Annotated in this window: 41 protein-coding genes and 1 CRISPR repeat array (2 of these 42 only partly in view); of the genes, 19 read left to right on the top strand and 22 right to left on the bottom strand. The window is 40.6% G+C overall.

The genetic code is table 11. The annotated features are described in order from the left end of the window. Positions 1-1,282, bottom strand: the 5' portion of a protein-coding gene (locus H6G76_RS03540; RefSeq protein ID WP_190695416.1) for a GMC family oxidoreductase. 266 nt of this gene lie to the left of the window's left edge; only the first 1,282 of its 1,548 coding nucleotides appear in the window; it begins with the start codon at positions 1,280-1,282; its stop codon lies off the left edge, out of view. Positions 1,283-1,470: 188 nt separating this feature from the next. Between H6G76_RS03540 and H6G76_RS03535 the strand changes: the two genes are divergently transcribed. Continuing rightward, positions 1,471-2,031 carry a GAF domain-containing protein gene (locus H6G76_RS03535; protein WP_190695413.1) on the top strand — a complete coding sequence of 187 codons (561 nt, stop codon included), beginning with the start codon at positions 1,471-1,473 and terminating at the stop codon, positions 2,029-2,031. 82 nt (positions 2,032-2,113) lie between these two features. On the opposite strand, the gene H6G76_RS03530 is transcribed toward H6G76_RS03535, so the two are convergent. Both H6G76_RS03530 and H6G76_RS03525 read right to left on the bottom strand, forming a co-directional pair. Then, on the bottom strand, positions 2,114-2,482 hold the full coding sequence (locus H6G76_RS03530; RefSeq protein ID WP_190695411.1) for a hypothetical protein: 369 nt from the start codon (positions 2,480-2,482) through the stop codon (positions 2,114-2,116). 86 nt (positions 2,483-2,568) lie between these two features. After that, positions 2,569-4,842, bottom strand: a complete 2,274-nt coding sequence (locus H6G76_RS03525) for a lipopolysaccharide assembly protein LapB (RefSeq protein WP_190695408.1) — start codon at positions 4,840-4,842, stop codon at positions 2,569-2,571. A gap of 307 nt (positions 4,843-5,149) precedes the next feature. Between H6G76_RS03525 and H6G76_RS03520 the strand changes: the two genes are divergently transcribed. The 4 genes from H6G76_RS03520 to H6G76_RS03505 all read left to right on the top strand — a co-directional run bounded on the left by H6G76_RS03520 (position 5,150) and on the right by H6G76_RS03505 (position 13,430). After that, positions 5,150-6,538 (top strand): 1-acyl-sn-glycerol-3-phosphate acyltransferase, encoded by a 1,389-nt coding sequence (locus H6G76_RS03520; RefSeq protein WP_190695405.1) that lies wholly within the window; start codon positions 5,150-5,152, stop codon positions 6,536-6,538. 248 nt (positions 6,539-6,786) lie between these two features. Next, a CRISPR array of direct repeats spans positions 6,787-7,762; the repeat unit is 37 nt; unit sequence GTTGCAACATTAACTAATCCCTATTAGGGATTGAAAC. Between the two features lie 253 nt (positions 7,763-8,015). Continuing rightward, the gene (locus tag H6G76_RS03515) at positions 8,016-10,448 is read left to right on the top strand and encodes an MASE1 domain-containing protein (RefSeq protein ID WP_190695402.1); all 2,433 of its coding nucleotides are present in this window, start codon (positions 8,016-8,018) and stop codon (positions 10,446-10,448) included. Between the two features lie 72 nt (positions 10,449-10,520). Further along, positions 10,521-11,774, top strand: coding sequence for a sensor histidine kinase (locus H6G76_RS03510; protein WP_190695398.1), 1,254 nt, complete (start codon positions 10,521-10,523; stop codon positions 11,772-11,774). A 651-nt stretch (positions 11,775-12,425) separates the two neighbouring features. After that, positions 12,426-13,430 carry a PleD family two-component system response regulator gene (locus H6G76_RS03505; RefSeq protein WP_190695395.1) on the top strand — a complete coding sequence of 335 codons (1,005 nt, stop codon included), beginning with the start codon at positions 12,426-12,428 and terminating at the stop codon, positions 13,428-13,430. Positions 13,431-13,634: 204 nt separating this feature from the next. On the opposite strand, the gene H6G76_RS03500 is transcribed toward H6G76_RS03505, so the two are convergent. From H6G76_RS03500 to H6G76_RS03490, 3 genes are all read right to left on the bottom strand, one after another. After that, positions 13,635-14,174 carry a L,D-transpeptidase gene (locus tag H6G76_RS03500; RefSeq protein WP_190695392.1) on the bottom strand — a complete coding sequence of 180 codons (540 nt, stop codon included), beginning with the start codon at positions 14,172-14,174 and terminating at the stop codon, positions 13,635-13,637. A 594-nt stretch (positions 14,175-14,768) separates the two neighbouring features. Then, on the bottom strand, positions 14,769-15,278 hold the full coding sequence (locus tag H6G76_RS03495) for a L,D-transpeptidase (RefSeq protein ID WP_190695388.1): 510 nt from the start codon (positions 15,276-15,278) through the stop codon (positions 14,769-14,771). Between the two features lie 80 nt (positions 15,279-15,358). Continuing rightward, the gene (locus tag H6G76_RS03490) at positions 15,359-15,991 is read right to left on the bottom strand and encodes a bifunctional 4-hydroxy-2-oxoglutarate aldolase/2-dehydro-3-deoxy-phosphogluconate aldolase (protein WP_190695385.1); all 633 of its coding nucleotides are present in this window, start codon (positions 15,989-15,991) and stop codon (positions 15,359-15,361) included. Positions 15,992-16,558: 567 nt separating this feature from the next. Between H6G76_RS03490 and H6G76_RS03485 the strand changes: the two genes are divergently transcribed. Both H6G76_RS03485 and H6G76_RS03480 read left to right on the top strand, forming a co-directional pair. Then, the gene (locus H6G76_RS03485) at positions 16,559-16,825 is read left to right on the top strand and encodes a hypothetical protein (protein WP_190695382.1); all 267 of its coding nucleotides are present in this window, start codon (positions 16,559-16,561) and stop codon (positions 16,823-16,825) included. Further along, positions 16,822-17,628, top strand: a complete 807-nt coding sequence (locus H6G76_RS03480; protein WP_190695379.1) for a PhnD/SsuA/transferrin family substrate-binding protein — start codon at positions 16,822-16,824, stop codon at positions 17,626-17,628. The genes H6G76_RS03485 and H6G76_RS03480 overlap by 4 nt, the downstream gene beginning before the upstream one ends. Positions 17,629-17,655: 27 nt before the next feature. Here the strand turns inward: H6G76_RS03480 and H6G76_RS03475 are convergent, their stop codons facing one another. Then, complete coding sequence (locus H6G76_RS03475; RefSeq protein WP_190695376.1) at positions 17,656-18,918, bottom strand: tetratricopeptide repeat protein; 1,263 nt, start codon at positions 18,916-18,918, stop codon at positions 17,656-17,658. A gap of 460 nt (positions 18,919-19,378) precedes the next feature. On the opposite strand from H6G76_RS03475, the gene H6G76_RS03470 reads away from it, so the two are divergent. The 4 genes from H6G76_RS03470 (at position 19,379) to H6G76_RS03455 (ending at position 23,131) form a co-directional block, all read left to right on the top strand. Continuing rightward, positions 19,379-19,858 carry a hypothetical protein gene (locus H6G76_RS03470; RefSeq protein ID WP_199337233.1) on the top strand — a complete coding sequence of 160 codons (480 nt, stop codon included), beginning with the start codon at positions 19,379-19,381 and terminating at the stop codon, positions 19,856-19,858. Positions 19,859-20,094: 236 nt separating this feature from the next. After that, complete coding sequence (locus H6G76_RS03465) at positions 20,095-20,682, top strand: RICIN domain-containing protein (protein ID WP_190695373.1); 588 nt, start codon at positions 20,095-20,097, stop codon at positions 20,680-20,682. A 458-nt stretch (positions 20,683-21,140) separates the two neighbouring features. Continuing rightward, positions 21,141-22,487 carry an erythromycin esterase family protein gene (locus H6G76_RS03460; protein WP_190695370.1) on the top strand — a complete coding sequence of 449 codons (1,347 nt, stop codon included), beginning with the start codon at positions 21,141-21,143 and terminating at the stop codon, positions 22,485-22,487. 68 nt (positions 22,488-22,555) lie between these two features. Then, positions 22,556-23,131 carry an HdeD family acid-resistance protein gene (locus H6G76_RS03455; protein WP_190695366.1) on the top strand — a complete coding sequence of 192 codons (576 nt, stop codon included), beginning with the start codon at positions 22,556-22,558 and terminating at the stop codon, positions 23,129-23,131. 443 nt (positions 23,132-23,574) lie between these two features. On the opposite strand, the gene H6G76_RS03450 is transcribed toward H6G76_RS03455, so the two are convergent. The 3 genes from H6G76_RS03450 to H6G76_RS03440 all read right to left on the bottom strand — a co-directional run bounded on the left by H6G76_RS03450 (position 23,575) and on the right by H6G76_RS03440 (position 30,017). After that, positions 23,575-27,459: a DUF2157 domain-containing protein gene (locus H6G76_RS03450; protein ID WP_190695363.1), complete on the bottom strand. Its 3,885-nt coding sequence runs from the start codon at positions 27,457-27,459 to the stop codon at positions 23,575-23,577. A 484-nt stretch (positions 27,460-27,943) separates the two neighbouring features. Continuing rightward, positions 27,944-29,380: a deoxyribodipyrimidine photo-lyase, 8-HDF type gene (locus tag H6G76_RS03445; RefSeq protein WP_190695358.1), complete on the bottom strand. Its 1,437-nt coding sequence runs from the start codon at positions 29,378-29,380 to the stop codon at positions 27,944-27,946. Between the two features lie 292 nt (positions 29,381-29,672). Then, positions 29,673-30,017 (bottom strand): antibiotic biosynthesis monooxygenase, encoded by a 345-nt coding sequence (locus tag H6G76_RS03440; RefSeq protein WP_190695355.1) that lies wholly within the window; start codon positions 30,015-30,017, stop codon positions 29,673-29,675. A gap of 233 nt (positions 30,018-30,250) precedes the next feature. On the opposite strand from H6G76_RS03440, the gene H6G76_RS03435 reads away from it, so the two are divergent. Next, positions 30,251-30,715 carry a CYTH domain-containing protein gene (locus tag H6G76_RS03435; protein ID WP_190695352.1) on the top strand — a complete coding sequence of 155 codons (465 nt, stop codon included), beginning with the start codon at positions 30,251-30,253 and terminating at the stop codon, positions 30,713-30,715. Positions 30,716-31,049: 334 nt separating this feature from the next. Here H6G76_RS03435 and H6G76_RS03430 read toward each other — a convergent pair whose 3' ends face one another. Continuing rightward, the gene (locus H6G76_RS03430; RefSeq protein WP_190695348.1) at positions 31,050-32,174 is read right to left on the bottom strand and encodes a hypothetical protein; all 1,125 of its coding nucleotides are present in this window, start codon (positions 32,172-32,174) and stop codon (positions 31,050-31,052) included. 689 nt (positions 32,175-32,863) lie between these two features. Continuing rightward, entirely contained in the window at positions 32,864-33,076 is a 213-nt protein-coding gene (locus H6G76_RS03425) for a hypothetical protein (protein WP_190695345.1), read from the bottom strand. Between the two features lie 205 nt (positions 33,077-33,281). Here H6G76_RS03425 and H6G76_RS03420 point away from each other — a divergent pair, with 205 nt between their 5' ends. After that, on the top strand, positions 33,282-34,073 hold the full coding sequence (locus tag H6G76_RS03420) for an SDR family oxidoreductase (protein ID WP_190695342.1): 792 nt from the start codon (positions 33,282-33,284) through the stop codon (positions 34,071-34,073). A 209-nt stretch (positions 34,074-34,282) separates the two neighbouring features. Next, positions 34,283-34,708 (top strand): hypothetical protein, encoded by a 426-nt coding sequence (locus H6G76_RS03415; RefSeq protein ID WP_190695340.1) that lies wholly within the window; start codon positions 34,283-34,285, stop codon positions 34,706-34,708. Between the two features lie 224 nt (positions 34,709-34,932). Here the strand turns inward: H6G76_RS03415 and H6G76_RS03410 are convergent, their stop codons facing one another. Both H6G76_RS03410 and H6G76_RS03405 read right to left on the bottom strand, forming a co-directional pair. Continuing rightward, a complete protein-coding gene (locus H6G76_RS03410) occupies positions 34,933-36,387 on the bottom strand; it encodes an adenylate/guanylate cyclase domain-containing protein (RefSeq protein ID WP_190695337.1) in 1,455 nt (484 codons plus the stop codon). Then, positions 36,384-37,391, bottom strand: coding sequence for a molybdopterin-dependent oxidoreductase (locus tag H6G76_RS03405; protein WP_190695334.1), 1,008 nt, complete (start codon positions 37,389-37,391; stop codon positions 36,384-36,386). Before H6G76_RS03405 ends, H6G76_RS03410 begins: the two co-directional genes overlap by 4 nt. Positions 37,392-37,819: 428 nt before the next feature. On the opposite strand from H6G76_RS03405, the gene pruA reads away from it, so the two are divergent. Continuing rightward, the gene (gene pruA, locus H6G76_RS03400; RefSeq protein WP_190695331.1) at positions 37,820-40,801 is read left to right on the top strand and encodes an L-glutamate gamma-semialdehyde dehydrogenase; all 2,982 of its coding nucleotides are present in this window, start codon (positions 37,820-37,822) and stop codon (positions 40,799-40,801) included. A 450-nt stretch (positions 40,802-41,251) separates the two neighbouring features. Here pruA and H6G76_RS03395 read toward each other — a convergent pair whose 3' ends face one another. Both H6G76_RS03395 and H6G76_RS03390 read right to left on the bottom strand, forming a co-directional pair. Then, entirely contained in the window at positions 41,252-42,049 is a 798-nt protein-coding gene (locus H6G76_RS03395; protein WP_190695328.1) for a hypothetical protein, read from the bottom strand. 557 nt (positions 42,050-42,606) lie between these two features. After that, positions 42,607-42,969 carry a four-helix bundle copper-binding protein gene (locus H6G76_RS03390; RefSeq protein WP_190695325.1) on the bottom strand — a complete coding sequence of 121 codons (363 nt, stop codon included), beginning with the start codon at positions 42,967-42,969 and terminating at the stop codon, positions 42,607-42,609. A 595-nt stretch (positions 42,970-43,564) separates the two neighbouring features. On the opposite strand from H6G76_RS03390, the gene H6G76_RS03385 reads away from it, so the two are divergent. Further along, positions 43,565-44,164 carry an MBL fold metallo-hydrolase gene (locus tag H6G76_RS03385; RefSeq protein ID WP_190695321.1) on the top strand — a complete coding sequence of 200 codons (600 nt, stop codon included), beginning with the start codon at positions 43,565-43,567 and terminating at the stop codon, positions 44,162-44,164. Between the two features lie 54 nt (positions 44,165-44,218). Here the strand turns inward: H6G76_RS03385 and msrB are convergent, their stop codons facing one another. Then, entirely contained in the window at positions 44,219-44,713 is a 495-nt protein-coding gene (gene msrB / locus H6G76_RS03380) for a peptide-methionine (R)-S-oxide reductase MsrB (protein ID WP_190695318.1), read from the bottom strand. A gap of 364 nt (positions 44,714-45,077) precedes the next feature. Here msrB and H6G76_RS03375 point away from each other — a divergent pair, with 364 nt between their 5' ends. Next, positions 45,078-45,299 carry a hypothetical protein gene (locus H6G76_RS03375; protein WP_190695614.1) on the top strand — a complete coding sequence of 74 codons (222 nt, stop codon included), beginning with the start codon at positions 45,078-45,080 and terminating at the stop codon, positions 45,297-45,299. Positions 45,300-45,511: 212 nt separating this feature from the next. Here H6G76_RS03375 and H6G76_RS03370 read toward each other — a convergent pair whose 3' ends face one another. Together H6G76_RS03370 and H6G76_RS03365 are read right to left on the bottom strand one after the other, a co-directional pair. Continuing rightward, entirely contained in the window at positions 45,512-45,718 is a 207-nt protein-coding gene (locus tag H6G76_RS03370) for a ChaB family protein (protein WP_190695315.1), read from the bottom strand. Between the two features lie 75 nt (positions 45,719-45,793). Then, entirely contained in the window at positions 45,794-46,240 is a 447-nt protein-coding gene (locus tag H6G76_RS03365) for a pyridoxamine 5'-phosphate oxidase family protein (RefSeq protein ID WP_190695312.1), read from the bottom strand. A 592-nt stretch (positions 46,241-46,832) separates the two neighbouring features. Here H6G76_RS03365 and H6G76_RS03360 point away from each other — a divergent pair. Then, positions 46,833-49,853 (top strand): cation-translocating P-type ATPase, encoded by a 3,021-nt coding sequence (locus H6G76_RS03360; RefSeq protein WP_190695309.1) that lies wholly within the window; start codon positions 46,833-46,835, stop codon positions 49,851-49,853. A gap of 36 nt (positions 49,854-49,889) precedes the next feature. Further along, positions 49,890-51,074: a methionine adenosyltransferase gene (gene metK / locus H6G76_RS03355; RefSeq protein WP_190695305.1), complete on the top strand. Its 1,185-nt coding sequence runs from the start codon at positions 49,890-49,892 to the stop codon at positions 51,072-51,074. A 75-nt stretch (positions 51,075-51,149) separates the two neighbouring features. On the opposite strand, the gene H6G76_RS03350 is transcribed toward metK, so the two are convergent. From H6G76_RS03350 to H6G76_RS03340, 3 genes are all read right to left on the bottom strand, one after another. Then, positions 51,150-51,464 (bottom strand): hypothetical protein, encoded by a 315-nt coding sequence (locus H6G76_RS03350; RefSeq protein ID WP_190695302.1) that lies wholly within the window; start codon positions 51,462-51,464, stop codon positions 51,150-51,152. 754 nt (positions 51,465-52,218) lie between these two features. Further along, positions 52,219-52,629, bottom strand: coding sequence for a hypothetical protein (locus H6G76_RS03345; RefSeq protein WP_190695299.1), 411 nt, complete (start codon positions 52,627-52,629; stop codon positions 52,219-52,221). Positions 52,630-53,038: 409 nt separating this feature from the next. Next, positions 53,039-57,671: the 3' portion of an AAA family ATPase gene (locus H6G76_RS03340; protein ID WP_190695297.1), read on the bottom strand. 1,238 nt of this gene lie beyond the right edge of the window; the window shows 4,633 of its 5,871 coding nt (coding positions 1,239-5,871); its start codon lies off the right edge, out of view — the gene reads right to left on this strand; its stop codon occupies positions 53,039-53,041.

The raw sequence follows: 57,671 nt of genomic DNA, 5'->3' as shown, positions 1-57,671 counted from the left end.
CACTTTGATTATCAATGCCAGGGGCAACTTCTTCGCCTCGGAACTCATCAAAGGCACTTGATTGCAATATTTGCCGAATGATTTTAATCCCCGCCAGCAACTTTTGTGAATCAGATTCACTCTGGAGATAATTCATCCGAATTATTGGGATGTCTTGGGGAGAAGCAGAACGCAAAGTCAGACTACCACGGCTTTGGGGATTAGTTATACAAGCTGTAGCACCGAATCCTGGCCCCTCACGAGCATAGGCAGGATGCGCCCACAAAACAGGGCCAGAGAAAAACTGCAAATCTGGGGCAACATCTAAACGACCTTCAGTATGCAGAAATAATCCTGCTTCGGCGATATTGCTGGTTATGTCAGGTTGTAAATCAACAGTTGCTTGGTATGCCACGGCAACGTGAAGATGATCTTGGAGGTTTTGACCAACACCAGGCAAATCAACAACCACAGGAATATTTAAAGCCTTGAGATGTTCTGCATTGCCGATGCCAGAGAGCATTAGCAGTTTAGGCGAATCAATTGCACCCGCACTCAGAATTACTTCCTGTCCCACAAAAGATTGGTGTATCGTTCCTTGGTGTATGTATTCCACCCCTATTGTGTGCGTTCCTGCAAATAATAATCGAGTCACTAACGCACCAGTAGTAACTGTTAAATTAGGACGCTCCAAAATGGGTAGTAGAAAAGCCGAAGCTGTACTGTGACGCTGACCATCTTTAACAGTCAACTGATAAAGTCCGGCTCCGTGCTGTTGTGCGCCATTAAAATCAGGATTTTTCCCATAACCTAATGCAACTGCTGCGTCTACAAATCGATGTGATGTTACAGCAGGTGCTAAGGGATCTGTCACACTCAATAATCCATCAGCCCCATGAAATTGAGATGCGCCATGCTGCTGGTTTTCAGATTTCTGGAAGTAAGGCAACACATCTTGGTAACTCCAATCAGAATTGCCTAATTCTTGCCAGTGGTCATAATCATACCGACTACCACGAATATAAATCATGGCGTTAATCGCACTAGTACCACCAAGAACTTTGCCGCGCGGACAATAGATTTTACGGTTATTTAAGTACGGTTCTTCTTCCGTAAAATATGCCCAGTCTGCTTCAGTACCCCAAAGTTTTACCCAGGCTAAAGGTACTTGATGTTCTGGTAAGCTAGGCGGATTACCAGCTTCTAGTAATAACACAGTTGTTTTACCGTCTTCTGTGAGGCGGTTGGCCAGAACACAGCCTGCCGAGCCTGCACCTATCACAATGTAATCGTATTCAGTCATTGTGAAATTTGTTGAATTCGCTGTGGATAAGTGTAAAGTACAACTTTTTATCCTCTACTTCTACCCAGTCATCAATTTGTTACATTAATACATTGATTTAATCAATATAAGTGCGGTTTGTATCGTTGGGTTGATGTATTTATTTGCCCGTGATTGAGAAGATATGCAAAAAGATAACCTGCCTTCTCATGACTGACTTAGCTTTACCAGTAGCCATTCAAAGTGTTTTCGACCAACACAGCGAGCCGGATGCGATATTATCTAACTTAATGCCAGCACTTGGAGAAGTTTTACAGTGCGATCGCTGTTTCCTCTACTCCCGAAATCCTGAAACTAAGTTTGGCAGAGTGTCTCACTGTTGGCGGCGAAATCAAGATATTCCCGAAATTGGCGACCCAGACTGGAAATTAGAGCCAGCCGGACTTCCAGACGAAGACCCAATGTTTGCTGCTGCACTGCGAACTGCGCCATCTATTTATGTTGAAGATGTCGAAACCGCAGACCCAAAAGTGTTGAATAAAGAGTTTGAACGCCAAAACTTTGGTCATCGGGCGTTAATTCATGCTCACTTATCTCAAGATGGTCAACTGTGGGGAATTTTGCAGCCTTGTGTATTTAGTGAACAGCGAACTTGGTCAGAACGCGATCGCGCTATTATTACTCAATTAGAAAGCAAATTAGTACCTGTCCTCATAGACTACGTTAAAAAAGCTCCTATTCCCACAATTTCCGATGTAGCAGCTTTTTAAGCCTCTCCCCGCTTCGGCTACGGTGTACACGCAAGTATGACCAGCATAGGTTTCAACTCTTCCAGTAGTCTCGTAGGGTGCGTTATGAACACATCAAAACAGCTTTTGAGTTCGCAAAAGTAGCTTTTGAGTTCGCAAAAATAGCTTTTGAATTCGCAAAAATAGCTTTTGAGTTCGCAAAAACAGCTTTTGAATTCGCAAAAACAGCTTTTGAGTTCGCAAAAACAGCTTTTGAATTCGCAAAAACAGCTTTTGAATTCGCAAAAACAGCTTTTGAGTTCGCAAAAATAGCTTTTGAGTTCGCAAAAATAGCTTTTGAGTTCGCAAAAATAGCTTTTGAGTTCGCAAATACTACTTTTGCGATCACATGATTGCAACAATTTAGCTTGGTCACGCCAGCGTAATGCACTGCAAATCTTTGGTAGATGAAGTTTTCCGCTTGTGTGTACACCGTAGCCCCGCTTCGGGGAGAGGAATGGAAGTGGGTGATGATCTGTCGAACTCACGTTAATTCAGCAACACCACAAAATCTATTGCTTATTGCCTCCCCGAATTCCTATAACAAAGAAGTTGCTGCATGAGTTTCTCCCGAAGCTTTTTATCTTGAATAGCTTGAGCCACAATCAAAGCTTGATTATAGTCACCAGATTTCGCCTTTAATAAAGCAATTCTTTCTAAAGAACTAGCTCGATCACCATCGTCATCGACAACTGTAATATCTGGCGGATTACCAAAAGTTAGAACTCGTGATTCTGGGTTAGGAATTGTTTTAGCTGCGGCAAAAGCTAAATCTGAAACTTGTTTAGCAGACTGGATTTTTTGAGCGCGTAAATATATATCAGTTATACTGATTAACCCTCTGGTTTTACTCTCTGGTTCTTTGGTCTTCTTATAAAGAATATTAACTATATCACTGGCATCACCACCATTTTCAATAACTAATTTAGCCACCTCTGGAAGTCTATAATCTCTTGCTGTTGTAGGTATAGCCTGAATAATTTGCACAGCAGCATTATATTGTTTAGCTGCGATAAAAGGCTCTGATATTCTTTGTAAGTTACTCTCCCGCAATGAAAAGTCTTTTTCTATTTGAACTGCTTTTATTGCTTCGTCTATCAATTTCTGGGCTTGCGGTTGGTTGCCAATTTTCAGAAATGCCTGTGCAATACTAGCCAAAGCAAAAGCACGCTGTTGTGGTTGTAACTTTCTCGCTTCAGCAGTTGCTTGGGTTAACAGTTTATCTGTTTGTGCAGTTTTACCAGTTGCAGTCGCAACTAAAGCTAGGGTTTGCACCTTATAAGGTGAATTCCCAGAATTATCAATCTGCCCAATAATAGATAAAGCGCGGTCTAGTTGTTTGTTTTGAGCATAACCATTAGCTACTTGTTGTAATAATTTATTGCGCTGGTCAATATCAGCTTTATCCAAACTTTGAGCAATTTGTAAAGGTAATTCAATATTTCCGGCTTTAATTGCTGCATCTGCAATTCGTGATATCCAATCTTCCCTACCCATAAAATCATTACGTTTTGTCTTACTTACTAAGTCAAAAGCAAGTTTATATTGTTTTTCAGCCAGAGAATTTGCCAAAATATTTTGCAAATAGCCAACATTATCTATAGCCCCTGGCGTTTGAATTAAAGGAGTCAATTCAGTAATAATTTGCTCAACTTTTTGTACCTGTCCCGCTTTACCGTATTCGTTGGCAATGATACCTAAAGTTAATGCTTTTTGTTCGGGATTTTGTAGTTGTTGTGCTGCTGTATAGGCTGCATCTCGCTGTCCACCTTTAGCATATATTTGAATTAGTAATGCTTGAGTGTAAACTGCATTACTATCAGTGCCAGCTGCTTGCAGTGCTGCGGCAAAATTATCGGCTGCTAACTTATTTTGACCTTGATTAGCAGCAGCAAGAGCAATTTCTACTAAGCTTTTGCCTTTAAACTCTGGTGTTTCTATATTTTGTATTAATTTTTGGGCTGCATCTAATTGGTTAGTTTTAATTAACTGCTTAACAACTTCAAATCTAATCTTAGAACGATAGTAAGGATCAGATATTGCAGGAACTATTTGTAAAGCAGCTTCAGTTTTAGCTAATTGAGCGTAAGTTACAGCAATAGGTTCTAATATTAAAACTCTGCGAATTGGCTCTTTCGGTTGACTTTGTTGGGCAAACTCAAGCGACTGTGCCAAAATTTTTTCGGCTTGTGCTGTTTGCTTGAGTGCTAAATATTCTTGAGCGATAGGAGTTAACGCTTTAGTTTGAAATTCTGCACCTTTAATAAACTGGCTGGCTGTCAATGCTTGGGTTAGCAAAGATAAGGCTTGCTGTTGTTCGCCAATTGTCCGAAAATAATTAGCGAGTCTGGTGAAACTCTTTGTTTTGGCAACGCTGTAACCACTATTCAAACTCTGCGTTAAGGCTGTAACCGATGTTAACAATTGGCTTACTTGTGGTTTGTGACTGGGTTCTACTTGTTGCGCTAATCTTCCTAAAAGTGACTCTTGGGGTAAATAACTATCGACAAGCTGAGTGAGTAAATTGGTTGTTATTGTGGAATTTCTGGCTTTCAGAGCGATTTGTAGAGCTTGGTTAATTCGCAAAATAGCAGGTTCAATTCTACCAGCAGGGATATCTTGTTCCAAATCGGACACGAGTATATTAATTTGAATTTGTGTATCTTGCTGCTGCTGTTGTTGACAAGTAGTTGTTTGGGCTAATGTTGGCGATAAAAAAGCAACACTAAAAGTATCTAAGAAAGTTAAAAGTGATAGCGTTAAAATAAAAACCTGGGAATAAGATTTTCGCATACTGAAGATAGTGCAGTTTTAATTAAGACTTATTATTGTTATACACACTCTTCTGCGGTTATTACTTAAAAATTTAAATTATTCTTGGGGTAGGGAATAAACAAAAAATAGAGCGCCCCGCCTAGAAATAATGACCAAGCCCCGTTGGGGCGGGTGTAGGGGGAATAGATTAATCGTGAGTAGCAGATCTAGTTTGTTCATAAACAGTCTTCTTCACTACACCCTACACCCTGTTCAAATCAGGCGATCGCAGTCCAACATAAAATCGATATTGTACAATCGCAAGAAACACCATCTGGAGAACCGCTTGCCTAAAACGATACATTCCACTCAACCACCATTAAAATTTATTCCCCAAAGGTTTAACCCGCTAGCACTCCAGATGATGCGATGGTTACTGCCAATTGTGCTACGCTTTCGGACTCGTCCTTGGTTAACTGCGGGTATTGTCAAAATTGAAGCCGAAAACACAGAGATATTAGCCGAGCTTTATCAACAATTCCAAGCAGGGAAAATTCGGTTTTTGTTGGCATTTCGCCACCCAGAAGTAGAAGACCCCCTTTGTATGCTTTACCTACTGTCGCGCATTCTCCCCAAAGTAGCGCGTCAGCATGGAATCAAGTTAAAACAACCACTCCATAGTTACTTTCTTTATGAACGGGGTATGACCTTATGGGCTGGAAATTGGTTAGGTTGGTTATTTTCTCGTGTGGGTGGAGTTGCAATTCGGCGTGGTAGACGAGTTGATAGGCTAGCTATTCAAACAGCGCGAGATTTATTTGCTAATGGCAAAATCCCGATCGCCGTTGCACCTGAAGGTGGTACTAATGGTCATAGTGGCGTTGTCAGCCCTCTAGAACCAGGCGTTGCTCAATTGGGTTTTTGGTGTGTAGAAGACTTACAAAAAGCCAACCGTACTGAAACTGTATTGATTTTGCCAATTGCTATTAAATATAGTTACGTTCAGCCACCTTGGGCAAAACTAGATTGGTTATTACGTAAATTAGAAGCTGATAGCGGTTTATCAGTAAAATCAATTGCAGACTCAGCAATTAACAACCCCACAGAATATCATCAACGCATTTGTCGGTTAGGCGAACATCTCATCACCGAGATGGAAGAATTTTATCGCCGCTTTTATCATCAAGACTTACCAGAAATAGCTAATCAAGCACTCATTCCTCGACTGCACCGCTTACTAGATACAGGCTTAAAAGTTGCCGAACAATATTTTGACATTCCAGCACAGGGAAACTTTATCGACCGTTGTCGCCGTTTAGAAGAAGCCGGCTGGAATTACATTTACCGCGAAGACATTCCAGACATCAACGCCCTACCACCATTAAAACGCGGATTGGCCGATTGGATTGCTGAAGAAGCCGACTTGCGAATGCAGCATATGCGAATAGTAGAAAGTTTTGTCGCCGTTACCGAAACTTATCTCAAAGAACAACCCACCAGCGAAAGGTTTGCCGAGACAGCATTACTGATGTATGATATGCTCTCACGTATTAAAGAATCAACATTACCCGGAAGACCTCGTTTAGGTTTGCGACAGGTAAAAGTCACCGTAGGCGAGCCAATTTCTGTAACCGAACGCTGGGAAAAATCGCAAAATAACCGTCATGCAGCCAGACAAGCAGCCAGTACATTAACCAAAGATTTGCAGGTAGCGTTGGAGAATTTAATTCATTAGTTGGCTGTCTATCTTAACCAAATGCGCGGATGGGTAGGTGTAGAAAATTAGCTTTCAGAACAAATCGCTGTATGGCTTGCAATACAGGCTTTTGCAGAAAAATTTAATTATGATTACCCGCGCACCATGCTGTGTAGGGATTTCAGGTATTTTATGAAAATCGATTTACATTTACTTGTGTTATGATTAGCCCATCCGCGAAATTGAACCTTGAAAACCTCATACTAACGAACTTTCAGTCTCCCGCAGTTGCAACATTAACTAATCCCTATTAGGGATTGAAACTTCACCCCAAAAATTGATAGTTGGACAAGCCGAAGAAGGCTTGTTGCAACATTAACTAATCCCTATTAGGGATTGAAACGTAACTGGTATTGACCCCTTGACCGGAGAGAATACAGCGTTGCAACATTAACTAATCCCTATTAGGGATTGAAACATCCTCATCATCTAGTACCGGGATATCATCATCGTTGCAACATTAACTAATCCCTATTAGGGATTGAAACATTGCAGGGAGAAAGATGGTGATGGCTGTAGATTGTTGCAACATTAACTAATCCCTATTAGGGATTGAAACTTACAGTGATTGACAAAAATCGCCAAGACTCGTTGCAACATTAACTAATCCCTATTAGGGATTGAAACAATTCGTGTAGCTGCTTACCAGAATAATCTTCACTCGTTGCAACATTAACTAATCCCTATTAGGGATTGAAACGATTCTCTCTGAAACTATAGAAAAATCAAGCATTCGTTGCAACATTAACTAATCCCTATTAGGGATTGAAACTCTTCCTCTAACACTGGTAGTTCACCGACTGGGCAGGTTGCAACATTAACTAATCCCTATTAGGGATTGAAACGTGAGCAACTTAAATCTACATCGCTCACAATTGAGTTGCAACATTAACTAATCCCTATTAGGGATTGAAACTGAAGATGACGAAACTAAAGAAGAAGGGCAAAGTTGCAACATTAACTAATCCCTATTAGGGATTGAAACGCTGTGCCTATTCTTCCTTTCTTAGGATTACTGGCAGTTGCAACATTAACTAATCCCTATTAGGGATTGAAACGTAGGATAACTCAGACATTTAAGATACCTCCAAGGTGTTGCAACATTAACTAATCCCTATTAGGGATTGAAACATCTAATCAAAGATGCTAGGGAAGGATTACGCCGAGTTGCAACATTAACTAATCCCTATTAGGGATTGAAACTATTTACCTTGGTGCGTTACGCTGGCGCGATAACACACCCTACAAAACTACAAAACTGTAACTCTTTGCGCGAGTTTTAAAATTCTGGTTTTCCAATATTCGTGTCAGAAGTTATTTTGCACTTAGCCTAGTGGTTGACAGCTATACCATATCTCTTCTTGATGATGAAAGTCACAACCGCTTTTGGGAATCATAAGCTAGACAACCTTTGTTGAGGGTTACTGTCATTCGGCTATCTGCAAGGAGACCACAGATGCAGCTAAATTCGCTAAAGCGGCAATTTCTAGCCAAGCTCGATCGCCCATTTATCATAGCAGCGTTAATTATTCCTATTGTCCATCTCGGACTGGGATACATGGGTTTATCTATGACATTTGTTAATGGTGCATCAGCATTTTGGCCTTCGTTTGGTGTATTTTTAGCGGGAATGTTATTGGTAGGCTATCGTATCTGGCCTATCATATTTTTGAGTGATTTTACTGTAAGTTATATTCTTTTTTTTAAAAACAATCTTTTAATTAGTAGTATAATTCCTGCTGTCAATCTAATTACTCCTTTTATAGCAACATTTTTAATTCAAAAGTTTATTAAGCGTCGCCATTTTTTAGAGCGATCGCAAGATATTTTTAAATTTATCGTCCTGACTCTACCCAGCCCTCTCATCAGTTCTATATTGGCTGCGCTGACACTTTGTATTAGTGGTATTGCACCTTGGGAAGCATTTGGCAACATTTGTCGAACTTGGCTGACATCAGACAGTACAGGTATTTTGATTGTTACGCCTTTAGTGCTGGTATGGTTGCAAAAATCCCCATCACCCAGAAGCTTTCATCGGCAGCAAATTCTCGAACTTGCATTTGTTTTATTATCAATTATGGCAATTGTGCGGGTTGCCTTTTCTGGGGGATACCCAATTGAATACATGGTCATTCCGCCGTTGATTTGGATGGCATTTCGATTTGAAGCGCGGATCTCGACTCTAGCTGTATTGATTGTGTCAGCGATCGCAGTTTTTGGCACTGTTAAAGGCTTCGGTTCTTTTGCCAAACAACTATCACCGAATGAATCGCTCATTTTGTTGCAATCATTTATTTGTGTTATCGCTATCACTACCTTTGTGATTTTTGCCGTAACTAGCGAAAACCAAAGATCAGCGATGAGATTGCGGCAAACGAATGATGAACTAGAACGACGAGTTGAAGAAAGAACAGCCCAACTCAATGAAGCCAAAAATATTGCCGAAGTTGCCAATCAAGCCAAAAGTGAATTTCTCGCCAGTATGAGCCATGAATTACGAACACCGTTGAATGGCATCCTCGGCTATACTCAAATCCTACAACGAACTGAAACCTTAACAGAAAAAGGATACAAAGGAATCGAAATCATCCATCAATGCGGCTTTCATCTATTAACTTTAATTAACGACGTGCTGGATTTGTCTAAAATTGAAGCTCGCAAAATGGAGTTACATCCCATAGATTTCCATTTTCCCTCATTTATAGAAGGAGTTGTCGAAATCTGCCGCATTAAAGCCGATCAAAAAGTGATTACCTTCAACTATCAGCCCGATGCTCAAATCCCGGTTGGTATTCATGCTGATGAGAAAAGACTGCGGCAAGTTCTAATTAATCTTTTAGGCAATGCAATCAAATTTACAGATAAAGGGGGAGTAACTTTAAAAGTCAATGTCATTAGTCAAGAAACACAACAACTCACAAATGATCAAGAACAAATCACTAATTATAAAATCCGTTTTCAAGTAGAAGATACAGGCGTGGGAATGACATCAGCCCAATTGCAGAAAATTTTCCTTCCTTTTGAGCAAGTCGGAGAAATTAAAAAACAGTCTGAAGGAACCGGATTAGGATTAGCTATTAGTCAAAAAATTGTTAACCTCATGGGTAGCAGTTTGCAAGTTGAAAGTCAACTTGGTCAAGGTAGCCTTTTCTGGTTTGAAGTGGAATTAAGAGAAGCAAAACAATGGGCTGCAAGTTCTAGGGTGATGCAACAAGGTGCTATCACAGGTTATCAAGGTGAAAAACGCACTATTTTAGTGGTAGACGACAAGTGGGAAAACCGTTCGGTAATCTTAAATTTGTTAGAACCAATTGGATTTGAGTTATTAGAAGCTAGTAATGGCAAAGAGGGAATTGATCAGGCTGTTGCATCTCAACCTGACTTAATCATTACTGATATAGTCATGCCTGTAATGGATGGTTTTGAACTGATTCAACACATCAAGCAATCTGTTCAGTTAAAAAATATCGCCATCATTGCTTCCTCTGCCAGTGTGTTTGACAGTGATCAAAATCAGAGTTTAGATGTCGGTGCAGATGCCTTTTTATCTAAACCTGTTGTAGCTGAAACTTTGCTGGAATTACTGCGAGTCAAACTGAATTTGGTCTGGATTTATGCACCAAAATCGGAAGTTGTTTTAAAGCGTAACCAAAATACTATTCAGTCAGATTCTCAGGATATATTTTTACCTGCGATTGAGATATTGAGTTGCTTGTATGAGTTGGCAAAACATGGCGATGTTGATGGCATATTGCAGGAAGCCAATAACTTGAAAACTCATCACCCTGTTTATGTTGATTTTAGTCAACAAGTAATCCAACTTGCTGAAAATTTCCAAATCAAAAAACTGCGAGAGATTTTAGAGCAGTGGATAAACCAGGTCAAATAAATTGTAAATAATTCCTATTAGATAGTAATTATTTGTTTTTCAATTTCCTCTATAAAAATAATTTTTTAACTAATGAAAAACTCTGATTTTGTATTAATTGTTGATGATAATCCCACTAATTTGTCGATACTATCACAAGCACTCAAAAGTGCAGGTTTTGCGGTTCGAGTTGCCGAAGATGGAGAAAGCGCAATTGAACTTGTACGGCATAAACTACCTGCTCTGATTTTGTTAGATGTGCAAATGCCTGGAATCGATGGGTTTGAAACTTGTCAGAGACTCAAAGCTGATCCATTAACGCAAAGTATTCCAATTATTTTTATGACAGCGTTGGCGGATACTGAAAATAAGTTGAAAGGACTCTCTTTAGGAGCCGTTGATTATATTCCCAAACCTTTTGAACAAGCAGAAGTAATTGCCAGAGTGCGAATGCATTTACAACTGAAGCAATTGACCGATAACCTTGAACAAAAAGTTATAGAACGCACCACAGAATTACAAAAGGCACAAGTGCAACTGGTGCAACAAGAAAAGCTCTCAATGCTTGGTCAATTGGTAGCAGGTGTAGCACATGAAATGAATAATCCTATTAGCTGCATTATTAGCAATATTCATCCGGCTCAAGATTATATTGCCGATCTCACTCATGTCCTGCAATTATGTCAGCAAAATTATTCCCAACTACCACTTGTCCTTCAAAATGCGATCGCCGAAACAGATTTAGAGTTTATCTTAGAAGATTTACCAAAGCTCCTCAATTCCATGCAGGTCAGCACAGACCGAATCAAAGATATATCCATATCGCTGCGAAATTTTGCCCGCACTGACACATTCACAAAGGTGATGTTTGATGTCCATGAGGGGCTGGACGATACATTATTAATTTTGCGGCATCGTCTCAAAGGGTTGGGGCAACGACCCGAAATCAAAATTATCAAACAATATGCTTCTTTACCAAAGATTGAGTGTTATCCGGGACAACTCAATCAAGTGTTCATGAATATCTTGGCTAATGCCGTTGATGCTTTAGAAGATGTTTGGCAGCAGGGAAAACGAGTAGATGGTTCCTTGACAATTAACATCTGCACTCAGAAGTTAAGCCCTGAATATGTAACGATTCGCATTTCAGATAATGGTATGGGCATGACAGACGACGTAAAGCAACGGATTTTTGATAGTCTATTCACCACAAAAGCACTAGGTAAAGGTACTGGACTGGGATTAGCGATCGCTCATCAAATTGTAGTAGAAAAGCATGGTGGCACGATTCAGGTAAATTCTACTCTCAATCAAGGCACTGAATTTGCGATCGTGTTGCCTTTGTAGCAATACGGTTTAGTTAAGGTTATCTGCTGATACCAAGTTGCTCTCAAAGAGAGTACTTTGGGCTGGGAGTGCGAGAAGTGAGGGTGCTGGGGTAAAACTTGAACCTCTGATGGTGAAACTTGAGCTTCTAAGGCTGAACTTTGAACCTTTGAAGGCTTAAGGGGATCAAAATGCTATTAGTCAATTTTATCAGACTTGTGTGTACACGGTAGCCGCGTCGGGCAGAGGTAGGGAGAGGGATTTTTTAGTGTAATCGAATTCACGTTAAAACTAGCTCGAAGTCAAAAAAACTATTACTTAGCTTCAGTGTGCTATGTGTAGGGTGCTGCTGAAGTCTACTCTTCGCTGCTCCTTGCTTTGACAGAGCTAGTCTCAGTATATAGCCTGATACTTGCTGGCTACATAATTAACTGAAAATCCTTCTTTTGGTATTGGCGTAATTTGAGTTACATCATTATTATCGTGTTAGTATTTACATCTAGAATCAAGACTACTTGCGTTTCAATAAATATTATGCTCAAAAATACTTATGAGGCGCTAAATTCTGAAGACGATAAAATAAGTCAATAATTTATTTATCAAGGAGCGAGAGTTTTTGCATCATACAAAGTAACACGCTGAGATAGGAAAAATTTAGCCATTCCCCTCATAATGAGAGCCACTATTCAAGAAAATCAGTGTTTAATTCTCATTGTTGACGATGAACCATCCATGCGAACGTTACTACGACTTTATTTGGAGGAAGTAGGGTATCAAGTAGCAGAAGCCAACAATGGTACAGAGGCTTTAAGTATTTTTCAGCAAGTGCGCCCCGATCTTATACTTCTTGATGCCCTCATGCCAGATATGGATGGGTTCGAGTTCTGCGATAAGTTGCGGTCTTTTGATTTTAGCAACCACACTCCAGTTTTAATGATTACAGGTCTTGAAGATCAAGAATCAGTTGACCGTGCATTTCAATTAGGTGTCGTAGATTATTTGATTAAACCTATTCAATGGACAACCTTGCGACAACGGGTAAAAATGTTGATTCAGCAATCGCAGCTACAGCAAAAACTTGTTATTGCTAATCAACAATTGCAACAATTAGCTAATGTTGATAGTTTAACTCAAGTAGCTAACCGCAGACACTTTGAAGAGTATCTCTCTGTTGAATGGCAGCGCATGATCCGAGAGCAACAGCCTATTTCTATTATTCTTTGCGACATTGATTTTTTCAAATTTTACAATGATACTTATGGTCATCTTTTAGGGGATAGCTGCCTTTTTCAGATTGCCCAAGCTATTAAAAATGTTGTTCAGCGTCCTACCGATTTAGTAGCTCGTTATGGTGGGGAAGAATTTGTAGTAATTTTGCCTAATACAAACAAGCAGGGAGCAACTCAAATTGCTCAGAAAATTTGTTTTGCTGTGCGCTCGCTTGCTATTCCCCATAAGAGTTCATCAGTGAGTTCTTGTGTCACCATAAGTTCTGGTTTGTCTACAGTCATTCCTCAAATTGATTCTAGTTTTGAAGCAATAATTATGGCAGCAGATCAAGCATTGTATGGAGCAAAGGCAAAAGGACGAGATTGTGTTCAATGGACTGCGCCAGGAAATTGGGTTTTTACCCAAAAAAAAACCAGAATTCTGAATTGTAAACAGTTCAATAACTAAAGTGATTTTCAATGCTCTAATCATCCAGGCGATCGCACTCAAGATATAGCAGGCAATAGGGAATAGGCAATAGGCAATAGATTTGTTTGGCTCTCCTACACGGGTTGCTATATTGAGTTACGTTGAGTATGAAATTCACAAATTCCAATACAGAAAAACATCAAGGACAGGCAAAAGCCCATCCTTAAGTTATCAAAATTAACCTTAACGTTGAACTAATACTAAAGTCCCTGGCGTTGTCCAACTGTATAGCTTACGCGCCTGCTTAACTGGCAAATTTACGCAACCGTGGCTGACGGGAGTGCCAAATCGGTTATGCCAATAAGCACCATGAATCGCATAGCCTTCATAAAAATACATTGCATAAGGCACATCAGGAATGTCGTAGCCCTGACCCCGCATTCTATTAGTGCGATACTTTGACTGAATACGAAATCTACCAACGGGTGTAGGGGTGGCTCGTTTGCCTGTAGATACGCGGAACGAATAAACTAGCTTTTTGCCTTCCCATGCACGTAAGCGTTGCTGGGATAAATCAATTTCAATCCGCCGAGGTTGTGAAACTTGCCGACTGTCAGATATTTTGAAGCTTTTGTTATTGACTGACGCTGCTGTTGCAATCACAGAGTTGGGATCAGCCGTTGTCGGTAACGACGAAGAAAAAAAAGTCGCTAACAGCAATGCTATACCTGTCAAAAAATTCCCTGAGCGACGAAGTCCAACACTACGAATCCGGGTTTGCATTATGCATCACCTTTTAACAACAAAAAAATATGTTGTAGTTTTCAGAACTACAAATTTTCAAACTAATTCCCTGTTGTTTGTGGAAAATCTACACGGCTCATCCAATAACGTCTATTAATACCAGTATTATCTATGACAAAGTAAGCTGCTACGTACTAAGGTTGGATTTTGTAAGTAGGTCTAAAGGGATAAGATAGGGTTTTCCGCCTTTAGACTCAGAAGTATTTCTACCTTTGTATCTAGCTTAAATGTGCCTTTTACTGCTTGCGATTTCTAGACTTGGTTTGTGATTTGAGATAGTGCAAACTTGCTTGGCTCGATATTTGCACTTGTAATTTTCCACAGGATTTACGCAGTATGATGTGGGCTGACTACAGTAATCTAGTCTGCTATTCCTTACTTCAAGTTAAATTGTTGCGATTCCGGAGCCGACTCTAGTAATATCTTGATTTGTTGTTATAGCAGTAAACAGTTCACTAATAACTGTTTACTGTTTCTTTTTGTTTATATAGCAGTCGAAGTAAAGGTTAGGACACAAGCTAATCAACAAACGAAGCTTTCAAAGCTATTCCCTGCTATAAATTTTTTGCTAGTCTATTTATGAATGATTACGGCTGTTCCTAGTGATGCCCAGTTGAATAACCATTTGGCATGATTAGGAGCAACATTTATGCAACCATGACTGACTGGTGTACCAAATTTTTTATGCCAGTAGGCTCCGTGAATTCCGTAGCTACCTTGGTAATACATTGTATAAGGGACTTTGGCAACATCATAGTCTCTACCGCGCATCCGAGCAGATTTGTACTTGGATTGAATTTTAAAACTACCAACACGCGTCGGAGTAGTCCTTTTACCTGTGGAAATAGCCACTGCGTAAACTCGTTTTTTTCCTTCCCAAGCGATTAGCCTTTGTGTTGAGAGATTAACTTGAATCCAACGTTGGTCTGATTTTTGTAGAGTTTGGATAGTTTGTTTAATTGTCGCGGTTTTTGCACTTGCGGCTGTACTTGTTGCAATGCTAATTACACTTAAAGATATTGCTGCACTTAGAACAATTTTTTTTAAGTGACGCATCGGCTCAGAATTAATCAGGCTTTTCATAATCTATTGCACTCTAAGAGTCTAGGGAATTATTTTCCTTTTTACTTTTTAGCCTATGACTTCATTAAGTGTGTATTTTGCTACGCTAATTGCTGCATTAGCTGACTTGTATTTTGGGCGATCGCTTGCCAATTTTCTGCCGCTACCAGTTTCTGGGGAAACAATTCACTGCTTAAACCAACAGCCACAGCCCCCGCTTGGATAAAGTCTTGGGCATTATCTAATCTTACCCCACCTGTAGGAATGACAGGAATATGCCCCAGTGGCCCTTGTAAACTCTTGATATAACTGGCTCCCCCCACTGCTTGCACAGGAAAGACTTTCACACAACTAGCTCCTTGATGCCAAGCACTAACAATCTCTGTAGGAGTCAACGCCCCAGGAATTATCGGCACATCTTTTGCTACTGCTGCGGCAATCATTGCACCATCAACATAGGGTGAAAATAAGAATTGCGCTCCTGTGGCGATCGCATCTTTTAACTGCTGCACGTTGAACAGCGTACCTGTACCAATTATGCAATCTGGCAATTTTAAGCGTAGTTTAGCGATTAATTCTGCGGCGCGATCGCTATTCCAGGTAATTTCTATTAGCTGCATTCCTCCAGATGCTACCGCCATTGCCATCTGTTCGCCTATTTCCATTTTTGACGCACGGATGACAGCGATCGCTCTGTTTTTTCGCAACTGTGATAACCAAACTTGATTAGACATTCTCACTGGGACTTGAAACAAGGCATTGAAATCTTCATTACCAGCGTGACACATGAAAAAGCACGGGGGAAGGGAGCAGGGGAGAGGTTTTGAGGTGATGCACTTAATAAGCTATTCAGCACCTAATTTGCAGTGTAGACCGCAGGGGCGCAGAGGAGCAGGGGAGAGAAATTGACGTTTTTCCTTAAATTAACGTGAGTTCGATGAACCTCTCCCCAACCCCTCTGTCTTGAAAAGTTTTGCGCCGGGAAACCCGTCCAACGCACTGGCTCAACTTTTCGCTCCGACGCGGAGAGGGGCTAAAACATTGTGATATTTCAACTAAAGATAAGGGTTTCAAAGCCTCTCCCCCACAGGGGGAGAGGTTTGGAGAGGGGTTTTTTAGCTCCGTCGAACTCACGTTAAATTAATAATGTGCAAGTTAAATGCCTAATAGCTTACTAGCCAGAGATCGCATCAAAAAGATTAGGGATTGCCTGTTGCATCAAGCTATGCCATATTTAAAATACACCACTAAACCAGTCGAATTACCGTATTTAACTTTCATAACTTTCAGGAGTAGTAAAAATGACAATCGCGCCACAGAACACAGTATCCTTAACTATCAGTATGGATAATTCTCAAAGCGTTAATCAAGACCTGTGGCGACCTGTGCGACTGGTTAAAATATCTCTCCAGCGTCTATGGTGGCACACTAAAGGCTACGGCATAGTTTTTAGCATCATGCTTTTAACGTTGATGAGTTTGATTTTCGTGAGTATTCATTGGTCTTCCCGCAAGCTGTTGATAGTTCCAACACAGCAAGATGAATTAGATTTAGAGAGTAGCAAGTGAGCCAACCAACAAAGCTGCGAGTTATATCTTACTTAGCTCCCAATTGGTTCTGGTTTTACGAAGCAATACTGACTTATTTAGGTCGTGTGTTGGGAATTGAAACTCAGTTTCACCAAAGCAAATATGATCCACTAGCAGATCCCATACTATTAACAGATCAACTAGACTTAGCGTTTATTTGTGGATTACCTCTAGTTAGATCTAGTCCAGTCGTGACATTACAACCTGTAGTTGCTCCCGTCATGGAAGCACCACGTTATCAAAACCGTCCGATTTACTTTACGGATGTGATTGTCCATGCTGAGAGTCATCTGTTCAGTTTTGCAGATTTAGCAGGTAAAACCTTTTGTTATAACGACCCTGGATCTAACAGTGGCTACAATTTGATCCGACATCGATTATTACAAGGCGGACACCCGAAAAACTTTTTTGCCCAGACAATTCAATCAGGCTTTCACCAGCGTTCAATTCGTTGGGTAGTAGAAGGGCTGGCAGATTGTGCAGGTATTGATAGTGTAGTGTTAGAGCAGGAACTACGGGAAAGTCCTGATTTATCTCATTATCTGCGCGTGGTGGAAGTAATCGGGCCATGTCCAATGCCTCCTTTGGTAGCAAATCAGCATCTAGATAAATTGCTAACTCAGCAGATTCAAGCGGCTCTGCTTCATCCAGATGCAGAACTACAAACGGCAATGAAACAAGTTGGTGTGAGACGTTTTGCGGCTGTAGATTTATCAGAATATGAGGCGATCGCTACAATCTACAATACTGCAATCAAGGCTGGATATGAGGCGATCAGCTAGCGATCGCCTGATTTAGCACAATAGCTTTTATCCTCTGGTTGAGACAGCAATTGCATACATCTGACTTTGCTTTTCGCTGCGCCATAGGGCATCTCGATATATTTGCTCAAATAAGACTCTTTGAGCATGGCTACCACCGATTCTATGCAATAGTGGCAATACAGTTTTTAATTGGAATTTAGCTGTTGAATAGTCACCTTGAGCATGAGCAACCATCCCTCTAGCAGCCGGAATCGCAATTTCTAACCAGTTCTGACGCAAGTATGGATTCACCATTAGTGCATGATTTTGCATACTGCGCTGCATTTGGTTCACCCAGTCAGATTTTCTAGCTCTAGCTAAGGCATAGATGTAGTGCAAATCTTGGAAAGGCAAAGCGTGTTCGTCAATACGTGCATAAAGATAATCACTTAAATTTTGCCAGCGATCGCCCACATCAACACCACGCAATTCTAACCTTAACAACAATGCGATCGCCCCTACCTGATCTTTGGGAGATTCTTTTCTCGCCTTACCCCACACATGAGTATCGTATAGACTCAATACTTTTTGTGCATCGCCTCGCTCTAGATAGTAAAGAGCTATATGCCACCAATTGTGTGTATACAGCATAGAGTTGCAGTTTTCCCAAGTATCAGCAAGGCTTTCCATCCAAGCGATGCCCTCATCTACTCTGCCTTGGGTTTCCATGACATGGGCAACTGCATGATGCGCCCAAGGATCGCGACGATTGATTGCAGTTGCTTTTCGACCCATTGCTTCGGCTTTTTCTAGTTGATGGCATTGTTCTAAACCAAACGCAACCATACCATAGAGATAATGATTTTCTTGATTAGCTCTTAGAACCTGTTGAGCAATATTGAGCAATCTTTCTTTATCACCTAAATAGAAGTAGTGATACTGTCCCTGCTGCACAGAAATCAGGTCACGAGGATAGTTACGCGCTATTTCTTCATGTAATGCGATCGCTTGATCAATAGCTCCCATCGCCCAAGCTGCGATCGCTTGGATATACAACCGTTCTCGTTTCGTTATTCCTACTAAATTACATTGAGCCGCTTTTAGTAATGGTCTAACTTGTTTCCAAGCCTGAGCATTTTCTTGAGTTAGGTAATAGGCCGCCGCATAGGCATAAACCATTGCACAGCCCGGATCTGCCTTCACACCTTTGAGAATTACAGTTTCAGCATCTTTGCCATAACTCAGAGATTGATCTATAAACTGGTTGATAGCAGCGATCGCTTCTGGTGAGTCTGTTGTAACATCAAGTCCTTGCGCGTCTTTTAGCATTGTTTATTCCTGGCTTAAGTATGAGCAATGGGGGTTAAACGCTTATCAACCCGCCAAACTTCTGAGTCAACAATTAAACACCACTAAATCGACTAATTTACCGTATTTACCTGAGTATGTCATAACTGGGGTTGAAATTGCAAGACCATGCTCAAGACAAAACAGGTAATGCCATTGGTGTAGCTGATGGCATTACCTGTTTTGGCATGAATAAGCTAATCAGCATTTAAGCTGCACTATTGAAATTGTGAATAAATAACTTAAACCATCTCCTCTGCCCCCCTGCGGTCTAAACTGCAAATTAGGTGCTTAACAGCTTACTTGGGAAAGTAGATGGTTTGTGTGAACTTGGTCGCAATGTAGTTCGTCGTGTTTCAAATAATTTATTGGCAATTCCGAAATCGCTTGTAAGTTCTGTGTAGTTGTTTTAATGAATTAATTCGTGAGAACTTTTTTAACTATGCAAGCAAGAAATTTAATTGCTTCATTAGCATTAGGTATGACGTTAACAGCAATACCTGTAATCCCTTCTTATGCCCAAGAAAAAACACCAAACTTGTACAATCTCAGTGGTTATAATTCCAGAGGGCAGCAAGTCAAAGTCAATTACTCAGCGTCAAGCCTTACTGGAAAGCCGCATTTCCATTATGAAGACAAAGAACAAAAATTAGATTTTGCCGGAGATCAAATCCAAACTACAGAATCAGAAATTGGCACATTAGTGACTGTAATTATCCGCCGAACAGTCGATACTGGTTCCACAACATTTAGTTTGCTTTTACCCCGGATAAATCTTAGACAAGCCAATAATGCCAAGATTGAAACTTATGGCATTACAACAACTAACCGTTTTTCTGTAATTCCGCAATTTAACCAAGGGCAAACACAGACTTATCAACTTACCCCGTTGAAAGGTACAGCTGAATTTGTCTTCTTTTAAGTAAATTCCTAATTGAAGTGTGGCTTTGCTGCACACAAGTTGCTTTACAAAAGAGAATTAATCAGCTGCTCCATATTTAATTTGCATATTGAATGATGTTGAGGGTTGACTGTTAAATGTAGAGAGTCAACCCTCAACAGTCAAAACCTCTATGAAGTGATTATGCAATAAATGTATGTTTCAGCTTATCAACGGCTTTATGTCTCAGGAACATTTCGCTCAAGGAGATAAAACTTGTGAAACCTATTTTAAACAAGCTTACAGTGCTTACGGTTGGCTTCGTTGGGTCACTTTTATGGGGAGCAACCAGCGTTTTAGAAAATCAAAATGCTCTTGCTCAAGTAGGAGGAATTTTTATAAAAAACGAACTATCAAACACGTGCATTGATGTACAAGGGCAGCCTGGCGCAGTTAATGGCGCGCAGTTGCAAATTTATACTTGTGAACTATCTGGAGTTAGCTCTCTTGGTAGAACCACAGATCAGAAATGGGAATTTATTCGTGGGGGATTTATCAGAAACGTATTATCCAACAAATGTATTGATGTACAAGGACAACCTGGTATTACTAATGGTGCGCGATTGATACTTTCTGATTGCGAACTATCTGGATTTAGCTCTCTTGGTAGTGCCACAGATCAAAGGTGGGAATACATTGGTGCAGGATTTCTGAGGAATGGATTATCCAACAAATGCATAGATGTAGAAGGACAGCCTGGTTCGCGTAATAGTACACGATTGATACTTTCTGATTGCGAACTATCTGGATTGAGCTCTCTTGGTAGAACCACCGATCAGAGGTGGGGATGGCAATCAAGCTTTTAAGAATTGTTGGTTGAGTGTAAATGCATAAGTCTTCCAGAGCTACACTCAACCAACAATTATTTAGAGGGTTAGCAAACTATAATTGCCGCTAGAAAAATTACAGCGTTTCTCGGTTGAGTACAGTACAAGTAGATAGGGGCGAGAGGAATGTACCTCAGTGGGATGAAAACTGCTGTATGTGTTTTTAATTGAATGAAATGGTATTAGCACGAGGATATTCAACATAAGAACGCGACAGCCACAGGCTGATTTTACTTAGGTTTTCTCGGCTATGTCTTCCCTTAGGGAGATTAAACTATTTAACACCATGCACCGTTAGCCAGATGGAAAAGAATTAAGAAATTCTTATGCTGAGTTGAGTAAGTGACTTCATTAAATATGTGTCATAAATATCAGTATTAGCTTACGCAGTAATGCTGACTAAGAACTCGTAAAATTCTGACTAACAAATAATTCTTATGCCAGACGCAACCATAACCAACCTCGTCGATGTGGTGCGTGAATTTGCATATCCGCTCACAGGTGCAGCCCAAGACTATGACCAATTGATGAACTTAATTGGTGATGCTCGTTTCGTTCTAATTGGTGAAGCTTCCCACGGAACTCATGAATTTTATCAACAACGGGCCGAAATTACTAAAAGACTAATTCAAGAGAAAGGCTTTACGGCGGTAGCAGTAGAAGCAGACTGGCCTGATGCTTATCGTGTGAATCGTTATGTGCAGGGTGTTAGTCATGACCAAACACCAGAAGCAGCATTGGCTGGGTTTCGACAATTTCCTGCCTGGATGTGGCGAAATATTGATGTTTTAAACTTTGTCTACTGGCTACGTGAATATAATGATAAGTTGCCGAGAGATAGAATGAAAGTTGGCTTCTATGGGCTAGATTTGTACAGTATGTATAGCTCTATAGACGCAGTTATTGAATACCTCGATCGCATTGACCCAGAAGCAGCAAATCGCGCTCGTCAGCGTTACTCATGCTTAGAGCATTTTGGTGAAGACACTCAAAATTATGGGTATGCTACTGGTCTGGGACTAGCCCAACCCTGTGAGGAAGAAGTCATCAATCAGCTGCGGGAACTACAAAACCGGACAAACGAGTACTTTCACAAAGATGGTTGTTTGGCGGCGGATGAATATTTTTACGCCGAACAGAATGCGCGCCTAGTGAAAAATGCTGAGATGTATTATCGCACAATGTTCCACGAACGGGAATCATCTTGGAATATACGCGATCGCCATATGGCAGAAACTCTAGACCAACTAATAGCCCATTTTGATCAGCAAGGACAACAAACCAAAATTGTTGTTTGGGAACACAACTCTCATCTAGGAGATGCAAGAGCAACTGATATGAAAAGAATGGGTGAACTAAATGTTGGTCAGTTAGTGCGTGAACGCTATGGTAATGATGCAGTGTTAATTGGGTTTAGTACATATACTGGTACAGTTATTGCTGCTTCTCATTGGGGAGGAAGCGCCGAACTCAAGCAAGTTCGCTCTGCTTTACCAGAAAGTTACGAAGCAGTATTTCATCAGACTGGAATAACACAGTTTTTATTAATCTTAAGAGGTGCGCATCCTGCCATTGAAGCTCTCAAAAAAAACCGCCTACAAAGAGCAATTGGTGTAATTTACCGACCAAAAACTGAGCGCGTCAGCCATTATTTTGATGTTTGTCTTCCTGACCAATTTGATGCCCTAATTCATATTGATGATACTAAAGGCGTTCAACCTTTAGACCGAATCAAGTATAAAGAAATGGGTGAACCACCAGAGACTTTTCCTTCTGGAGTTTAAAAGTATTGAAGTATAAGTTTGAAAATTTATTTTTTAGTTTCCTGCATTTTGACCAATGACCTCAAGCTATGAAAAAAAACCTAGGGCATTTAAGAATAGGAAAACGTTTAGCGCGAAATTGGTGGACACTCGCATTGCGGGGAATACTTGCTATCATATTTGGTTCAGCCGCGCTATTTTGGCCAGAATTTACTTTGCCAATATTAGTATTTTTATTTGCTGCTTTTGCCCTGGGTGGTGGAATATTATTAGCGATCGCTGCATTGAAACATCTAAACAATATTCACGGATGGTTTTTGTTAATCGAAGGGGCAATTGGTATTGCAGCCGGAGTTCTGCCTTTTATTTGGCCAGATATTACTGCATTAGTTCTGCTTTATCTAACAGCAGCTTGGGCAATTATCACTGGCATTTTTGAAATTATTGCAGCCAATTATGTACGACGAGAAGTTGAAAATGAATGGTTACTGGTAGGAGCCGGTATTGCATCCATCGTCTTTGGTATTTTATTAGTTATTTGGCCTTTGGCTGAAACGATGAATATTGTATGGATAATTGCGGCTTATGCTATTTTCTTTGGCGTTGTTATGTTGGTTTTTGCTTTACGGCTAAAGAAGTGGGGTGAGCAACTTAAGCTGCTATAGGAATGGCAATAGGCAATAGTATTTTAAGTAGTGGATTGTCTAGACTAAAGTAGTACATAAATATAACTTTTATGGTGGGGCTTCTAGCCCATCCCACAAGAGATTCATAATGCAACATTTTAGCCTTGTCACTAAAAGACCAATACCTTTAGGTTAAGGGGGAAAGGGGAAGGGTAAAAAGTAGAAGAAAACCTTTAACCCTTACCCTTTAACCTTTTCCCAAAACTAGATTACAAGTTAAAAATGCTTAAACGAACAGTATTGACTAAAAGACTTTCAACCCTATTGCCTGTCAATACCTTTCGGTTAAAGGGGAAAGGGGAAGGGTAAAAAGTAGAAGAAAACCTTTATCCCTTACCCTTTAACCTTTTCCCAAAACCAGATTACAAGTTAAAAATGCTTAACCGAAAAGTATTGTATTGCCTGTTGCCTACTGTAAAGAATCATTCCCACTCTTGAAAGTTACCGCTAGTGTTGCGAAGTAGGTTATTAAGTTGGGTGCGGCGAGTTTCAAAGTTAGCAGCTATGTAAATTAGGGCAATGCCCACTAGTAAGCCAATAATCCATTTTAAAAAGGGATAACTTAAGCTGAGAATTACTAATTGATAGACACTAGTAATTAAAAGAGTGGCTGTACCAATATAAAGAAAAGCCCGAATTCTTAAAGCTAGTCCGGCAAAAATAGCGATGAGGCTAAAAATTCCGGGGATGAAAGGTAGATGTTGATGAAATAAAATTGCCCATCCACAAATTAAACCGCTACCTAAAAGCCTTAATGTATGCCGAGATGCTTTATATTCAGGCAGTCTTAGTTGAGTATCGACTTGGGCAATGTACAGTAGGGATAAAGCGATCGCGCCAACATACCATAAACTATCTATCAGGCGTAAATCATAAAACCATTTAAACAACGCCCAATCAATTAAGGCAACGCTGATATAGCTAACGCGAATATTATCACTCACCTTGGATAGGATGATATAAAACACTGCTGCAAGTACCAAAGTAATCGAGTAAACTTGCAGTCTGGTTTCCCACAGAATTACTAACGGCAGAATATATGCGGCGAGTTGCCAAGGTTTTTTTGACCAACCCCAATTTTCCCAGGGTAAGCTGTATAAAAAGTAAGCTATTAAACAAGCGATCGCACCATTCCAAGGTACTAACGACCCAGTTATCAACTGCCCGACGGCGGTTTCTCGCCAATACACTCTCATCCCGGCTAATTCTAATAAACCGAGGTAAACCCACATATCTTCTATGCTAATTCTGCCAAAAACAGGCGGCAGATAATCAGCAGAACGCCGTCCTTGCATGATGGCATAAATAATTAATAATCCACCTGTACCCAATCCCACCAAACGGTTGTTTTGAATCGGCAGACTAATAGCGGCCATTAATAGTAGACTACTCCAAGCCCAATGAAGATGAGCAATGCCTTTAATTTCTTGCAAGGTAAGGCGCAAGTATTGACTCAACCAAGGAGCTAACCTGCTGTAAACTAACATGATGCTTGTACCCAAGGCTGACATCGCAATCAAACCATCACCTATTGCGCCTCCCTTTGCTTGAGACATTTGATAGAACAAGAGTTCGTAGGCAGAAATTGATACGCCGATAATTCCTAAGTAAAGTAGGGGTTTAAAGTCTGGGTGTCTTCTACCTACACCGATGACGATTAACGCTACACCCAAGGTAAATAAACCTGTGGTTTCGGTAAAACTATTCAACCGCAGTAAGACACTAAATGCGCCATACATTAATGGCAAAATGTGCAAACTGCTAGGAAGCCTTTCGGAATGAGATCTGCGTCGCCACCATTCCCCTAAAAGCTGAGTACATAAACCTAAGGCGATATTTGCGATCGCCACTCGAATTATAGAGCGTTCTCCAAAGCCTAGCACCTCGGCAATTAACAGTTCTACACACCAACCAATGCCGTAAAATGCCCAGTTTGTCGGTTCGCGCCAACTCCGATAAACAATTGCACTCAAGGTAATAGCTATAGCAACTAGATACCATAATCCTGGTGCAACGGCTCCCTGATAAACTAACGTTGAGTGTAGTGTCAGCATTGCTAACTCAACACTACATAAAGCGATCGCCCATTTATCACTAGCATCTGCATAGATAACTGCTAACTCGTTCTCACGTCGCTGTAATACTGTTCGCGCTAACCATAAACTTAAAGTAGCGATCGCACCTACTACAAACCACCCAGCCACAGCTAGGCGGGGTAATCCCGGTATTCCTCGCCACAGCAACGCCTCCAGCAAACTCAATCCTAAACCGATGGTGAATCCCGCCGTTGGTTGATTCCTTAAATAGCGTGTGTTGGCATACATCACTCCCGTACCCACAGCCAAACCAATTAATCTCGTTTCCAGTACTGGGAGAGTGAGAAACTGTGCCATTACTACAGCTAACAGACTTAAGAAACTTCGAGTATTACGACGTTGTGCAGTGGTACGACTCGCTAAAACTGTTAGCGTTAACGGCGTAATTAACCAAATCGCTCCCCAATTTTCTTGCTTAGGATTTACACCATACCAAGCAGATTCGAGAGTTACCGCCAACAGCACAAAACTTAAAATAGATAGTCCTAAGCCAATATGCCATGCACTCCGTTGCCATACACTATTGCCAAGACTGAATATCCATTCTGCAACCATCACCGCTAATACAATACCTGCCCACAGGTAGTTAGGTAAATTCGGCAATAGGCAATCAATGGTAGAAAACAATGCCAGCACGCCGATAAAGTGCGTCAGGTAAATCAGAGGCGTGGGGGATGGTGAACGGCGTTTAGTGACAACAGCCAGGGTAATTGTAGAAAAAACTAAATTCAGCGATCGCAATGTAGGATTGACTGTGGAGATTGTCGTTAAAGCAGTACCAAATAATAAAGCTAGTGCTTCACCAAAATCAGCTAAATCTCGTTTTTCAGAACGACGCAAGCGATCGCACAACGCCAACATCAATATTAAATATGGAAATAACGCCACACTCAGCAACGCCCAAGGTTCATTTTGTGCTTTGGTGAGATAAATACCAGTTGCGATCGCCCATTGTTGCATTCCCGCAGGTACTAACCGCCAACCCAGCCAAATCGACTGTAAACCGATTGTGAAAATGACTGCTAAGTCAAATTGAAGATTATATCTCTGCAAATGTTGACTGACGTACCACAAAGCCAAACCACTCACAGCCAAAGCTTGCCAAGGATAATCTACTACCGCTACAGCCCAACCCAGAAACAGTAAGATACTACCCAACAGTTCCCAAGGTAACGAGAGGCTTTGCTCCCCCGCTCCCCTGCTCCCCTGCCTCTCCTGAGCCAACCAATTAATCAACCAACCGCAAATCCCTATCGCTAACCCCAGTTGATTTACATTCACTCCAGCAACAAAAATTGCCCGTGATAGTAACAATATGAGTGAATAAACAATGACAGTGACAAATAAACTTTTACTGATGTTGCTGCGTTGTTCACCTTGATTTTCTGGGATTGTGGGTGGTCGCTGGCGATTGTGAAAGATGGTAATAATAGTTGTGCCGATCATCGCTGCATACACAGCAATTAAGGGGAAATTTGGTAATTGCCAACCCCAATGCAGATAACTCAACGCCAGAATATTGATGAGTGGTAATCTTCTGGTGCGGGAGTTGGGTAAAACTGTGCGATTGTCGCAGAGTAAAACTGTAATAATTGTGAGGATAGGAGCAGCGATCGCAACTGCCAATAAATTCACAGGATTCTGCCACAACCCGAAGCTATCCATTGCCCAAAAGTTCACAGGCACGAGAAATAGAGTCACAATCAGCAATGTCTGAGTTGTTAATCTTAGGTTATCTTGCCTACCAGTCCAAAAACTCAAGCCCCAAAAAGTGAGAGTATAAGCAAATAGCACTCCATACTGTCCGGCTGCGGGAAATCTTTCCCACTGGCTTGCTGCTAACACCCCAGAGGACAGCACTACTAAAAACACGCCTAAAAAAAGCAGCCAACGCACGCTTAATTCTTCCCCTAGAGATTGCAACATTCTCGTTACAAAGTTGGGTTGAGTCGCTTTTTGTGGCTGTGGTGGTAAAGAAGCAATTAGTGGTCTTTCTGGCTGTCTCGTAGTTGCAACCGCTACCTGTGGTTCTTGCTGAGTTTGCGGTTGTAACACAACTGTACAAGTCAGAAATTCGCGGCACAACTGCCTAACTTGGGCATCAGATATCAAACCTAAACGCAGCCATAAATCTAAGCCTTCGAGTAATTGGGGATGAGATGATGGCAGCGTCAGATGAATTTTTAACGGGCGCTCCGGAGATGATGACATAAGCGGCAGCCGTGTGAGTATATACTTAAAATCTTGTCTTGGGAAAAGTATATTTTGGCTTAGGTTATGCCAGTTAGGGGAGCTATCTCTAGAATGTTTTAATACCAATTTCCATAAATATGAAACCCATAGCAGCCAATAGGCAACAGGGAATAGGTTTGAAAGTCAGTGTCTATATTCTATGATTAGTGCTTGTCCTAACCTTTACTTCGACTGCTATATCTTTTTGTAGAGACTTAGCAATGCTACGTCTCTACATGATGTATGTGTATCGGGTTGTGCGTGAAATGGTATAAGGTAGCAGTGGCTGGATAGCTCTTCAGAGGCTTTTAAGCCTGTTCCCTGCTATAGTTCTAGTGTTATAGCAATAGCCAAAGCATATACAGCAGATTGCAGGTAAATGAAGTACAGATTTTAAGAACAAAGCCATATACTAGAAGACTTTTAACCCTATTGCCTGTCGCCTGCTATCACCTATCACCTGCTATAAACTTTTTTGCTCTTGATAACGCTGTTTAAACTGCTGTTGCCGTATTTTATGATCCACGATAGGTTCAGGATAACCAACAGCACGACGCTCTAAAGGAGTAATTTTACCAGTTACTAAATATTCTGTATCTATAGATCGTAATTCTGGCAACCATCGCCGGATGTATTCGCCATCAGGATCGAATTTTTGTGCTTGACTAGCTGGGTTAAAAATTCGCACAGGTTTGGGATCCATCCCACTCGAAGCACTCCATTGCCAGCCGCCATTATTCGCCGATAAATCTGCATCGATGAGTTTTTGCATAAAATATTTTTCGCCCAATTGCGGACTGATGAGCAAGTCTTTGGTAAGGAAACTAGCCACAATCATCCGACAACGGTTGTGCATCCAGCCGCTTTCATTTAATTGGCGCATGGCTGCATCAACGATGGGGTAGCCTGTTCTACCTTCGCACCATGCTTGAAAATGTTCGTCGTTGGTTTCCCAAGGAAAGTTTTTAAAGGCTTCGCGGTAAGCACCCTCGGCTAATGCTGGAAAATGATACATAGCGTGTTGATAAAATTCCCGCCATGCTAGTTCTTGTTGCCAAGTGCGGATACTGGCTGCTGTTTCTTCACTGCGGCTATTTTCTTGCGCCTCAACAGTGGCTTGCCAGATGGTGCGAATGCCAATTGCACCAAATTTCAAAGCAGCACTCAATTGCGATGTGCCGTCAGCTGCTGGAAAGTTGCGCTGTTCTTGGTATTCGGTAATGGCTTTATCAGTAAATTCTGCTAATCTTTCTTGGGCGGCGGCTTCACCTGGTTGAATTACTAAGTCGCCAACTTCCCAAATAAATCCTAAATCTTTAGCTGTCGGTAATGCGATCGCACCTGTTTTTTTAGCAATTTCTTGTTCAGCTGCTGTTAGTCCTTCCGCCGCTTCCAAGTTCTCTACAGGTTTGGCTTTTGGCTTGCTACTCCAATTCTTCCAAAACGGACTATAAACCGTGTAAGGTGCATTGCCACCTGTGCGAATTTCTGTAGGGGAATGCAGAATTTGATCCCAATTTTCTTCCAGAAACTCAATACCTTTTTCTTTGAGTGCATCAATTATAGTGCGATCGCGGATTTGGGAATATGGTTCAACATCCCAATTCCAAAACACGGCTTTAGCATTCAAAGCTGCTGCTAACTCTGGAATTGCTTGTACAGGATCGCCATGAAGAATCAACAGTTGACTGCCAGCTTGGGCATATCGCTCTTGCAATGCCTGTAAGCAACCAATCATGTATGTTACTCTTGCAGGAGCAACATCATCACGTTCGAGAATATTGCGATCGAGGCAAAATACACCGACTACTTGAGGACTCTGCCTTCTTGCCGCAGCTAACCCGGTGTTATCAGAAATGCGTAAATCACGGCGATGCCAAAACAGAATTAACTCAGACATTCCATACCTTATAGTTCTCTTGTACTATGCTAAATCCTAGCAGTAATACCGTTTCACTTTAAGTTTGATAAAAATAGGCGGCAGGGGAGCCAGCGCGTTGGGCGCGTTTCCCGACTTGTAGCGACTGGCGTGAGCAGGGGAGCGGAGGAGCTTGAACTGTAACCTCTCCTCCGCTCCTGGGCTTACCACTGTACAAAGTTTGTGTGGTGAACTACTAGAGTTTAGTATTTTTACTCGGCACTCGACACTTTCAACTCAAAACGCAGCAGCCTAAAAGATAAAATTTTAGATTTCAGACTTCCTCTTTCTCTTGCTTTTCCTCTTTCGGTTGAATTTCACAAACCAGTTCATAGACTAAACTGTGTGGTGGCTCGGCAAATAAAGGCATCATTTTTTTTAAAATGTTTTGGTAAACTTCATTGTGGCTTGCCTCCATATCTTCGACACTCTCCCAAAAAATTATGGAGATGCCTTTATCGGTTCCTGGTTCTTGCAACAAATAGGCTCCTTTGAAACCTGTTGTATAAGTTGATACTGCTTCTTCATATATTTTTTTTGCGGCTTCAAATTTACCTGGTTTAAATTCTCCCATAACAACATGGCTAAATTGATGCCGAAGAAAATCTTGAAAATCCATAAAATTTTACTCCGTTTTTTAAGTATTGTGATATAGCAATAAGTGTACTTTTTTTGGTGTTTTAGCTGATATTTCCATTGGTTAAAACGATAAGATGAATATAGTAAGAAAAAGTAGAAAAAACCAAAAAATAAGCAAAACTTAAAATTTACTTTGTTTAACTTTAATTACAACAATTAAAGACTCAAAATCTTACATAATCTATGCTTTAAAATTCAATAAAAAGGTATAATATGGCAAAAGAAATAGAGCGAAAGTTTTTAGTCAAATCAGATAGTTGGAGACAACTAGCTCAGGGTAGTGTTTATCGTCAAGGATATATTTCTACACAAAAAGCAGCTACAGTCCGAGTTCGGATTGCTGATAACAGAGGTTATTTAACAATTAAAGGGCGCAGCGAGAAATATACTCGCGCTGAATTTGAGTATGTAATTCCGGTGGCAGATGCTCAAGAAATGCTAGATACATTATGCGATCGCCCATTAATCGAGAAAGTGCGCTACAAAATAGACTGGGCGGGTTTAACTTGGGAAATTGATGAGTTTGATGGTGCTAATAAAGGATTGATAATAGCAGAAGTTGAACTAAGTGATAAACAACAACAAATTGAATTACCAGATTGGATTGGTGAAGAAGTTTCCGATGATCCTAGGTATTTCAACAGCAACTTAGCAAAGGTTCCTTTTTCGCAATGGTAAGTTTTGAGCAACAAATTAAGTTGCCAATAATGTATTGAAGAGGAAATGCGCCAATGGATGGAAAAACACAAATATGCATCCAATACGGTTCAGATAAGCATTTTGAACTAAGAATTGGTTTGGGGAGAAGGTTACTGGGTTTGAGTTAAAGGTTCTTTCTTCGCCTTTCCCCTTTAACCGAAACGTATTGGAGTAGGAATGCTATTTCTGAACGCAACTTAGTATAAGCTGTTAAAAATCTAATTTGCATATTTAGAAAGCAGAGGAATCCTTTCCTCTGCTCTCTGTGCGGACTGAATGAGAAGTCTTTCACCGAACACGATATAAATCCTCATCATTTCTGGAAGCTAAATGTCTGTGTTGGCAGATTCCAGCTAGCACAAACACCAGTTCCTAAGGATAAGCCATGAGGATTAAACATCAGAGCGTCTCCTGGTGCGTTGGGATTTTCCACCACAGCCAGAAAAGATTTGCCCTGTCCTGTCCAGTAGATTTTGCCGTCAGGAGCTAACCTTGACCCAGAATAGCCAGTGATATCGCCAATTGCTAATGTATCAATCTCTGTTTCTATCTCAGTAACTAAGTCCATTTGGTGTGGTGTAGCACTCCAGCCTTCTAAGGTATGTTTGTTCCACTGTCCAAATTCCCAATCACCTTTAGCGTAATACAACTTTGTACTGTCAGGTGAGAAGGCGCAGGAGTACCCAGCAGAACCACGAATTAAAAAATCGCTGTGACTAATTTTGCCAGTGGTGCGGTCAAATTTAGCGATCGCAATTCCTAATCCTGCTACACCCAAGGCTACTTTGTTCCAGTTGGGGCTGAAAATAATTGAACCTTTGTGAACTCTTTTACCTACTAAGGAGTTAAGCCGATTTTCGGGAAACCTAGTTGCAGAGGAAACATATTTGCTATTAATACCATTTTTGTCTACTAAGTAGGAACGGATCTCAGTTCTACCGTTATAAATCAGTAGCCAAAAAGATTTGCCATCGCTATGCGGCGCGACACCCAAAGCTTCCCCTGGATTATCCGCTTTGCTTGTTAATTTTCGGTTTAAAAGAATAACTGAGCCGTTAGTCCCTTGGGATAAATCGGCAATCGAGTAGTATATCGTCTGGTTGTTGTTTGTAAAGATGTAGAATCTGTCAGGATTACCATCAGGGTATGGGACTATTGCCACTGCCTGTGTTGCAGACCAACTAGTTGCACCCCAAACCCCATCTTCTAAAATTTGATGAGTTTGTCCATTGAAGATTAGCTGACCATCGCTGTATAACCGGAGTTTGCCTGTCTGTGGATCAGTGTAGCTGGCAGTTGCCTCAAAACCCGAACTCTGTCCAGCTGTAGTAATTATTTTTGGGCGATCGCTACCTACGTCAATCAAGACTTTTTTCCCAACTCCTGTATACCAAAATCGATCTGGAGCAGCAAGCTTCGTAATGGAGAGTGCATTCATAAGTGAGTCTTCCTGAGTAACTTAATTTGGTTGTCAAAACTGGTGGTAAATGCTTTCCTGTATCTATTTTGTCAATTCACAAAAATTCGAGTTGTGTTATGTTTTGGCAATTTCATTGCATACTTTTAAAACCTGAAATTACACAAAATATTTTTTTTGGCAACCCACTTTGGATGCATATTTTTTTACTTATAGATTTTGCATATTTTTTTATTACAACTGATATAAACTATTAATATCTGCATATTTGCTTGATCAAGTAAGACAATATCATGGCATCTGAAAAATTTTTGTCGTTTATTACACAACTTTTTAAATCATTATTGATCTTGATTGATCTTGCTTAATGTCTTTTTAATTTAAAATCTATTTTTATTAATCGGCCTAAGGTAAGAAAATAGTGTATGTGTGTTGCATTTTTTCTTATTAAGAACGCAACTTTTAACTCAAGCTTTGGCATACAGTAGCATTTATCCTCCTATCTGACAATTTCTGGCATTGATGCAAAGTATTGCTTATGTGCTTGACTCGGAAGATGCGGCGTGTATAAGAAAATAGACAAAAAAATACCCCCATTGTTTATGGAGGTAGGCAGATCGTTGATGAGTTTAGGTTTAGAATCTGAGGATTCTGGTTAAATATAGTTGTTTCGGTATATGAGTTCATACTACCATTGATAAAATTGAATGCTAAGAGTACTCATTAACTCTTAAAAATCGCTTCATCACAACTGAACAAGATGTGCAGCACCGTTGGGGCGGAGTGTAGGGTTGGGGATACAAGCCCCCAGATGGTGATGTGATGTCTTTCACGGCACCCTGGCGCAACTGGCGGTGGACGGGTTTACCGGCATAAGCTGCATTGGCATGAGGGTTGGGGAGGGGTTGTAAGCTGTTAAGCACCTAATTTGCAGTTTAAACCGCAGGGGAGCAGAGGGGCAGAGGAGAGGGTTTAAGTCATTGATTCACAATTTCAATAGTGCAGCTTAAATGCTGATTAGCTTATCCATGTGTTATTTACTGTGCAATGTCCAGAAGCCTGAAAAAAAATAAGTAATCTTAATAGTGGAAAGCCAGTAATTATCTATTCGTGTTTTAAGGAAGAGTTATGCAGAGTAATGGCAAAAGAACTGCTCTTATTACTGGTGCATCTGGTGGTATTGGTTATGAATTTGTCAAGTTATTTGCTCAAGATGGTTACAACTTAGTTTTAGTTGCGAGAAGTGAGCAAAAACTAAATCAAATTGCCGATGAATTAAAAAGTAAGTTTGGTATTGATGTTAAAGTTATCGCCAAAGATTTAGCTAATATTTCTGCACCAGAGGAAGTATTTTGTGAGTTGCAACAAGCTTCTATCAAGATTGATATTCTGATCAATAATGCTGGATTTGCCACTTATGGTTTATTTAACGAAACCGATTTAGCGGCTGAATTGCAAATGCTCCAGTTAAATGTGGTCTGTCTCACCCATTTAACAAAGTTATTCCTGAAAGACATGGTGCAGCAAAGTTACGGGCGAATCTTAAACGTGGCTTCAACCGCAGCTTTTCAGCCAGGCCCGTTGATGGCGGTTTATTTTGCAAGTAAAGCGTATGTATTATCATTTTCAGAAGCGATCGCTAATGAATTAGAAGGTACAGGTGTATCTGTAACTGCTCTTTGTCCAGGCCCTACAGAGTCAGGGTTCCAAAAACGTGCTGCGATGGAAAATTCCAAAATGGTCAGTGGTCAAAAAATTATGGATGCGGAAACTGTAGCTAAAATCGGTTACAAAGCTTTGTTCGATAACAAAACGGTTGTTGTTACTGGAGTCAAAAATAAGCTACTTTCTGAATCTGTGAGATTCACCCCCAGAAAGCTAGTGACCAAAATAGTTAGAAGTATGCAAGAAAGCAAATAGTGATTGTAGGTTGGTACAGGCGCATACATAATATTTGCTGTTTGCGCCATTACTCAATAGTAATTATTAGAACTGAAGCAAAAACTCTGATGTACTCTAGGGTGCGTTTTTCGTAGTATCAGGATTTACACTAATATAACTTGATTAAGTATGGTGTTACGCTGAGGTATTCAAATCTACATAAACACCAACTGTGTAAATCTAATACTATGTCTAAATTAATATCAGCTTTATTAATTACCACTACTTTGCTATTGACAGCAAGTAATAACTCAAACATTTCACTGGCTGGAACCTGTGCTTCTAATTGTGGGAAAGCTCCCATTCAATTTACACCAGGCCAGCGTATCCGCATACAAGTAGTAAACAGTACACCCCGCGTACTAAAAATCCAAAAACCTTCAATTACTGAGCCAGTTTCGCTCAGTCCGGGACAAACTTTAAAATTGGAACAGATAGAAGGTACTGAACCAAACACATCTTTAATATTTTGGGATGAAACAGGTAGATCAATACAAGCTAATCTCTCTAAACCTAATTTAGCTACCTTGCGGGTAGAACTGCGTCCCACTGCACGCGTTCCCGGCGATCGCTCGGTATATATTCAGGATGATGGCAGGATCAATGTGTTGTAATCCTAATATAGGAATCCGGTTTGATTACTGAACATACTTGTGTAGTCAGGCAATAGGCAACCCAAAAGAAGCCAAGTAACAATGTACTGATTTTTGAAAAAATCAAATACTAGTCCTATAGATTTGTTTAAAGCTTATTTAGGGTTGCTATATTTATTGCAATTTGCATATCTACTGAACAAACAGATCCCCGACTTCTTTAAGAAGTCGGGGATCTTAGTTTCTTAAAGAAGTTGATAAACAGCGATCGCTTCATCTTTGCCTTTTAACTTTACAGCTTTATCTATCAATTTCAACGAAAATAATTCGGGTTGAGCTAAACTCTTAACTATCGACTCCGTTACCAAAGTTTTACAACCATATTGTTTTGTCAGCCCTTCAATTCGAGAAGCGATATTAACTGCATCACCAATGACTGTAGAATCAATGCGGCAGGTAAATCCGACTGTACCCATGACTACTTCACCACGATGTAGCCCAATGCCAATGTTAATTCTGGGTAGATTTTTTTCGATACGTTCTTTATTAAATTTATCTAGTGACTGGTGCATTAAAATTGCTGCTTTAAGTGCGCCATCAGTGTTTTCATCATCAAACAACGCCATCACGGCATCGCCGATATATTTATCAATAAAACCACCGGCTTGATCAATTACTTGTCCAATACAAGCTAGGTAGTCATTGAGGAATGTAAATATCTCTATTGGTGTCATCATCTCTGACATGGAGGTGTAACCGCGAATGTCACAAAATAAGATTGTGATGTGGCGTGTGACAGCGATACCTACTTCAATATTTTCAATTCCTTGGGGTGCGATCGCTAAAATAAATTTATTTGGCACAAACAATTTAAATGAGTCTAAAGTTCTTTGTAATTTACTAAATGAATTTTGCAATGCAGCAGACATTTCATTAAACGAATTTGCTAACGCACCAATTTCATCTGTATTGGTAACTTCTGCGCGGTGTTGTAAATCTCCCGCCGCAATTTGAGCAGCACTCGTTTGCAAGCGACGAATAGGTTTACTCAAGCGTCTAGCCAGAATATAAGCGAATACCCAACTAATCAACAGTCCGATAGCACCAACTATTAATGCTTGATTGACTGCATGAGCTACAGCCCGGTTAACCTGATGTAGAGACACACCTAACCGCAAAGTACCGATTTTTTCACCGGATAGCCTTTGAATAGATGTAGCTACTTCGATGATGCGATCGCCACGTTTAGCCCTGATATGATTGGCAAAGTGGATATCTGCCAATGCAAACGTTTCAATAGAACTAGACTTTTGCGACACTTTCTGCGCTGCATTGCTCACGGTCACTGGCACAATATCGGGAATGTATTGTCCTTGTAAATACTCAGGAGAAGCCGCAATAATCTGATTTCCTAAACGTGCATCAGTAACCAAAATATACACAAAGTCTTCGTTTTCCCGTAGCATTGCATTCAAGTTGAGGCGGACTTGACTCCAGTTGCGTTCATCCAGGTGATTAGCAAAGGTGGAGGTTCCTAACACTCTAGATAAGAATCTGGCTTCATTTAATTTCTGTTCTCGATAAAGAGTACTTTCAGTTTTTGCCCATACCAAAACAACTGAACCCACTAACGCCACACTTAATAGTGTCGTCGCAGTCATGATTCGGGTACGAATCGAACGGAAACTAAATAATTTCATGGCGTAGTGGTTAATTCTTCTACAAATGTTACCCAGCGCGACTGGCTAATTTTCGCAGGACATTGAGAACTGAAAGCTAAAGTTACCGGGCCTCCCATCTTCGCCGGAATTAATTCGCGGCTTTCACCCCAGCGAGTGACTAATAAAATATCGCACTCACTTAAATCTTTGGTAGAAAATCGCACCGGAGCATCATCATAAAACGGTGCTTTACCACGAATTATTACGCCTCCCTGTTGAGGTAGTGGTTCTTTGAGGGTATTGAAAACATCACGCAGCCTGACTCCATAGAGTTTGACTTTGCCACTGGGCCAAGAAATTCTATAGCCGACTGTCTGCTCTAAGGTGACTTGTGGTAATTTATCTAAGGTAGCCAAGTTAACTTCATGTTGACCAACCCGTAGTTTGGCTGGTTCAGTCCCGACTACGATGTGACTAACATAAAACGCCCAATTAGTAGCATTATACTTTTGTTTTAGTTGTGGGTACTGAGTATAAGGAAAGACTAAATAAAGTGGACCACCTTGAGCGCGGGGAATTGGTTTATCATTTTTAGCGATCGCTAGAGTAATTGGATATCTCCATAAATCTTTTAGGTTGAGGGTTGTTTGGTAAGAATCAAAGGAAACAAAGGTAACATCCGTCACATGATTAGCTACGGTAAACTGTTCCAGCAGTGCCGACACAGGCACACCACGGAAATCAAAAAGATCGCTAGAATGCTGTATATCTAAAGGATCGGTTGTTTTTACGTGGTTGGTTGCTAAAGCTTGTAACTGTTGCCAATTTAACTTGAGAGATTTGCCAGTTGGCGTTTCACCTTGAATAACTAAATTCCACTGACTTTGCTGTGCTTTTTTGGCGTTATCTGCCACAATTTCCGCATTGCGTGCGATCGCTTCAGTGCGCCATACTTCCAGTTGTTTATCTGTTGGCTGGTTTGTGCAACCTCCCTGACAAATAATTGCGATGGTTAAAGGTGTTAAAGCTAAATTTTTCCACATTTATTAAGAATAGAGGTTAGGGGCTAGGGGTGAGAGGTTAGGTGTGAGAGAAGAGAATTTTTTATGTTTGATTGCACGTTTTTCTCATGATTAGCTATCTTGCAAATACTGTGAATAAACAATACTAGCCTCTAGTCCCTAACCTCTCACCCCTACTCCCTCCGCCGTAATACTGTTTTACACTCTCTAACCTCTAGCCCCTCTAAAACTGGTAGCAGCAAAATCCAAGAGTCACAATAGAAGAGGCAGACTGGACACAATCAGTTATGTCTTAAATTAAAACAGTGAACAGTAAACAGTGATCACGGCGGATGGTGCGGGGCTGTTACCCACCACCAACGCCTACTACCAATTGGTGTGGTGTTTCACCAAAGATAAACACCTCATTCTTTACTGATAACTGATAACTGTTAAGGAGATTACTATCTGTGGTATTACAAGTACAAACAAGCATCTACGAACCTAAAACCCAGGAAATTGCTAAACAACTATTAACAGCTACTCAAGAAAATCGCTCGTTTTTAGCTTCCTTGCGCGACCAAATGCGCTGGGATGATAAATTACTAGCTTGGGCAATGAGTAATCCTGGTTTGCGGGTGCAACTTTTTCGCTTTATTGATACTCTGCCAGCGTTACGCAGTAAGCCAGAAATTGCCGCCCATTTACAAGAATATTTAGGCGATGAAACTGTCGAATTGCCAGCCGCCCTCAAGGGGATGTTAAATTTTGCTAACCCCGATTCGATGCCGGGACAAGTGGCTGCAACAACAGTCTCGACTGCGGTTGAAACCTTAGCACATAAATATATTTCTGGCGAAAATATTAAACAAGTTATCAAAACAGTTGAACGCCTGCGGAAGGAAAAAATGGCTTTCACTATTGATTTACTTGGTGAAGCTGTGATTACAGAAGTAGAGGCGCAGTCTTATTTAGAACGTTATCAAGAATTAATTGCCCAATTAGTCGAAGCATCGAAAAATTGGAATCATATTCCGGCTATTGATGAAGCAGACGGTGAAAAGCTACCAAAAGTCCAAGTTTCTGTGAAATTAACGGCTTTTTATTCACAATTTGACCCTCTAGATGCTAAAGGTAGTGAAGAAAGAGTTAGCGATCGCATTCGTAATTTATTACGTTATGCCAAAGAGTTAGGTGCAGCTATCCATTTTGATATGGAACAGTATGCGTATAAAGATTTAACTCTGAATATTTTGCAAAAGTTATTGTTAGAAGATGAGTTTCGTCAACGTACAGATATAGGGATCACAATCCAAGCATACTTGCGTGATAGTGAACAAGATGCCAGAAATGTAATTGCTTGGTTGAAGCAGCGCGGATATCCGCTAACTATTCGGTTAGTGAAGGGCGCTTATTGGGATCAGGAAACTATCAAAGCGGCACAGAAGCATTGGCCTCAGCCTGTTTACAATGACAAAGTGGCGACAGATGCAAATTTTGAAGCGATAACCCAGTTGTTGCTGGAAAATCATCAATATGTATATGCTGCTATTGGTAGTCATAATGTGCGATCGCAAGCACGGGCAATTGCTATAGCAGAAAGTTTAAAGGTTCCCCGCCGTTGTTTTGAAATGCAAGTTTTGTACGGGATGGGGGATAAGTTAGCTAAGGCTTTGGTTGATAAGGGTTATCGAGTTAGAGTTTATTGTCCTTACGGTGAATTGTTACCGGGGATGGCGTATTTAATTCGGCGGTTGTTGGAAAATACGGCTAATAGTTCGTTTTTACGGCAGAATTTGGAGAATAAGCCGGTTGAGGAACTGCTTGCACCTCCGGTTTTGAATTCTCACGCAGAGGCGCGGAGACGCGGAGAGGAAGAGGGGAGTTTTGTGGGGGCGACGGATACTGATTATGCTGAGGAGGAGAGAAGGAGGAAGGCGGAGCAGGCTTTTGAGGGTGTGCGTCGGGAGTTTGGGAAGACTTATTTGCCGTTGATTAATGGGGAGTATGTTAAGACTCAGGATGTGATTGATTCGGTTAATCCTTCTAATTTTAGTCAGGTGATTGGCAAGGTTGGATTGATTAGTGTGGAACAGGCGGAACAGGCGATGCAAGCGGCGAAGGCGGCGTTTCCTGGGTGGCGGAAAACGCCTGTGAAGCAACGCGCTGATATTTTACGCAAGGCGGCGGATTTGATGGAACAACGCCGTGCAGAAATGGCGGCTTGGATAGTTTTAGAGGTTGGTAAGCCTGTTAAGGAGGCTGACGCAGAGGTTTCGGAGGCGATAGATTTTTGCCGCTACTACGCTGATGAGATGGAACGGATTGAACAAGGTGTTAATTATGACGTACCTGGAGAGACAAACCGTTATATCTACCGAGCTAAAGGCGTGGCGGTGGTGATTTCGCCTTGGAATTTTCCGTTGGCGATCGCTTGTGGGATGACTGTAGCTGCTTTGGTTACGGGTAACTGTACGCTGCTGAAACCTGCGGAAACATCTTCGATTATTACTGCTAAACTCACAGAGATTTTGGTTGAGGCGGGAATTCCTCAAGGTGTTTTTCAATACGTCCCTGGTAAGGGTTCGCAAGTTGGGGCATATTTGGTAAGTCACCCTGATACTCATGTGATTGCTTTTACTGGTTCTCAGGAGGTGGGCTGTCGCATTTATTCAGAGGCGGCAACTCTAAAGCCTATGCAAAGGCACATGAAGCGAGTTATTGCAGAAATGGGTGGGAAGAATGCCATCATTGTGGATGAAAGTGCTGATTTAGACCAAGCAGTTGTGGGCGTTGTGCAGTCAGCCTTTGGTTACAGTGGGCAGAAATGCTCGGCTTGTTCGCGGGTGATAGTTGTTGAATCAATCTATGATACTTTTGTTGCGAGGTTGGTTGAGGCGACAAAATCCTTGAATATTGGCGAGGCTGACTTACCTAGTACGCAAGTAGGGCCTGTGATTGATGCTAATGCCCGCGATCGCATCCGCGAGTATATTGAAAAGGGTAAGGCAGAAGCAAAGTTAGCCCTAGAGTTAGCCGCACCAGAACAAGGATATTTTATCGGCCCAGTTATTTTTAGTGAAGTACCACCCGATGGCATAGTTGCACAACAAGAAATATTTGGGCCTGTGTTAGCTGTAATTAAAGTAAGAGATTTTGCCGCAGCATTAAAAGTGGCTAACGGCACAGATTACGCTTTAACTGGCGGGTTGTATTCGCGTACACCTTCCCATATTCAGCAAGCCCAAGAAGAATTTGAAGTCGGCAACTTGTACATTAACCGCAATATTACAGGGGCGATCGTGGCTCGACAACCCTTCGGCGGCTTCAAACTTTCTGGTGTTGGTTCTAAAGCAGGCGGCCCTGACTACTTGCTACAGTTCCTCGAACCGCGCACAATTACAGAAAACATTCAACGCCAAGGTTTTGCACCCATCGAAGGTGCGGAGTAAGGCTAATTTCATCTTGTGGGGTGGGCATCTTGCCCGCCTTAAATATAGGACGGGTGCGGACACCCATCCCACAAGAAAATCTTAACTCTTGATTCTGCCGTGTTCTCTGCGGTTGATTTCTTACCTTGCAAACTGCGAAATTTAACCAGCACTAACCCCAAACGCACCGCAGGCATTATCCCTATTGCCTATTGCCTCTCCCCTTCTTACTCTACGGTGTACACACAAGTCTTGAAATCCTACCTATCGTTTGGTTTTGTCTTCTAGCTTTCGGTTTTGCGATCGCTCTGAAAGTCTGTCATTGCGAGGAGGAACGACAAAGCAATCGCCAAAATTACGGGATTATGCGATTACTTCGCTCCGTTATCACTGCGCTCGTAATGACAATTTAAGGAGTCCATAACGCCTGAAACCCGCGCAGATACCACTTGTGTGTACACCGTAGCCTTCTTACTCGATTTCTTCACAACGGATTAACAGTGTTTCCATCGCTTCTGCTAGAGAAATTAAATCTTTCCAAGAAGAACCAGTAACTAAATTTTGAGCATGAGCTAATCGGTTACGCAACTGTTCAGCAGATTTTAAAAACTTTTCCCCAAACCGTTTTGATTTTAATTCTAGTTGCTCAAGCAGTTCTGGTTGATTTAAAACCAACTCTCGTTTGTCACAAAACTGGAGGTAGTCTAATAAATCTGTGGCTTCATTTCTTTCTTGACTCTCGCGCCACAGACGTTTGGCAATTTCTAAGCGTTCTGGTTTCAGGCATTTTTGCCAAGAATCTTGGGGATAGTAAAGCCTTACTAGTCGCAGAAGATTCATTTCTAGCAGCGTCACCAAGCCAAACAGTAGCATTCTTACAGGTGCTTTTTGCAAGTCTCCACAAGTCACAATCCCACTTACCTGATTGCAGTCTAAGACAAATAATCGGGGAGTTTGTCGCAAAATTGGCAGTAACTTAATCAGTGGCGTAGAAATTGCAATTAATTCTTGAGAATGAAACACTCGCTGATAGTCACCGCACTTACCCGATTTAGCTTGCATTAAACTAGAGCGTTCAATATAGCCAATGATATTATCTTCCGTTTCAATACCCACAACATCAAAATCTTGCGATCGCATCCATTGCAAAACCTCTGCTACGTCTGCTTGCGCTGACACAGATTTTAGCGGTTCTGCCACATACTCAATTGTGATATTGTTCTCAAACAAACTCCGCAAATCTTGCGAACGGGATTTTAAGTGTTTCATCAGGCTTGGAAATAGAGGCTAGGGACTAGAGGTTAGGGGCTAGTAAAAATAAAATTGCTGTAGGGTGTGTTAGGTGCTAATTTCGATATGATGTCTCACGAAAAAGATAACTTAATCACCTAACCCACCGCTAAATAACAAGGTGCGTTAGGCTATCGCCTTAACACACCCTACTTAAGATTTACTTTATCTAAATAGAATTCAGGAGTCAGGAGTCAGAATTGGGAAGGAATTCTGAACGACTGGCGGATGAATAAGCGGCGTTTTTGCACCCCCGCTAAATTGAAAATTTGGTGGTCTACCCTACGGTAACGGCTATCGCCGAACAATTAGTGGCGGGTCTGAATCCCCCACTAATTGATTCTGACTCCTGAATTCTTCTTCAAAAATAGTCTCTCAAGCGGTAATAGCTTATTATTTATTCTTCTCCCTACTCACCACTCCCCATTCCCTACTCCCTACTCAACTATTTACAAAACTTCAAGCGCCCAGACTGTTAAAGTCTAGGCGCTTGAATCATAGGTTGCAGAGAAACTTCTGCGAAGTAGTTAATTAAATTAAGCAGGCATCATTTGCATAGAGCGGCAGGCTTCTGCACATTTACGGCAAGCAGCAGCACATTCCATCATCTTGGAATCTTCGCTCATTTGTTCGCAATTCATGGCACAGCGATCGCACATTTCTGCACACAGCATACAAGTGCGTCCCATAAATTCAGAACCGCCCATCATCATATTCATACACATCATGCACATTTCCGAGCAGTCGCGCATCATGCCCATCATGCTCATATCCATATGGTTACTACCTTTGCTCATGCAGTAAGCCATAGTTTCCATACACATTTTGTGACATTCCATGCAAGCGTTCATGCAGGTTTGCATTTCCATTGTCATGGATTCAGCCATCATCATCATCATAAGAATATCTCCTATTTTTTGATGCTTTTTACTTGTCCTTGGCTGGACTAATTACAACATTAATATGAGATTTTTTAGCGGTCAATATGGCTATTTAGATAGTTTTTAAATCAATGAATCTCGATAAAATTACCGGAATTTATTTCATAATTACCCATAAAGTCATGAGGTTTCTCTGAAAAATATTGCTGTTAAAGCTTTTCAAACCCTAGTTAAACAGTAGAGTTTGATGAAAATACTCAAATTCACATCTAGAAATTTCAATTTAGAGCTATATATGTCAGCAGACAATGTAATAATTCTTTAACAAATAGAGGAATAAAATAATATTATTAAAGTTGTATAAAGCAGTTTTTAATAAAAAATCATTTACCTAAAGATAGAAACTTACGAAAGTAGTTTAATAATCAATTAATTTAATTTTGGAGAAGTTTAGATCCCTGACTTCTTTAAGAAGTCAAGGATCTGATTCTAAACTGTGCCAAGAAAGAGGCAAATCTCGTGCAAGCTTTGGACGACAGGCTAAATTACTGATACATTATTGATGCATCTCTCTTAAACCACGATTCCTTGAAGGTACAGAACCAGAATCATCATGAAATGCCTGCACCGTCCCGATCTCTATACTTGGTCTTGTTTCAATCCTGCAAGAAACATAGATTTCAATGGGATTGCCTGGATTCGTCCAGATGGCAATATCTTAATTGACCCAGTAGCCTTATCAAACCATGATTGGAATCACCTGGAATCTTTGGGGGGGGTAGCTTGGATTGTGCTGACGAATTCTGAACATATTCGATCAGCGAAGGAAATTGCGAGTCAAACCTATGCCAAAATAGCAGGGCCAGTAGCAGAGAAAGAAACTTTTCCGATAGGTTGCGATCGCTGGTTGTCGGATGGTGATGAGTTAGTACCAGGATTAAAGACAATAGAACTCCAAGGTTCTAAAACTCCCGGAGAACTAGCGTTACTAATAGAAGAAACCACCTTAATTACTGGAGATTTAATTCGGGCGCACCGGGCCGGGACTTTGAATATTCTGGCACAAGAAAAGCTCTTAAATCCAGAGGCAGCATTTGCTTCTGTACGCAGACTAGCGCAGTTGAGTAATGTGGAAACTGTGTTGGTAGGGGATGGCTGGTCAGTATTTTGGGATGGACACTTGCGTTTAAAAGAATTAGCAGCAACATTGTAAATAACAAGATCCCCGACTTCTTGAAGAAGTCGGGGATCTAAACTGCCCGATTTGTTAAGCAGGATTAAACTTCAACGCCACACCGTTCATACAGTATCGTTGACCAGTGGGTGCAGGGCCATCATTAAATACATGGCCTAAATGTCCACCACAACGGCTGCAATGCACTTCCACACGAGTCATAAAAAACGACCGATCTGTAGTAGTTGCGATCGCACCTTCAATTGGTGCAAAAAAGCTAGGCCAGCCAGTACCACTATTAAACTTGGTGTCTGATGTAAATAGCGGTAATTCACAACCAGCACACACATAAGTTCCCTGAGTATATTGCTTATCGAGTGGACTGGTGAAAGCACGCTCGGTTCCATGCTTACGCAAAACATGAAACTGTTCTGGCGTTAAAGTTTTACGCCATTCTTCTTCAGACTTAGTAATTTCAAATTCAGTGTTAGAACTTGCCACAATTCTTGACCTCTGATCAATTAAGTATGAGAACAAGGCTGTACCGACTAATACAGCACTAGCCTCTAAAAAATAGCGTTTATTCATATATCTATTATCAGCTTATCTAGGTAGGTGCGTTTGCAATACTGTTCGGTTAAGCATTTTTAACTTGTAATCTGGTTTTGGGAAAAGGTTAAAGGGTAAGGGTTAAAGGTTTTCTTCTACTTTTTCCTCTTCCCCTTTCCCCCTTAACCAAAAGGTATTGGGTGCGTTTGCCTAGTCGCAGATTTTTAGTCAGAGACTAAAAAAAGCGCATCATCTTTGCGATAGATATGTAAATTGGTGATGTCGCCCCATTAGTCAGAGGACAGGTAATTTTTAGGTTTTTAGGATTGAAATTACCAAAGTCTTAAATGAAGCAATCTGTAAATTATTACTAGACAAGCCATAAACCGGAGGTAGGCAGCGTGTGAGTTTACAAATCTATGAACTAAAAGAAACTGCAACGCAATTACTAGCAGCGATGCTATCTAACCCCCATCTTTACCCCCAAGTCAGCGATGAGGGTGGTTATGGGCAGATAGAACAGCAATTGATTATTGCATCTGTAGAGATGGCTGAAAGCTTAATTAAGCATATCGAAAATGCTCATCCCCAAGGCGAGACTGAAATGAATTCTCCAAAGGAGTAGGGGTGAAGAAGAAATAACCTGGGAATATTCACAAAATTTTAGTGATCAGGTCTGAATGACTAAGACACTTACCTTTGTTTTGTGAAATCCCCAGGGCGGATGTTTACTACTACTGCCAGTAAGAAAAATACCGTTTATTATTTTTCATAGCGTCTAACTAAAGAAATAACTTTTTGGTTTTCATCCTACTAGCAGTAGAATTTAACACAAAGTTAGTTATCTGGCTTTTTGTGCCACTGCCCATCTTCGCCTTTCTCATAATCGCGCTTAACTGCACTCCAAGCTACACGAAAAGCACTTTCTTCGTTTTCATATTCTTCTAGGGCATTGTTAAATGCAGCCCGAAAAATTTCTTGGGCGTGTTTAGGCAAGTGTTGTTTTACAGAATCTGGCAAATCATCAATCTTTGGATAGGGCATAAAATCTACCCCCTGATAAAATTTTGGATTTGAGATTTTAGATTGGAATTACTTTCTGCTAATTACAAGACGAGATTATGAGGAGAACTCGATAGTTTGCGGATGATAACTAGAACGGCTATCCCAATAATCTACCCGTTTAATACTCACTTTGAGTAAAGCCAGATTTGGTTCATCTAAACCTTGAGAAAACCAAGTTTGTAATTCTGGTTTCCATAATTCTTCCATTTTATTCCGATCTTGTATCAGCTGCGCTGTGCCAGAAATGGAAACATAACGCTGCTGTTGGGATGATGTAAAATTCACGTTCACTTGCTGATTATGTTCAATTTCACTCACTCTGTGGGAATTGGTAGAAGTGAAAAACCAGAGTGTAGCATCTGCATCTACTTCATTGTTGTAGTACATAGGGCAACTGTGTAAGCTGCCATCATCATTAACTGTGGTTAACATACCATAGTCAATACCTTCAATGAGCGATCGCAGTTGTTGAATTTGACGGTTATCAGTGGAAGTTGTCATTGTCTTACTTTTCTCTATTATTTTTTTTAGATCAATTTGATTACAACCAATATTTACAATTGGTCTAACCTATTTTTTATTCTTAACATTCATATTTACTAATTACGTGAGTCTAGAGGCTGAAATTCCCAGCTTCTCTGAAAATTACAGTATTTGAAGATTTAATCCTTGGTAAGGAAAGAAAATTGCATAATCTCTGTAACTTTTGGCTGATGGAAATAGGCAATCATTTCATTAAGCTTCTGATGATCTACCTTGGTACATATAAGACTAGTATTTGACTTTAAAAAAATCAGTACATTGTTACTTGCCTTCTTTTCGGTTGCCTGTTGGCTGACTACATAGGTATGTTCAGTAATCAAATCGGATTCTTATATTTGCTGGGTTTAACTTCGACAGATTCATGAAACTTAATGTTAAAGATAAACATAGATAAAAATTAGCCAGCCAATCAGATAAATCTGGTTATAGACTTTGAAAGACTTAACATTGCTAACAACAACAATCTCAACAACATCTACTATAATTTTCAAATGAAGATGAATTTTTGTGGTTGCAGTTTTGCGAGAGAAGTACGGGGGCAAAAATTGCAGTGATTCAAGCAGTACATATTCAAGTTAAAGGTAGAGCTAGATATAAGGTAACAGAACTTTATAACTCACCAGAAGTCCAAACATATTTAGAGCGATCGCTCTTAAATTATCCAGAAATAAATTTTGTTTCTGCGAATCCGTTAACTAGCAAAATTTTGGTTCACTTCCCCAAAGAAAAAAGCTATAAGGATATAGCAGCAATCATCGAAAATATTTTATTAACCTTTAAGAAAAAGAGCAATTTGGTTACAGCAAAGAAAAGCGAAAAGAAATCAAAATCAAATAAGTTAGCCGTGACAAATTCTCAGCAACAAACACAAGAAAACTGGTATTTACTGTCAGCAGATAAAGTTATCCACAAATTAGATACCTCTCAAACCTTAGGGTTGTCTAGTGAGTTAGCGGCAGCAAATCTAGATAAATATGGGCTGAATGTCCTCTCCCAAACCCAAACGCGCTCAAATTTAAGCATAATTATTGAGCAATTTAAATCTCTACCAGTGGCATTATTAGGAGTTGCGGCGGTCGTTTCTCTGTTCACGGGTGGAGTAATAGACGCAGCAGTAATTTTAGGCGTTGTAGTTCTCAATGCGGCAATTGGTTACACCACAGAAAGCCAATCAGAAAAAATTATTCACTCCCTAAAAAATCGAGAACCAGCATCAACCTGGGTAATAAGAGACGGCAACCCCAGAGAAATTCCTACAGAAAATGTAGTTGTAGGAGATATCTTAACTCTCAAACCCGGCAGTTATGTAGCAGCAGATGCACGACTAATTGAGGCAGATAACCTGAGTATTGATGAATCTGCCCTGACTGGTGAGAGTCTCCCTGTGAGTAAAATTAATGATTACCTTATGGGTGAGGATATACCATTAGGCGATCGCTTGAACATGGCCTATAAAGGAACTTTTGTTACAGGTGGTCAAGGGCTGGCGGTAGTAGTCGCCACAGGCAAAAACACCGAAATGGGTCATATCCAACAACTGGTGGGTGAAGCTAATGCAGTGGAAACGCCCTTAGCCAAACAACTAGACCAAGTGGGTAGCCAGCTAGTATTAATCAGCATGGGTATTTGTGGTTTAGTTTTTGGTTTGGGTGTGTGGCGGGGATATGGTTTAGTCCAAATGCTGAAATCATCCATATCTCTAGCTGTGGCGGCGGTTCCTGAAGGTTTGCCCACCGTGGCGACAACTACCCTCGCCCTCGGTATCCGCGATATGCGCCGCAACCGCGTCCTAGTGCGTAGTTTGAGTGCAGTTGAAGCCTTAGGTTCCGTCCAGACGATATGCATGGACAAAACCGGGACGCTGACAGAAAACAAAATGTCAGTTGTCGAAATTCAAAACAACACGCACCACATCAAAGTTGCTGACGGGGAATTTATCAAAGGCGAAGCAAAAATTAATCCCTACAACAACGATGAACTGTTAAAGCTAATTCATGTCTCAGTTCTCTGCAACGAAAGCCAAGTGAGTCGTGAGGGAAATGGTAAATATGAAGTCATCGGTTCAGCAACCGAAAACGCACTGATTTACATGGCTATTAGTTCTGGGGTAGATATTATCGACCTCAGAGAGAAGTATCCCCTAGTGCAAACCAATTTGCGATCAGAAAATCGTAACCTCATGAGTACAATTCATGAAACTCATGATGGACAAAATTTGGTTGCAGTCAAAGGAAGCCCTACCGAAGTTGCAGAACTTTGCCAAACATGGATAAAAGATGGGCAAATAGTAGAATTAACCCAGGAAGATAAACGAGCGATCGCTATTGAAAATGATCGCATGGCAGGTAAAGCCTTACGAGTATTAGGAGTAGCATACAACCATATTGAGGGGGAAAACAATCATCATGAATCAGACCTGATTTGGTTAGGTTTAGTCGGTATGGCAGACCCCATCCGCAAAGGTGCGAAACAACTAATTGCAGACTTTCATCAAGCGGGGATCGCCACCGTCATGATTACCGGAGATCAAAGCCCAACAGCCTATGCGATCGCTAAAGAATTAGAATTAAGTCGAGAACCACAATTAGAAATCCTCGATTCCACTAATATCAATAACCTGACCCCGGAAGCCTTAACCGCCCTCAGCGACAAAGTAGATGTATTTGCCCGTATCAGCCCCAGCAATAAACTACAAATAGTCCAAGCCTTACAAGCAGCCGGGAAAGTCGTGGCGATGACAGGTGATGGTATTAACGACGCACCCGCCTTAAAAGCCGCACAAGTTGGTGTAGCGATGGGTAAAGGTGGTACTGATGTCGCTAGAGAAGTTGCAGATATCGTCCTAGAAGACGACCGACTCGAAACGATGATTGTTGCAGTCAGTCGAGGTAGGACAATATATAACAACATCCGAAAATCTGTACATTTCCTCCTCGCCACCAACCTCAGCGAAATCATGGTGATGACGGTTGCTACCGCCGTTGGTATTGGCGAACCCTTAAATGCCATTCAACTACTCTGGCTGAATTTAGTTACCGACATCTTTCCTGGTTTGTCATTAGCGATGGAAGCCCCAGAACCAGAAGTTTTGAGTCAACCACCGCGCAACCCCGACGAACCCATCATTAAAAAATCAGACTTTGGTAGGATTGTGTTTGAGTCTGCCACCCTATCTGTAAGTACCCTAACAGCTTACGCCTACGCCATCCGCAGATATGGTTTTGGCCCCCAAGCGAGTACCGTTGCGTTTTTTACCCTAACCTCAGCCCAACTGCTGCATACACTTAGCTGCCGTTCTGAACATCACAGCTTATTGAGTAAGGAGAAACTGCCACGCAACTCCTATTTAAATGCTGCCATTGTCGGTTCCTTTGCTATTCAGATTTTAGCGATCGCAGTTCCCCAATTGAGAAGTCTGTTAAAGATTTCACCCGTTAACTTTGTTGATACTGCCGTCATTATTGGTAGCGCATTGTGGCCTCTCCTGCTGAATGAATCTACCAAAAATATTCAGCTAAATCCCAATACTGTATCCTTACTTCCTCCAGACAACACAACACAATTAAATTAAGCATTTCTTCCCTCTGCGTCTCTGCGGTTCGTAATTATGAAAAAAGACTTCATGTTCACATCCGAATCAGTCACCGAAGGTCATCCTGATAAATTGTGTGATCAAATCAGCGATGCCATAGTAGACCGTTTTTTACAACAAGACCCTTACGCCAGAGTTATTACCGAATGTGCAGCCTCAACAGGCATTTTATTTATTGCAGCCCGATTTGAACCGAATGCTAATGTAGACTTTACAAATATAGCCAGACAAGTAATAGAACAGGTAGGTTACGAACAAAAACAATTTAATAGCAAAACCTGTAGCATTTTAACTAGTTTACGAGAGTTACCTAAGGGAGAATCTCACTTATTTGATGAACATAATCTATCTGATGAGGAAATAGAAAAAATTACTGTAACCAATCAAGTTACAGTCTTTGGTTTTGCCTGTAATCAAACATCTACTCTCATGCCCTTGCCGATATGGTTGGCGCATAAACTGGCGAGAAAATTAACCCAAGTCAGACAAAAAAATATTCTGCCGTATCTCACTCCTGATGGCAAAACTCAAGTCGGAGTAGAATACCGCGATCGCCGTCCCTATAGAATACATAGTATTACCGTAATTGCCAGCCAAAACAAAGCCGGTAAACCTGATTTACAGCAATTACAAGATGACATTCGAGAAACAGTAATTAAACCTGTTTTTGAGAATGAAGAAATTCGCCCAGATGCCAAAACCAGAATATTTATTAATCCTGATGGGGCATTTATTAAAGGTGGCCCGGCAGTACATTCTGGCTTAACTGGCAGAAAAAACGCCATAGATACCTATGGTGAATATTCTAAACATAGTGGTTCAGCTTTGAGTGGCAAAGACCCCATTAGAATAGATAGAGTTGGAGCTTATGTAGCTCGTTATGCAGCTAAAAATGTAGTCGCTGCCGAACTTGCCCAAGAATGCGAAGTACAGCTAAGTTATTCAATTGGTTTATCTCGTCCTGTGAGTGTGCAAGTCGAAACTTTTGGCACAGGTAAAATATCAGATGAAGAAATTACTACATTGTTAGAAAAGCATTTTGATTTCCGCTTGGCAGGAATTGTTAAACAATTTAATTTAAGACAATTGCCAACAATTCATAAAAACGGTTTTTATCGCCATCTAGCAGTTTATGGCCATGTAGGCAGAAGTGATATAGATTTACCGTGGGAAAAAACAGATAAAGTTAGCGTATTTTGAGATGAAATCATCTTTCGGTTGTGTTCCCACTGACAGCTAAAGGGCAGATTCAACACAGATATATCAAACCCTATATCACTCAAAACCTGGCAACTTCCCAAAATAAATAAATAACAAAATTGCTGAGATAGCTAACCATAGGTTCTTTGAGAGTTCCTGACTATATTTATACTTCTCGAAATCTTTAGGAAACGGAGTAATACCGCGATCGTATAAGTAACAAAACTCAAACCACAACCAAAGGGGAGGAACAACAACCCAAAAAGCTATTAGTGCTTTTTTGATGTTATCTGGCCAACCGAAGAGAACAGCACCTAGAACCGAAATTAAGAGAATAATAATAGTAACTCTGGCAAACATTCCAGTTGGATTAGATTTTATGCGATTCACTTTAACGCCTCATTCATAGACTCAAGGCTACATTTTCTTGAGTAGCAGTTCTCATCTAGAGTACCCAAACATCATTCACCCCTAACAAGGAAAAACTTCTCTGAGAGGTTGTTTTAAAAGTATTTATATGTGTCTTGTAGCACTCATTGATCCCCCCTAGCCCCCCTTTTTTAGGGACAGGGTGGTTTCATACGAAAAAATAAAAATCTATAAGTCCTGATTTCTCGTTTTGTAGCCCAGATTTTGACCCCTCTCCAAACCTCTCCCCCACGGGGAGAGAGGCTTTGAAATACAGTTGTCATTTTTCTCTGCTTGTATGAAACCACCCTGCTAGCCCCCCTTTTTTAGGGGGGAAAATGAATTAAAATCCCCCTTAAAAAGGGGGATTTAGGGGGATCTCAAAGTATTTGATACATTACTACTGACTTTTCAAACATCCTCTGAGGCAAGGTTAATTCAGCTAATAATGAATCCTGAATTAGTTGACGATACAAATTTAATTTATCCATTGGGCAACCTCCTGCTTTTCTACGTCGTATACTAATAACGGACTAACTACAGTTTGAATGAATAGATACTTAAAAAACCGCTTGTAAATATCTAATGGAACTTCCAAATACAATTTGCTAGACTTTGAAAGTCTTTGCTTGATTTTATCGTGCGTCAGATAGATGAATCAATGAATTCCGATTGCCGTTCAAAAAAATATGCACCCTCAAATACTTGAGAGTGCATACACTTGGCTTTGTCTAAATTACTTGGTGGCTAGAAAACTTGAAACATCAGCGTGTGCCAACACAACGCTAGGTTCACGCTGGAGTGCAGCGTAATATTTTCTGGCAAACTCATTACCAACATCTGAAGGTACAATTAAATCCCGCGCATTCGCAATCAAATTCTGCACATCTTCTGGCAATATAGGTTGATCGGATGAAAGCGTTTCATCAATTTGTACAATTAAGTGAGAAATTTTATGTAACCAAGCAAATTGTTCATCGGCGATGACAAGTTTCAGAAGTTCTCCATTAGTTACTCGTCCGCGAACTTGTTCATAGGTGATGCGTTCTGTCTCCAATAACATCCGGTGAAGATTCAGCAATTTATTGCGCAAATCACGCAAGTATTGATGTTGATTGATGCGTTGGAAAAGTGTGTTAGAGGTCAATTTAATTTATCCTCCGGTGAAGATATTTTGAATAGCTGAGAGAATTGCTGCTGTGAATGAAAGTTTATCTAACTCAGGTAATCAAACCGAGACGGCAATTAAATAGTGTTTAAAATTTAGTAGTTTCTTTCTATACACCGTCATCAAAGTTACTTTGCTAGATGCTTTTCACATACGATTAATCATAGCGTAAATTCAATCGATGTGACATATCGAGCTTCCACGACTTTATATTACGGAAAACCACAATTAAAGCAAGATTATGATCTTATCTAGCTTTTCGTACTCTCGGTAGAAGCGCATCAGGAAAAAACTCAGCTATTAGGTCTTAATAATGACACAATCACTCATGAGCTTCGTTGTGTGTTGAGTGTTGGCTGCTGGTGGTTAACACTCAATACTCTATCATTTACCTTGGGAGGCTAATGACAAACTCTGCTCCTTGCATTGGTGCAGAATTAACTTCGAGAGTACCACCGTGCTTTTCAACCACAATTTGCTGGGCGATCGCCAATCCTAACCCTGTACCTTTGCCAACCATTTTAGTAGTATAAAGATGGTCAAAGATTTTGTCTTTGACTTCTTGAGTTATTCCCATACCATTATCTTTAATACTAATATTGACTTGTTTGCCATCTTCACTCAGCTTAGTAGTAATAGTCATCAAGTTCGGGTTAGCTTGAATATTAGTATAGCTACGCCCAATATTTGATTCTTCCAGTGCATCAATGGCATTAGCTAATAAATTCATAAACACCTGATTTAACTGTCCAGGAAAACATTTTATTGGCGGTAAATTCCCATAATTTTTTATGACTTCAATGGCTGGATGAGTTTCGTTAGCTTTGAGTCGGTGTTTGAGAATCAATAGCGTACTATCTAAGCCGTCGTGAATATTGAAAGGAACTTTATATTCCGAATCAGCGCGCGAGAATGTACGCAAGCTATTACTAATTTCACAGATGCGTTGCACCCCTTCTTTCATTGAAGAAATCAATTTTGGTAAATCTTCTCGCAGATATTCTAAATCAAGGTTTTCGATTTCTGACTCAATTTCTTCACCTGGGTTAGGAAAGTTTTCTTGATAAAGGTCGAGCAAATTAAATAAATCTTGCACACCTTCATATGCTGGTTGAATATTGCCATTAATAAAGCCAACAGGGTTATTAATTTCGTGAGCAACACCCGCCACAAGATTACCTAAAGCGGACATTTTTTCGCTTTGAACAATTTTTAGTTGTGCTTGCTGCAAGTTTTGTAATGCTTGTTCTAACTCGTCAGATTTTTGCTTCACAGCAGCTTCTGCTTGTTTGCGTTCAGTAATATCTAGAACTACTCCATCCCATAAAAGAGAGCCATCCTCTTGCGCTTCGGGTTGAGATACAGCTTGAATCCATTTCAATTGGCCTGTTGGTGTAATAATCCGCCATTCATGTTGAAAAGGCGTGAGATTTTGCCCTGATTCCCACATCATCTGCTCAATTTTTGCAACATCATCAGGATGTTCTAAACCACGTAAGCTTTGGTTTTGAGACATCAATTCCTCTGCTGTTACTCCGTACAGTTTGTAACAACCAGAACTGATGTATGGGATAGAAGCAGCACCATCCGCACTGATGCAGAGTTGGTAAATAACTCCAGGAATATTATTAGCAAGCTTGTGCAACATAGCTTTACTTGCTTGTAAATCGGTATAAAGTTGAGCATTTTCTAAAGCAATCCCGGCTTGAGTGCAGAGGAAGTTTAAAATAAGTAGGCGATCGCTTGTAAATACTCCTTGAGTCAGTTTATTTTCCAGATAAAGAATACCTACCATATGCCCTTGATTAAGAATCGGCATACATAACGCACTCTTGGGTTGGACAAAGTGCATATATTCCCCAATCAAGCCAGAAATATCAGTTCTTAAGTTGTCAATTACTACTGTTTCTTGAGTATTTTTAACGTAATTGATCAATTGTCTGGGGATGTCTGGGCAAGTATCTACTGGTTGTGTTTCCAGGATAGTTTGTATTTCACACCCAGAATTTGCTTCGTGATTGATATAAGTAATTGCTCGTACTTGCCAAGTATCTTCTTGGGGCAAAATTAAGACAATTTTTTTAGCACCAGAGTTTTCTAAAATGATGCGAGTGAGACTGACGATTAGTTGATCTAACTCGATAGCACTGGAAATGGCTTGGGCAGCCTTGAGGATCGAGGTAAAATCGAGAGCATCAGAAATACTGTTGCTGCTACTACTATTCGAGCGAGTGGATGAAGAATTACGAGTCAAGCCGATATTGGCAATAGTTTCCAAGGGATTCAGGCTGAGTTGTCGCTGTTGCAGAATTGGTTGCAATAGTTGGGGATAACGTTTTTCTAAGTCATCAATTTTAGTTAATGCTCCCCATCGGGCGTAGCAGTAGTAAGCTTCTTGCATATAGCCTGCGGCTACTTTTTCTTTACCCCATTCTAGGTAAAATTTGGCAGCGAGTTCATTAGCGATCGCTTCTTCTTGGATATATTCGTTGATTTTGGCCTCTGCAATGGCGCGATCGTACAAATCGATTGCGTCTATGCTTCTACCAGAAATTTTGAGCATTTCCGCAGATAGCAACAGATATCGATGTTGAAAGTTGGCTGGGCAATTATCCGCCCATGTTTGAATAATTTGCTGATGTTGTTGCAGAAGGTTCCAATACTGCTGTTGTTCCTCTGGTGTTGCAGTGCCATAGAGTGCTGCCAAACAGAGAGGGTAATAGAAATGGTATTGAATAATTGGGAAAAATCCAGCGTTGGCTGGCAGTGTCTTCTGTGCTTCGGCGGCTGCGGCTACGCCCTCTGCATAACGTTCATAAAGGTAAGAAAGTTGTAGCTTAAGAAAGCAGTACCAATTAATTCCATGTTCAAAGTTCTGCTTTTGCCGCCAAACATCTATATATGCAACTTCTTGGTTGTGGCGATCGCGCAATAAATCTGTTGTGTGAGAGGAGTCTTGCAAGTTGAGGAGGAACTGTCGCTGTAATGTAAAGGCATACAGCATATTTACATCGTTCACTTGCTGGACATAACTGAGATATTTTTCTGTTTCTGCATAAACATCGGCTAGGCGATCGCCTTTGACTAACATCGCCCAAATCAGAAACGAAACCGCCCAGACACCAAACACCACATCTCCGGCTTCCCGGCTGGTTTGAAACGATTGTTCTGACACGGCTAAATTCGTTTTCAAATGCCGATTATAGGGATTAATCGTGTGTGCAAAAATATTATTCGTTTTGTAAATAAACTTAGTGCTATTAAAATGGCGATCGAGTTTTAAAGCTAATGTGCCGAACTCATAAGCTGTTTGATAATCTCCTTGATTTGCTAAACTCATACCATAAAGACAGTACGCAAAACCAGAAGCTTGGGCATTGCCATATTTCAACGATAAATTAATCATCAGTAAAGAACTTAGCACAGCAAGGTATTGAAGCCCTGCCATATAAGTAGCAGCCCAAAGGTCAGCTAAAAGACTCATACAGACCTTCTTAACGGGGTCTGTCATTTCAGGTAGATTAAATAAATCTGCTGGATGAACTGTTGCAAGTTTAGTTTTTAACTCTTCTAGTTGGGTTGCGATCGCGGCTTGTTGTTCTGCAACAGTAAGTGGTAATTGCATCCCCAAGATACTCAAACCTTGCAATCCCGCCTCACAAGCAGCTTGAATATTTTCACCTTGAGTCATTTTCAGATACATTTGAATAGCATAAATATCTGCTTTATCAAATTTATCTTGAGCATGATCTAACGCCAAATCAAACAGTTTTTCAGCTTGATTTAAATTGCCAGTTAAATACTCACACTCAGCAAGTTCTCGATACAATCCAAATGTCAGTGGATAGTGGCTATCCCAACTATTTTCTGACAGCAATTCTCTACCTGATGCCAAGTATTTAACGGCTCCCTTATATGCAGTAGAAGCCTTGGCTTTCTTCCCTGCTATCAGATTCAATTGCGCTAGATTGTACTTTTCTGATTCTTGAGTAATGATATCAATTCCTTGATTCAATTGACTAACAATCTCAAAAATATTAGCTTCTAGTGCTGCCGAGGATGTGTTATCTAAAAGTAATTTCCCAATCTTTAAGTGAGTACTTTGCTTCTGTTCGTCAGGAATCAAAGAATAAGCGGCTTGTTGAACGCGATCGTGCAGGAATTTATATGCAACAATTTCAGAATTTTCTTGACAAACTGTTTGATTTCCCTCACCAACATAAAACTTATAAACATCACTTTGAGGTAAAATTAATCCTTCTTGTAAAGCATTCCATAAATAAGTGGCAGTCTCTATTTCTGATTGTTCAGAAACAATAGCGAGTATTTTTAAATCAAATTGATTGCCAATGCAAGCAGCTAGTCTCAGAACTTGTTGGGTTGATTGAGGTAGCTTTCGCAATTGAAATGCCATGAACTCTACCACATCATCTGTCAAGGCTTGCTGATTAATTTTTGTGATGTCGCATTGCCAACATCTCTCTAATAAATTGAACTCAATCAATTTATCGTGGTGTAATGCTTTGAGGAACTGAGTTGTAAAAAATGGGTTGCCTTGAGTTTTTTGATAAATTAGTTGTGAAAGAGACCAGCCAAACTCTTCTGCACAACCCAATGTATCCGCTACTAACTGATTTAGTTTTAAATAGCTGAGGTTTTGCAGAGTAATTGTATTAATAGTTGTACCTATATTGTGAATTTCGTTTAAAGTTAATATTAAAGGATGAGTTGGGTTGACTTCATTATCTCTATAAGCTCCAATTAAAAATAAATAGGTATTTTTATTATTGCCAATTAATAATTTTATAAGTTGCAATGAAGCAGAATCAGCCCATTGCAAATCGTCCAAAAATATCACTAATGGATGCTCTTTGGTAGTAAATACTTGAATGAACTTCTGCAATAATAAATTAAAGCGATTTTGAGCAGCATTCCCAGATAATTCTGAAACTGGTGGTTGCTGACCAATAATTATTTCTAATTCGGGAATAACTTCAATAATTACCTGACCGTTTTCACCT

Origin of the sequence: Nostoc sp. FACHB-152 (assembly GCF_014697475.1) — a bacterium.
GTDB lineage: Bacteria > Cyanobacteriota > Cyanobacteriia > Cyanobacteriales > Nostocaceae > Nostoc_B.
Note: the sequence above shows the minus strand (reverse complement) of the source record. Positions and strands in the feature narration are given on the sequence as shown.

Coding starts and splice junctions, on each gene's coding strand:
- H6G76_RS03535 (WP_190695413.1), top strand. CDS start 1,471: ATGACTGACTTAGCTTTACCAGTAGCCATTCAAAGTGTTTTCGACCAA.
- H6G76_RS03525 (WP_190695408.1), bottom strand. CDS start 4,842: ATGCGAAAATCTTATTCCCAGGTTTTTATTTTAACGCTATCACTTTTA.
- H6G76_RS03515 (WP_190695402.1), top strand. CDS start 8,016: ATGCAGCTAAATTCGCTAAAGCGGCAATTTCTAGCCAAGCTCGATCGC.
- H6G76_RS03510 (WP_190695398.1), top strand. CDS start 10,521: ATGAAAAACTCTGATTTTGTATTAATTGTTGATGATAATCCCACTAAT.
- H6G76_RS03505 (WP_190695395.1), top strand. CDS start 12,426: ATGAGAGCCACTATTCAAGAAAATCAGTGTTTAATTCTCATTGTTGAC.
- H6G76_RS03500 (WP_190695392.1), bottom strand. CDS start 14,174: ATGCAAACCCGGATTCGTAGTGTTGGACTTCGTCGCTCAGGGAATTTT.
- H6G76_RS03495 (WP_190695388.1), bottom strand. CDS start 15,278: ATGAAAAGCCTGATTAATTCTGAGCCGATGCGTCACTTAAAAAAAATT.
- H6G76_RS03490 (WP_190695385.1), bottom strand. CDS start 15,991: ATGTCTAATCAAGTTTGGTTATCACAGTTGCGAAAAAACAGAGCGATC.
- H6G76_RS03485 (WP_190695382.1), top strand. CDS start 16,559: ATGACAATCGCGCCACAGAACACAGTATCCTTAACTATCAGTATGGAT.
- H6G76_RS03475 (WP_190695376.1), bottom strand. CDS start 18,918: ATGCTAAAAGACGCGCAAGGACTTGATGTTACAACAGACTCACCAGAA.
- H6G76_RS03470 (WP_199337233.1), top strand. CDS start 19,379: ATGCAAGCAAGAAATTTAATTGCTTCATTAGCATTAGGTATGACGTTA.
- H6G76_RS03460 (WP_190695370.1), top strand. CDS start 21,141: ATGCCAGACGCAACCATAACCAACCTCGTCGATGTGGTGCGTGAATTT.
- H6G76_RS03455 (WP_190695366.1), top strand. CDS start 22,556: ATGAAAAAAAACCTAGGGCATTTAAGAATAGGAAAACGTTTAGCGCGA.
- H6G76_RS03450 (WP_190695363.1), bottom strand. CDS start 27,459: ATGTCATCATCTCCGGAGCGCCCGTTAAAAATTCATCTGACGCTGCCA.
- H6G76_RS03445 (WP_190695358.1), bottom strand. CDS start 29,380: ATGTCTGAGTTAATTCTGTTTTGGCATCGCCGTGATTTACGCATTTCT.
- H6G76_RS03440 (WP_190695355.1), bottom strand. CDS start 30,017: ATGGATTTTCAAGATTTTCTTCGGCATCAATTTAGCCATGTTGTTATG.
- H6G76_RS03435 (WP_190695352.1), top strand. CDS start 30,251: ATGGCAAAAGAAATAGAGCGAAAGTTTTTAGTCAAATCAGATAGTTGG.
- H6G76_RS03430 (WP_190695348.1), bottom strand. CDS start 32,174: ATGAATGCACTCTCCATTACGAAGCTTGCTGCTCCAGATCGATTTTGG.
- H6G76_RS03420 (WP_190695342.1), top strand. CDS start 33,282: ATGCAGAGTAATGGCAAAAGAACTGCTCTTATTACTGGTGCATCTGGT.
- H6G76_RS03415 (WP_190695340.1), top strand. CDS start 34,283: ATGTCTAAATTAATATCAGCTTTATTAATTACCACTACTTTGCTATTG.
- H6G76_RS03410 (WP_190695337.1), bottom strand. CDS start 36,387: ATGAAATTATTTAGTTTCCGTTCGATTCGTACCCGAATCATGACTGCG.
- H6G76_RS03405 (WP_190695334.1), bottom strand. CDS start 37,391: ATGTGGAAAAATTTAGCTTTAACACCTTTAACCATCGCAATTATTTGT.
- H6G76_RS03395 (WP_190695328.1), bottom strand. CDS start 42,049: ATGAAACACTTAAAATCCCGTTCGCAAGATTTGCGGAGTTTGTTTGAG.
- H6G76_RS03390 (WP_190695325.1), bottom strand. CDS start 42,969: ATGATGATGATGATGGCTGAATCCATGACAATGGAAATGCAAACCTGC.
- H6G76_RS03385 (WP_190695321.1), top strand. CDS start 43,565: ATGAAATGCCTGCACCGTCCCGATCTCTATACTTGGTCTTGTTTCAAT.
- msrB (WP_190695318.1), bottom strand. CDS start 44,713: ATGAATAAACGCTATTTTTTAGAGGCTAGTGCTGTATTAGTCGGTACA.
- H6G76_RS03370 (WP_190695315.1), bottom strand. CDS start 45,718: ATGCCCTATCCAAAGATTGATGATTTGCCAGATTCTGTAAAACAACAC.
- H6G76_RS03365 (WP_190695312.1), bottom strand. CDS start 46,240: ATGACAACTTCCACTGATAACCGTCAAATTCAACAACTGCGATCGCTC.
- metK (WP_190695305.1), top strand. CDS start 49,890: ATGAAAAAAGACTTCATGTTCACATCCGAATCAGTCACCGAAGGTCAT.